Raw genomic sequence first — 57209 nt, 5'->3', positions numbered from 1 at the left:
GGAGCGGCGGCTGAGCGCCGTGGAGGCCCTGGCACGGGCGCACGAGGCGCTGGGCGAACATGAGCAGGCGGTGCGCGCCCTGCACCCCGCCGCCGTCGCCAACCCGCTGCGCGAGGGGCTGATCGCCGCCCTGATGCTGGCGCTGTACCGCTCCGGGCGGCAGTCCGACGCGATCGCCTGGTTCCACCGCACCCGGCAGCTGCTCGACGACGACCTGGGCGTCGACCCGGGCCAGCGGCTGAGCGCCGCCTATCAGGAGATCCTGCGGGCGGCCCCCGCGGCGGACGGGCCGCGCGGCGGCGCCGAGGCCGCCGGAGCGCCGGGCCCCGCGGGGCAGCCGGGCGCCCAGCCGGTGGCGTCGGCCCCGTCGCATCCGCTGTCCGCGGCCGCCTCGGCGCCCGCGCCCGAGCTGCTCCCCCGGCCCCCGGCGGGCTTCCACGGCCGGGGCGCGGAGCTGGCCGAGCTGACCCGGCTGGCCCTGGGCACCGCGGAACCGGCCCAGGGCGGCGCGGCAGCCGGCTCCGGCTACCCCCAGGAGGGCGGTATCGCACTGCTCAGCGGGCCCGCCGGGGTCGGCAAGACCGGTCTGGCGGTCCACTGGGGCCACGCCCACGCCGCCGCCTTCCCCGACGGACGGCTCTTCGCGGATCTGCGCGGCTTCAGCGGCGGCGAGGCGGTGGTGCCCGACGAGGTGCTGCGCGACTTCCTGCTCGCCCTGGGCACCCCGGCCGAGCAGATCCCCACCTCGCCCGAGGCCGCCTCCGCGCTGTACCGCTCGCTGGCGGCCCGCCGCCGCCTGCTGGTGGTGCTGGACAACGCGGGCAGCTCCGCCCAGGTGCGCCCGCTGCTGCCCGGCGGACCCCACTGCGCCACGCTGGTCACCAGCCGCAGCAGGCTGGACGGGCTGATCGCCACCGACGCCGCCCGCCCCGTACGGCTGCACGCCCTCGGCCCCGAGGACGGGGTGGCCCTGCTGGGCGGGCTGCTGGGGCCCGCCCGGGTCGCCGAGGACCCGGAGGCCGCACGGGAGCTGGTGGCGCTGTGCGACGGACTGCCGCTGGCGCTGCGCGCCGCCTCCGCCCAGCTGATGGCCCGGCCGCGCTGGCGGCTGGCCCGGCTGGCCGCCGCGCTGCGCGACGAGCGGCGCCGGCTGGCGCTGCTGTCGGCGGAGGACACCGGAGTGGCCGCCGCGCTGCGCAACTCGGTGGCCCGGCTCTCGGCGGACGACGCACAGCTGCTGCGGGCCCTGGGCGCCGGTTTCGCGCGGGAGGTCAACACCGCGGAGGCGGCCGCGCTGTCGGGGGCGGACCCGGAGCTGATCCAGGACTCCCTGGAGCGGCTGGCGGAGATGCATCTGCTGGACGAGGAGGCCACCAACCGCTACGTCATGAGCGACCTGGTGAAGCTCTTCGCCCAGGGCGACGAGAGCGGACGCGGCAACACCCCCGGCGGTGCCTCAGGCGATCCGTCACAGGGGGGCTGAGCAGGGGTGAACAGCGGGGCGTTAGCGGGGCGTTAGCGGGCGGCAGCCGTGCACCAGCCGAACGGCAGCGGGTCCGGACAGGCTTGAGCCGTACCGGAAGACGCCAGAACACCCGCTGAGGGGAGACCCGCCATGCCGCTCACCACCGCTCGCCTCGCCCACCGCGCCGGCACGCTGCGCTCGGTGGCGGCCGGATTGACGGTCGTCGCCGCGGGCATCACCCTCGCGGCGTGCGGCACCGCCGACGCGTCGGGCGTGAAGACGGCCGGCGCGGCGGACAGCGTGGCCCTCCCCGCCGTGCACGAGGACGACCTCGGCGGGCAGCCCGACGACACCCGGCAGGCCGCGCGGGGGACGGTGGCGGGCGGGGCCGACGCCGGGGCCCAGGGCGGTCTGCGGGCCGAGAGCGGCACCGAGGAGAACGCCGGCGCCTGCCGTCTCGACACGATGTCGGTGGGCGTCACCTCCGTCCCCCGGCCGGCCAACCATCTGCTGCTGGAGATCACCAACCAGTCCGGGGTGACCTGCCGTCTCATCGGCTTCCCCCTGGCGCGGTTCGACGACGCGCGGTCGGCCGTGCCGGAGGCCGCGGACACCCGGCCCCAGACGGTCGTCACGCTGGCGCCCGGCGAGAGCGGCTACGCGGGCCTCACCACCTCCACGGCGGACGCCCCGGCAGCCGACACCCACAAGGCCACCGGGCTGACCGTCTCCCTCCCCGGCGAGGACAGCCGCCGCGCCGTGGACCTCCCCGGCGACTCGGTGGAGATCGGCGACGGGGCGGAGGTCGGCTACTGGCAGAGCGACGCGTCCGACGCCCTGCTCTGGTGACCCCTCACCCTCCGCTCCGGTGACCGCTCGACCCCGAGCCCCTCAGCCGGACAGGTAGCCGACTCCCCCCGGTTACCTGCCCCGGACGGCCCCCGCCCCGGCGGGGGCCGTCTCGTCATGTCCCACGGCACGGCCGTTCCCGTCCCGCTCCTGGCCCATTCCGTAGGCGTCTTGGCAGGTCGTCAGGGGTGTGCCCGGATGGGACGTCCCAGAGGACGGCTCGGCGCCCGAAATCCCCGGCGCCGCGGCCCACAGTGGTGTCCGTCGCCGCGGCGGACGGACGCCGCGGCCTCGACCGAGCGGCGCCGACGCCCGTCGACGCCCTCACAAGGGGGACAGACATGACGCACTCCATCAGCGCGAGCCGACGCCGGACCCTCCTGCGCAAGGTGCTCCCCGCGGTCGCCGCGGCGGGCATCGGCGCCACCGGGCTCGTGGGCTGCTCCGGCGGGGACGACACGGCGGGCCACGACGCCAAGGCGGGGAAGGGCGGGAAGGTCGCCGAGAAGAGCGTGACGAGCCGCGACACCAAGGCCAGGGCCGGGGACTCCGCGCTCGAGCTGAAGACCACCACGGGGGAGTTCGGCACCAAGGCCGCGGCCACCGCCGACTTCCCCACCTGGGGCACGCGCTGGGTGGTCCACCAGAGCGCCGACACCAACTCCCCGTCCGTCGGCATGCTCAACAAGACCGCCCCGGGCCAGGACCGCATCACCGCCGACTACCAGGTCAACACCGGCAACAAGGTCTGCGAGGACGGCGCCTGCTCGACCTACATGGCCCATATCACCGGGCCGGTGGGCGGCTTCGTGACCGTGGTCGCGGTGGACATCCCGGAGGACTCCCTGCCCGGGGTCCCGGTGCAGAACGGCGGCGGTGAGCCGCCGAAGCCGCCGCAGACCGGCGGCACCCGCGCCGAGGCGCTCCAGCGGGCCGCCACCTGGCTGACCGCCGACAACGGCGGCCGGGTGCCCTATAGCCAGGCCAAGGTCTGGAAGGACGGCTACCGCCAGGACTGCTCGGGCTACGTCTCCATGGCGCTGGGCCTGCGGGCACCCGGCACCAACACCATGGGCCTCACCAGTTCCAGCATCACCAAGCCGATCGCCCTGGGCGACCTGCGGCCCGGGGATCTGCTGATCGACGCCTCCGGTGACAACAACACCCGGCATGTCGTGATGTTCGAGAAGTGGAACGACGCCGGCCACACCTCGTACACCTCCTACGAGCAGCGCGGCGACTTCGGGACGGATCACACGACCCGCCGCTATGGACTGGAGCCGGGCAGCGAGTACAAGCCCTACCGGCCGCTGAAGTTCACGGACTGACGCGTCCGGCGACCCGGTTCCGTAACGAGCGGCACGTCCACCTCGGGGGTGTGGACGTGCCGCTCGGCATGTTCATGATCCTCGTGCTGCAATGGTGTATGTGCCAGCGCTACCGAATCGCCCAGAGAACCCACGACGAAAGCCACTCGCCCCGCTTCCCGAGGAACTCTCCGGCCCGGTACGGGAATTCGTCACCGCACTGCGCCGGATGCACGGCGAACTGGGACTCAGTCTGAAGGAACTGGAGGGGCGGCTGCCGGCGAGCCGCTCCTCCCTCTCCCGCTATCTGCGCGGCCAGAGCCTCCCCGACGAGCGGCTCCTGATCCAGTGGGGCAAGCTCTCCTTCACCGCCGAGGACCGGCTGCCCGAACTGGTGACCCTGCTGCACCGGGCCACCGAGGCCGAGGCCGCCGCGGCAGCCCCCGGCGGGACGGTGCCGGAGCGGCCCGGGGCGGCCGCCCCGCCGCCCCGGGAGGAGCCCCCGCGGGACCGGCCGTCCCGGCGCCGGACGCGGCTGGCGCTCGCGGCCGCGGGCACGGTCGTCGTCATCGCCGGGGCCACGGCCGGTGTCATCGCCTTACAGTCCTCCGGCGACGACGGGTCCACGGGCGGCGCGGCGGGCTCCTCGCCCCTGGGCGACGCCCGGATCACCGTCTACAACGCCGAGCAGTCCTGCCGGCACAAACGCGTCCGCGAATGCTCCCTGGGCCTGGCCGAGGATCCGTACGTGGCCTACCGCCCGTCGAACATCGTGGGCCGGGCCTGGCACGACGACGTGCTGCACGCCGACTGCCGCATCGCCAACGGCGTCACGGTGACCGACGAGGCGGGCGGGCACAGCAGCATGTGGTTCCGCGTCTCCAAGGGCGGCAAGCGGATGTGGGTGCCGGGCATCCGCATCCGCCAGGACCAGGTGCAGTACTCCACGCTGCCCAACTGCCCCGACTGACCGCCGGTCGTCTCAGCCGTCCATTCCGGCGAGCACCAGCGGCAGCCGGGTCGCGCCGCCCTCGGTGACGCGCACCGGGACGCCCCAGTCCTGCTGGTGCACATGGCAGGCCGGGTACTCGTTGGAAAGGTCATCGTCACAGGAGGCGGCCATGGCCGAGACATGCAGCACGCCCTCGGTCACGCCCGCCGTAAGGACGAGCTCACGACTCAGATCCGTGCCCGCGCCGTCGCCCCCGGCCAGCAGCTCGGGCGGGGTGGAACTGATCAGCAGCCGGGTGGAGGGGCCGTAGCGGGTGTCCAGCTTCTGGCCATCGGGCGCCTGGAAGACCACGTCGAGCCGGAGCGTCCCCGGGGCGATGTCGGTCGCGGCGCGCTGGGTGCGGTGGGCCACCGACTCGACCCTTACGGCCTCCTCCGGCAGCCGCAGCCGGGTCAGCCGGTGCCGGGCGGACTCCACCACGACGATGTCCCCGTCGGCCAGGACCGCGCCGGAGGGCTCGCGCAGATCGGTGGCGAGCGTGGAGACCTCGCCGGTGGCCGGGTCGTAGCGGCGCAGCGCGTGGTTGTAGGTGTCCGAGATGGCCACCGAGCCGTCCGGCAGCGCGGTGACGCCCAACGGGTGCTGGAGCAGCGCCTGATCGGCTGGGCCGTCCCGGTGGCCGAAGTCGAAGAGCCCGGTGCCGACGGCGGTACGGACCACGAAGCCGTCGGCAGCCCCCTGAGGGTCGCGCTCCACATAGCGCACCGCGGAGGTCTCGGAGTCCGCGACCCACAGCCGGTCGCCGGCCGCGGCGAGCCCGGAGGGCTGGGCGAACCACGCCTGCTCGGCGGGGCCGTCGACCAGGCCCTCGTTGGTGGTCCCGGCGGCGGCCCGTACGGTCCCGGCCTCCGGGTCGTAGGTCCACAGCTGGTGGACGCCCGCCATGGCGATCCACAGCCGGTCGGCGAACCAGGCCAGGTCCCAGGGGGAGGACAGGTCGACCTCGCGGGCGGGCCCCTCGGTGCGCGACCCCTGCCACCACTGGCGGCCGGTCCCGGCGAGCGTGGTGACCTCGCCGGTGGCGGGGTCGAAGCGGCGCAGCGCGTGGTTCACGGTGTCGGCGACGGCCACGGTGCCGTCGGGGAGCGGGGCGAGTCCCTGGGGCTCGCTGAAGCGGGCCCGCCCGCTCGGGCCGTCGTCGAGGCCGCGCTCGCCCGCGCCGATCCGGCGCACCACGCTCTCGCCGTCCGCCGCGAGCTCCACCAGCTGATGTCGGGTGGTGTCGGAGACGAGGAAGGTGCCGCCGGGCAGCCGCAGCGCCTTACCGGGGAAGCGCAGCTCGGTGGGGACCGGCTCCGGCGGCACATACGGGGCGTCGCCGCGCCGCAGGGTGCCCTTGGCGGCGTGGTCGGCCTCCAGCTGCGCCACGAGGGTCTCCAGGGCGTGGGCGTGGCCCTCGCCCGCGTGCTGGGCGACCACATAGCCCTCGGGGTCGATGACCACGAGGGTGGGCCAGGCCCGTACCGCGTACTGCTTCCAGGTGGCCAGCTCGGGGTCGTCGAGGACCGGGTGGTGCACCTCGTAGCGCTCGACGGCGTCCACGACCGCCTGATGCTCGGCCTCGTGGACGAACTTCGGCGAGTGCACCCCGACGATCACCACGGTGTCGCGGTGCTTCTCCTCCAGCTCGCGCAGCTCGTCCAGGACATGCAGGCAGTTCACACAGCAGAACGTCCAGAAGTCGAGAATGACGATGCGGCCTCGCAGATCGGCGAGGGTGAGGTCGTTACCGCCGGTATTGAGCCAGCCGCCCCGGCCGATCAGCTCGGGGGCGCGGACGCGTGCACGTGAAGCCATATCACCATGAAACAGCAGTCCCGGTCGCGCCATTCCCCCACCCCCCGAGGGCATTCGCCCGTTGTGCACGAGTCTGTCCGGAGATAAGGGCGAGGCGGGCGCACACTACCATCGCGGGCAGGCTGTCAGCCGCCGAACCGGGCCTACGATCAGACCCGAAAGCACTGCCCGTGCGCTCGTGGGCAGCGTAACTTGAACGCACACACCAGCACCCAGCCCGCGCACCAACCGCCCGAGGGGTCCCGTGACCGTCCATCCCAGCCTTCAGACCTCCATCGACGCCTGGACCCACTCCATCGACGCGATAACGGAGTTGGTCAACCCGCTAGCGGAGAGCGAGTGGAACCGCCCCACCGAGTGCCCGGGATGGTCGGTGCGGGACGTCGTTTCTCATGTAATCGGACTTGAATGCGAGATGCTCGGCGATCCCCGCCCCATCCACAGCCTGCCGCGCGACCTCTACCACGTCACCAACGAGCTGTCGCGTTACATGGAGGTCCAGGTCGATGTCCGGCGCTGCCACACCGCGCCCGAGATGACCTCCGAGCTGGAGTACACCATCATCCGGCGGGGCCGTCAGCTGCGGAACGAGAAGCGCTCCCCGGAGACCATGGTGCGATGGCCCGGTGGCACCGAGGTGACGCTGGGGGAGGCCCTGACGCGGCGGGCCTTCGACGCCTGGGTGCATGAGCAGGATCTGCGCCGGGCCCTCAACAGGCCCGGCAACCTGGACTCGCCGGGCGCCTCGATCACCCGTGACCTGCTGCTGTCCGCGCTGCCGAAGGTGGTCGCCAAGGACGCGGGCGCGGCGCCCCAGTCGGCCGTCGTCTTCGATGTGCACGGCCCGATGGAGTTCATGCGGACGGTCCGGGTCGGCCCCGACGGCAGAGGCACCATCGACGGCAGCGTCTCGCTCGGGCCGACGGTCACCGTCACCCTGGACTGGGAGACCTACGTCCGGCTGGCCTGTGGGCGGGTGCGGCCCGAGGCGGTCTCGGGGCGGCTGAAGATCGAGGGCGACCAGCAGCTGGCCGAGGCGATTCTCGGACATTTCGCGATCACGCCGTAAGCCCCTCGGGGGCCACGGCGTAACGGCCCTGGAGGGTCACGCCGTGACGCCCCCGGGGGTCACGCAGGTACGTGCACCGCCTCGACGCGGCTCGCCACCACGCGCTCGCGCTCGCGGCGGTGCGCCCGTCCGCGCAGCCGCAGGATCTGGACGACGCCGAGCGCCTGGAGCACGAACACCGAGGCGAACGCGATCCGGAAGTTCTCACCCGTCAGGTCCAGCAGTACGCCGACGGCCAGCAGTGTGGTCATCGAGGCCGTGAAACCGCCCATGTTGACGATCCCGGAGGCGGTGCCCATCCGCTCGGGCGGGTTGGCGGGCCGGGCGAAGTCGAAGCCGATCATCGACGCGGGCCCGCAGGCGCCGAGCACCACGCACAGGCTCACCAGCAGCCACATCGGCGCGTGGTCGGACGGCCAGAGCAGCACGGTGCCCCACAGCAGCGCGGTGGCGCCGACCGTACCGAGGGCCAGCGGGCCGCGGGCGGCGTGGTGCCGGGCGATGACCTGCCCGTAGACCAGACCGACCGCCATGTTGGACAGCACCACGAGGGTCAGCAGCTGACCCGCGGTCGCCCGGGACAGCCCCTCCGCCTCGACCAGGAACGGCATCCCCCACAGCAGCAGGAAGACCATCGCCGGGAACTGGGTGGTGAAGTGCACCCACATGCCGAGCCGGGTGCCGGGCTCGCGCCAGGCGACCGCGATCTGCCGGCGGACGTAGTCGGCGCCCATATGGGTGACGGGCGCGGGCTCGAAGCCCTTCGGGTGGTCCTTGAGGAAGAGCAGCACCAGGACGAAGACGACCACGCCGCCGAGCGCGCTGCCCGCGAAGGTCGTGGTCCAGCCGGCGCCGTGCAGCGCGCGGGCGATCACCAGCGTGGAGATCAGGTTGCCCGCCATGCCGAAGAGCGCGGCGACCTGGGCGATGAGCGGCCCCCGGCGGGCCGGGAACCAGCGCGAGCCGAGCCGCAGCACGCTGATGAAGGTCATCGCGTCACCGCAGCCGAGCAGCGCCCGGGAGGCCAGGGCCATGCCGTAGGAGTGGGAGAGCGCGAAGCCGAACTGCCCCAGGGTGAAGAGCAGTACGCCGAGCATGAGCACCTTACGGGTGCCGAGACGGTCGACCATGAGCCCGACCGGTATCTGCATCCCGGCGTAGACCAGCACCTGGAGGATGGAGAAGGTGGACAGCGCCGAGGAGTTGATGTGGAAGCGCTCGGCGGCGTCGATACCGGCGACGCCGAGGCTGGTGCGATAGGTGATGGCGACGAAGTAGACGGCGACGCCCAGGCCCCATACGGCGACGGCACGACGGCCGCCGGGCGGATCCCCGGGCAACTGGGCCGAGGTCATCGCACCTCACCCCGGGCGAGGTTGTTCACCCAGCTGATGTGGCGCTGCACCAACCCGGCCGCGAAGGCGGCGTCGCCGGCGCGCAGGGCCCGGAGGATCTCGGTGTGCTCGGTGATGTTCTTGGCGATGCGGTCGGGCTCGGCGTGCATGGTGGCCACGCCCATCCGCAGCTGGCGGTCCCTCAGCTGGTCGTAGAGCTGGGCCAGGATGGCGTTTCCGGCCGCCCGGACGATCTCCGCGTGGAAGCAGCGGTCGGCGGCCGCGAAGGCGGCCAGGTCCCCGGCCGCGGCGTGCATCCGCTGCTCCTCCAGCAGCTCCTCGAGCCGGGCCAGCAGCCGCCCCCCGGCCGGGACGACCTTGGCGACCGCGTGCTGCTCCACCAGCAGCCGGGTCTCGACCACGTCCGCGATCTCCTGGGAGGAGACGGGCAGCACCAGGGCGCCCTTCTTCGGATAGAGCTTCAGCAGCCCCTCGGCCTCCAGGCGCAGCAGGGCCTCCCGGACGGGCGTGCGGGAGACCCCGACGGCGTCCGCGAGTTCGCCCTCGCTCAGCAGTGTGCCGCCCTCGTAGCGGCGGCCGAGGACGGCTTGTTTGACGTGGTGGTAGACGCGTTCGGCGGCAGGGGGCGGCTTGGTGGCCGTATCGGCGGGACTCATGATGCGCACATCATAGATACAAGATGCATGCGCACTCATCCCCCGTCCGCCATGCGGACGGGGGATGAGTGTCAGAGGGTGATCAGGCCCCCGGGATCAGGCCCACGTGATCAAGCCCGCGCGATCAAGCCCGCGTGACCGCGTCCGGGCGATCAGGCCCAGGTGATCAGGCGCTTGGGACGTTCCAGGACGGCGGCGACGTCCGCGAGCACCTTGGAGCCCAGCTCGCCGTCGACCAGCCGGTGGTCGAAGGAGAGCGCCAGCGTGGTCACCTGGCGCGGCTTGACCTCGCCCTTGTGGACCCACGGCTGGAGCTTGACCGCGCCGAAGGCGAGGATCGCCGACTCACCGGGGTTGATGATCGGGGTGCCCGCGTCGATGCCGAAGACACCGACGTTGGTGATGGTGATCGTGCCGCCGGACATCTCGGCCGGGCTGGTCCTGCCCTCACGGGCGGTGCCGACCAGATCGCCCAGGGCGGACGCCAGTTCGGGCAGGGTCTTGGCGTCGGCGTCCTTGATGTTGGGGACGATCAGCCCGCGCGGTGTGGCCGCCGCGATGCCCAGATTGACGTAGTCCTTGTAGACGATCTCCTGGTTGCCCTCGTCCCAGGTGGCGTTGATGTCCGGGTTGCGCCGGATGGCCACCAGCAGGGCCTTGGCGACCAGCAGCAGCGGGTTGACCCGCAGCCCGGCCAGCTCCGGGTCCTGCTTGAGCTCGGAGACGAGCTTCATCGTGCGGGTCACGTCGACCGTCACGAACTCGGTGACGTGCGGCGCGGTGAAGGCGCTGTTGACCATCGCCTGCGCGGTGGCCTTCCGTACGCCCTTCACGGGCACCCGGCGCTCCCGGCCCTGGGCGGCGGTCGCCGGAGCCGCCACGGGCGTCTCCCGGGCCGCCTGGACGGCCTCGGCGGCCGCGTGGACGTCCTCGCGGGTGATGATCCCGTCCGCCCCGCTCGGGGTGACCGTCTCCAGGTCGATGCCCAGGTCCTTGGCCAGCTTGCGGACCGGGGGCTTGGCCAGCGGCCGCGCGGGCCGTCCGCTGCCGTTCAGCTCGGGCGCGGCCTCGGGGCGCGCGGGAGCGGGGGCGGGAGCGGGCGCCTGGGGAGCGGGGGCCTGGGGCGCGGGCGCCGCGGCGGAGGGGGCGGGCGCGGACCGCTGCGCGCTGGGCAGCGGCTTGCGCGGACGGCGCTTGGTGGAGGCGGGCGCCGCCCCGTAGCCGACCAGATTGGCCTGGCGGCCCTCCTTCTCCTCGGGCTCGGGCACGGCGGCGGGCTCCTCGGCGGCGGCCTCACCGGCGGCAGGAGCGGCCTGGGGCGCCGCCTCCCCCGCTCCGGGGTCGGTGTCCACCGAGATGATCGGTGTGCCCACGTCCACGGTGGTGCCCTCGTCGAAGCGCAGCTCGTGCACCACGCCGTCGAAGGGGATGGGCAGCTCGACGGCGGCCTTGGCGGTCTCGACCTCGCACACCACCTGACCGTCGGTCACGGTGTCGCCCGGCGCCACGAACCACTTGAGGATCTCGGCCTCGGTCAGCCCCTCGCCCACATCGGGCATCTTGAACTCACGGAAGCGCTGTTCGACTGCGGTCATCGTCACGATCTCCTCAAGCCCTTCAGTACGCCAACGCACGGTCTACGGCGTCGAGCACCCGGTCCAGCCCAGGAAGGTACTCGTCCTCGAGCCGTGACGGCGGGTACGGCGAGTGGAAACCGCCGACCCGCAGCACCGGGGCCTGAAGGTGATAGAAGCACCTCTCGGTGATGCGTGCGGCGATCTCCGCACCGGTGCCCAGGAACACCGGCGCCTCGTGGACGACGACCAGCCGTCCCGTCCGCTCCACGGACCGCTGAACGGTGTCGAAGTCGATCGGCGACATCGACCGCAGGTCCACGACCTCGATCGACTTGCCCTCCTCGGCGGCGGCCGCGGCGGCGTCCAGGGCGACCTTCACCATAGGGCCATAGGCCGCGAGCGTCAGGTCGGTCCCCGGCCGCGCCACCCGGGCGGTGTGCAGCGGCCCGGGGATCGCGGCGGTGTCGACCTCGGACTTGTCGTGGTAGCGGCGCTTGGGCTCGAAGTAGATCACCGGGTCATCGCTGCCGATGGCCTGCTGGAGCATCCAGTAGGCGTCGGAGGCGTTGGCGGGCGAGACCACCTTCAACCCCGCCACATGCGCGAACAGCGCCTCCGGCGACTCGCTGTGGTGCTCCACCGCGCCGATGCCGCCGCCGTACGGAATACGGACGACGACCGGCATCTTGACCTTGCCGAGCGAGCGTGCGTGCATCTTGGCGAGCTGGGTGACGATCTGGTCGTAGGCGGGAAAGACGAAACCGTCGAACTGGATCTCCACCACCGGGCGGTAGCCGCGCAGCGCGAGCCCGATCGCGGTGCCCACGATGCCGGACTCGGCGAGCGGGGTGTCGATGACCCGGTCCTCGCCGAAGTCCTTCTGGAGCCCGTCGGTGACGCGGAAGACGCCCCCCAGCTTGCCGACGTCCTCGCCCATGATCAGCACCTTGGGGTCGGACTCGAGGGCTGTGCGAAGGGACGCGTTGATCGCCTTGGAGAGCGACATCTTCTCGGCGGCCATGTCAGATGCCTTCCTCGGCGGTGATGAACGAAGCCTGGTACTCGGCGAACTGCGCCCGCTCCTCGTCGACCAGCGCGTGCCCATCGGCGTAGATGTGCTCGAACATCGCCATGTCATCGGGGTCCGGCATGGCCCGCACCGCGTCCCGGACCCGCTTGGCCAGCGCGTCGCTCTCCTCCTCGAGCCCGGCGAAGTACGCGTCGTCGGCCAGGCCCTCGCGGGTCAGCAGGGTGCGCAGCCGCAGGATCGGGTCCTTCGTCTCCCACAGCTCACGCTCCTCGGGGGAGCGGTAGCGCGTCGGGTCGTCGGAGGTGGTGTGCGCGCCCATGCGGTAGGTGAACGCCTCGATGAGCATCGGGCCCTGGCCGGTGCGCGCCCGCTCCAGCGCGGCCTTGGTGACGGCCAGACACGCGAGCACGTCATTGCCGTCCACCCGCACCCCGGGGAAGCCGAAGCCCTGGGCGCGCTGGTAGAGCGGGACCCGGGTCTGCTTCTCGGTGGGCTCGGAGATGGCCCACTGGTTGTTCTGGCAGAAGAAGACGACCGGGGCGTTGTAGACCGCGGAGAAGGTGAACGATTCGGCGACATCGCCCTGGCTGGAGGCGCCGTCGCCGAAGTAGGCCAGGACCGCGGCGTCCGCGCCGTCCTTGGCCACGCCCATCGCGTAGCCGGTCGCGTGCAGCGTCTGCGAGCCGATCACGATGGTGTACAGGTGGAAGTTGTTGCTGTTCGGGTCCCAGCCGCCGTGGTTCACCCCGCGGAACATCCCGAGCAGATTGGTCGGGTCGACGCCCCGGCACCAGGCCACACCGTGCTCGCGGTAGGTGGGGAAGACGTAGTCGGCGTCGTTCAGCGCCCGGCCGGAGCCGATCTGCGCCGCCTCCTGGCCGAGCAGCGACGCCCACAGGCCCAGTTCGCCCTGGCGCTGGAGGGTGGTCGCCTCGGCGTCGAACCGCCGTGTCAGCACCATGTCCCGGTACAGACCGCGCAGCTCCTCCGGGGTGGGGTCGATGGCGTACTCGGGGTGCTCGACTCGCTCGCCCTCGGGGGTCAGCAGCTGTACGAGTTCGGTCTGGCCCGCAGGCTGCTTCTTGGCGTCCCGCGCTGTGGTGCTGCGCTTGGCTCCGCTGCGGCGCGGCTTGCGCGCGGCAGTGCTCTCCACGGTCACGTGTGCTCCTCCGTCTGTCCGGCCCCCGGGATCCGCCGGCGGCCAGTTGCGGCTCGCCCGTTCCGTCGCGGCACACGGGGTGGGTGCGCCGAGGCATGACCGGGCGTGACAGGTTCCCGGCGGCTGGCCCTGCACAAGGCACGTTACCCAGTGCGTCGCGTGTCTGCGAAACCCCACCTGACCTGCAATTTTGCTTGGATTTCCAAGTAAATCGCGCGAGTGGGGGAACTTCCACTGGTCACAGCCCCGCAGGCCGCCGGACAAGCGCACGTTATACCGGTGGACAACGGCACGGGAAGGCTTCGTGTGTGAGACTGGATCCGTGCGCGAAGAGGGAAAAATAAGGATTTTCCTGGTCGACGACCATGAAGTCGTACGACGCGGCGTACGGGACCTGCTCGCGAGCGAGCCGGACTTGGAGGTGGTCGGCGAGGCGGGCACCGCGGCCGACGCGCTGGCCCGGATCCCGGCCGCCCGTCCGGACGTCGCCGTCCTGGACATCCGGCTGCCCGACCGCAGCGGGGTGGAGGTCTGCCGGGAGATCCGCGCGCGCGACGAGAGCGTCCGCTGCATGATGCTCACCTCCTTCGCCGATGACGAGGCGCTCTTCGACGCCATCATCGCGGGCGCCTCCGGCTACGTCATGAAGGACATCCGCGGCGATGAACTGCTCTCCGCCGTCCGGGACGTGGCCGCCGGCCGGTCGCTGCTCGACCAGGTGGCCACCGCCCGGGTGCTGGAGCGGCTGCGCGGCCAGACCACCCCCAAAGCGGATGAGCGGCTCGCCGGCCTCACCGAGCAGGAGCGCCGGATCCTGCTGCTGATCGGTGAGGGGCTCACCAATCGGGCGATCGGCGAGCGGCTCCACCTCGCCGAGAAGACGATCAAGAACTATGTCTCCAGCCTGCTCTCCAAACTGGGCATGGAGCGCCGATCGCAGGCGGCGGCATACGTCGCCCGCATGCAGGCGACGCAGACCCCGAAGCGGTAGCCCTGGCGGGCGGCGCGGGACCGGAGACGCCGACCCTGGCGGAAGCGGAACGGGACCGGAAGCGCCAGCCCCACGGGCAGAGGCCCGGCGCACCCCGGGAGCGCTACGGGGATCCGCCGAACCACGCGGCGAAACCACATACCGACGCCATCCCCACCCCGCGCCACCAACATCCGGCCCCGCCTCGCGACAGCGGCTGCGCCCCGGCCCCCAGGGGCTGGCGCACAGCCCCGGGGCCGGGGCTTGGGGCGGAACCCCGAGATCGGGGGCTGGGGTCTGAGGCGCAGCCCCGGGGACCGGCGTCTGAGGTGTGGGGCGCAGGCCCGAGATCGGGGCTTGGGGCGGAGCCCCGGAGCCGGGGGCTGGGGCGGAGCCCCAGTTTCGGGAAGGGGCGGGGAGGGGAACAGCCCGCCGCAGGCGCCACCACGCGCCGACCCCGCCCCGGTCAACAGGCCGCGCCCCAGGGCACCGTCTCCCATCCCAGTGCGCACTGACGACGACGCCCGGTGATCTAACATCTGGCAGGTGCCGCGCTCACTTGTACACTGCGCCGAAGCCGCTCCCGACGGGGAAACCCTGAGCGCCCTGCTCCGCCGCTACGACACCGCCGGTGAGGCCGTCTCCTGCGAACCGCTCACCCAGGGACTGCTCAACCGGGGCTACCGCCTCGCCACCACCCGCGGCCGGTTCTTCCTCAAACACCACCTCGACGGCGACCGCGCCGCCATCACCCGCCAGCACCGGGTCACCCAGCGGCTGGAGGCGCTCGGAGTGCCCGTCGCCCCGCCGGTCCCCGACGCCGACGGCCGTACGGTCGCCGTGATCGGCGGCCGCTGCTACGCGTTACACCCCTGGATCGACGGGCGGCACCGCGACGGCGGTGAGCTGACCGCACCGCAGTGCTGGCGGCTGGGCGGGCTGCTCGGGCTCGTCCACACCTGTCTGGAGCGCGTCATGCGGGCCCGTACGGGCGACCGCAGACCGCCCGGGGACGCGGCCGTCCCCGAGGACACCTTCGCCGTCATCGACGAGCTGCTCGCGCTGATCCGGGGGCGCCGCGACCGCGACACCTTCGACGAACTCGCCGAGCACCGCCTGGTCGAGCGGCGGACGCTGCTGGAGCGGCACGCCCACCGCCGCCCGGAGGCCCACGCCGTCCCGGTGGCCGGCTGGGTGCACGGCGACTTCCACCCACTGAACCTGCTCTACCGCGACACGGAACCGGCCGCCATCGTCGACTGGGACCGGCTCGGGGTGCAGCCGCGCGCCGAGGAGGCGGTCCGGGCCGCCGCGATCTTCTTCGTACGGCCCGGCGGCACCCTGGAGCTCGCCAAGGTGCGGTCCTACGCACGGGCGTACCGCTGCGCGGCGGGGGCCGGGACCTCCGAGATGGCCGCGGCCGTGCACCGGGTGTGGTGGGAGCGGCTCAACGACTTCTGGATGCTGCGCTGGCGCTACCAGCTCGGGGACCGGCGCGCCGACCCGCAGTTCCCGGCGGCCGCCGCACTGGTGGTGTGGTGGACCCGGGAGTACGACGCGGTCTGCGACGCCTTCTGCGGGTGAGGGTGGCTTCCGTGGCCGCGGGAGGGCGTTCCCGCGGCGGCCGGAGCGGGTGCTCCTACGGCCGAAGGGCCCCTTCCGCGGGGAAGGGGCCCTTCTCCTACACCTGAGGCCGAGGGGTCACGCCTGAGGCCGAGGGGGCGCCGCGGGGCGCCGCCCCCGGTCGTCAGGGGGCCTGGCCGCCGCCGTCCGTGGCGCCCGCCGTGCCACCGGTGGGCTCGCTGGTACCCGGCTCCGTCTCCGGGTCCGTCGGCGGGGTGGTCGGCTCGTCGCCGCCCGAGGTGGTCGGCTCGCCGGTCGGCTCGTTCGTGCCCGGATCCGTCTCCGAGTCCGTCGGCAAGTCCGTGGGCCTGTCGGAGTACGTCGGCGTCGGGTCCTCGGTCGGGGTGTAGTCGCTGCCCGTGTCCCCGGAGGTGGTCTCGTCGGTCGGGGCCGAATCGTCGGTCGACTCATCGGTCGGCCGGTCGGTCGGCTCATCGGTCTTCTCGTCCTGGGTGACCGACGTCTGGTGCTTGCCCGGCTGCTTCCCGTCGTCCTTGTTGCCGGCCTGGAGGGCGAAGGCGACCCCCGCCGCGACCGCGAGCACCGCGAGCACCGCGATCAGCCACATCCTGCCGCGGCCCTTACGGCGGCCGCCGCCGCGGCCGTGGTAGCCGCCGTCACCGCCGCCGGGGCCGATGACGATCGGCTGCTGGGAGGTCTCGCCGTGGCCCGGGTGCGGCAGCGCGGTGGTGGCCCCGGACAGGCCCGGCATGCCCATGGCGGGGGTGGCGGCGCCCAGGTGCTGGGTGACCGGGCCGGTGTTCCAGACACCGGTGTGGCCGCCCGCCTCATGGAGCATCTGGAGCGCGTACTGGACCATTCCGCGCATTTCCTCGGCGCTCTGGAACCGGTCGTCCGGGTCCTTGGCGAGGGAGCGCATGACCAGGCCGTCCAGCTCCGGCGGCACGGTGCCGGAGGTCTCCGACGGGGGCACCGGGGTGTCCTGGACGTGCTGGTAGACCACCGACAGCGGGGTCTCCCCGGTGAACGGCGGGCGCAGCGCCAGCAGCTCGTAGAGCAGACATCCGGTGGCGTACAGGTCGGAGCGGTGGTCCACGGCCTTGCCGAGGGCCTGCTCCGGCGAAAGGTACTGCGGTGTGCCCATGACCATGCCGGTCTGGGTCATGGTGGACTGCGCGCCGTGCAGGGCGCGGGCGATGCCGAAGTCCATCACCTTGACCGCGCCGCCGTGGGTGATGATCACGTTGGCGGGCTTGATGTCACGGTGCACGATGCCGTGCTGATGGCTGTAGGCCAGCGCCTCCAGCACCCCGGAGACGATGATCAGCGCCTGGTCCGGCGGCGGCGCCTCGGCGTTCAGCAGCAGATCGCGGATGGTCCGGCCCTCGACCAGCTCCATGACGATGTACGGCACGGTGTTCGGACCGACGACGTCCTCACCGGAGTCGTAGACCGCCACCACGGCGTGGTGGTTCAGCCCCGCGACGGACTGTGCCTCGCGGGTGAAGCGGGCCTTGGAGACCGGGTCCTCGGCCAGGTCGGCGCGGAGCAGCTTCACCGCGACCGTCCGGCCGAGCCGGAGGTCCTCGGCGGCGAAGACCTCCGCCATGCCGCCGCGGCCGAGCCGGCTCGTCAGCCGATATCGGCCATCGCCGACAAGTCCTCCATTACCCCACGTCTCGGGCGTGTCCGGCATTCCGGGTCCGCTGGCGTCAGGTTCGGAGGGCCCCTGGGCGCCCTGGGTCTGTGCCATCGGTCCTCGCCGTCTCGTTCTCGGTGGGGGTCTGGTCGAGATCGCCCCGCCCACGGGCGGTACGGTTCCTGCTAGGCACGCTACAGCCTTCGCGTCGCGCATCGGTTGGTGATGGACCGGCCATCAAACCTGTTGACGGTGAAGCGATGCAAATCGCGTGACGGGTTCTTGCGCATCCGGTCACGGAACGGGCACGCGGCTTGACGTGTCCGTGGCCTGGGGCAGACTTGGCCACGATATCCAGAACATCAAGATCAATGCGTCGAAACGTGCGCGTCAGAGTAGTGAGTGCGCCAGGGGGGAAGTACGAAATGAGCCAGTACGGCGCATCGGGCAGGTATCAGGGCCACTCTCTGGCGAACGGCCGCTATCAGCTCCGTGACCTGCTGGGCGAGGGCGGAATGGCCTCCGTTCACCTGGCCTATGACTCCGTACTGGACCGTCAGGTCGCGATCAAGACGCTCCACACCGAGCTGGGACGCGAACAGTCCTTCCGCGAGCGCTTCCGCCGCGAGGCCCAGGCGGTGGCGAAACTCACGCACACCAATATCGTCTCGGTCTTCGACACCGGCGAGGACTCCATCGACGGCTCGCTGATGCCGTACATCGTCATGGAGTACGTCGAGGGGCAGCCGCTGCGCTCGGTTCTGGACACCGATGTCCGGCAGTACGGCGCGATGCCGACCGAAAAAGCGCTGAAGATCACAAGCGATGTGCTGGCGGCGCTGGAGATCAGCCATGAGATGGGGCTGGTCCACCGCGACATCAAGCCCGGTAACGTGATGATGACCAAGCGTAATGTGGTCAAAGTCATGGACTTCGGCATCGCCCGCGCCATGCAGTCCGGGGTCACCTCCATGACCCAGACCGGCATGGTCGTCGGCACTCCGCAGTACCTCTCCCCCGAGCAGGCGCTGGGCCGCGGCGTCGACGCCCGCAGCGATCTGTACTCGGTCGGCATCATGCTCTTCGAGCTGCTGACCGGCCGGCTGCCCTTCGACGCGGACTCGCCGCTGGCCATCGCGTACGCGCACGTCCAGGAGGAGCCGGTCACGCCCTCCACGATCAACCAGTCCATACCCCCGGCGGTGGACGCGCTGGTCGCCCGAGCCCTGAAGAAGAACCCGAACGAGCGCTTCCCGACCGCCGAGGCCATGCGTGACGAATGCGCGCGGGTCACCCGCATCGGACAGACCGGCGCCTCGCCGATCATCATCAGCGGCGGTCCGCCGGCCCGCAGCGGCTCCGGTGTCGGCTCGGCGGTCTTCCCGCCGATCGACCAGCAGACGCCCACGCCCGGCCCCGGCGGCGTCCAGACGCCGTACCAGCCGCAGCACTCCGCCGGGCAGCCCTCCGTCCCCGGGCAGTACGGCGCCTTCGGCCCGTCCACGCCGCCGCCGTCCGGCGCGCAGCTGGGGCAGCAGGGCTACCAGACCCCGACGCCGTCGTACCAGGGCGGGCCCGGCGGCCCCAGTACCCCGCCGCCGTACAACATCTCGCCCTCGACGCCGTCCGGAAGCGGCGGCGGCAACGGCAACAAGCGCGTGATCATCGGCTCGGCCGTCGTCGCGGCGGTCGCGGTCATCGCCGTGATCCTGGTCATCGCGCTGAGCGGCAGCGACGGCGGTTCCAAGGACGAGAGCAAGGGGGGCGACGGCGGCGACAAGTCGGCCTCGCCGACGGCCTCCGACACCGCCTCGGGCTTCCGCATGGGCGACAAGACCAAGACCATCGAGGCGTCGAAGTGCACCGACGCGTACGAGAACACCGACGAGAAGGGCACGTACTCGGTGCCCGACTTCCAGAACCTCTACATCGACTCGGTCAAGAAGTGCATCCGGGCGGCGGGCTGGAAGTACCGCGTGGTGCCCCAGGACGAGAATCTGTGGGGCAAGGGCACCGTCCTCAATTACACGTACCGGAACTACGAGCCGTACAACCCCAAGACGGACACCATCGAGCTGACCGTCTCCACCGGCAACCCGGAGTAACCGCGGCTCGCACCACGCCTTCGGCGCGACGACGCGGCGGGCCCCACCTTCCGATGGGGCCCGCCGCGTCGTTTCGTCGTATCCGGTCGCGAGGCTCAGAGATCCGGTCGCGAGGCTCAGAGATAAGGACCCGAGCGGGCGCCGCTCTGCTTGAGCGCGCCCTCGTCCTCCTCGCCCCCGCCGATCCCCGGCGGCAGCGCCCGGCGCATCTGCTCCAGCTGGGCGCGCGCCGCCATCTGCTGGGCGAACAGGGTGGTCTGGATGCCGTGGAACAGCCCCTCCAGCCAGCCGACCAACTGGGCCTGGGCGATGCGCAGTTCCGCCTCGGTCGGCACCGCCTCGTCCGTGAAGGGCAACGACAGCCGCTCCAGCTCCCCGATCAGCTCGGGGGCGAGCCCGTCCTCCAGCTCCTTCACCGAGCTGGAGTGGATCTCCTTGAGCCTCACCCGGCTGGCCTCGTCGAGAGGTGCGGCGCGGACCTCCTCCAGAAGCTGCTTGATCATGCTGCCGATCCGCATGACTTTCGCCGGCTGTTCGACCATGTCGGTCACGGGAATCTCGCGCGACTCGTCGTCACCACTTCCCTCTCCGGAAGCAGGAGCGACGCCACCGAGTGCCATGCCGTCCGGACCGACGACCAGGACGTGCGGGCTCTCCTGCGCTCGTTCGTTCATCGGCTGGTTCATACCCCCATTGTTCCGCACCGGCACCCGGTACGGCGGGCGAGGGTCGAGGATTGGGCACCGATACCGGTGGGGTATCGGCGAGGCCGTCGGTGACGGGGGTCTGCGGCGGAGGTCTACGACGGGTATCGGTGGCGAATGTCCGTGGCGGCCGTCAGCGGCGACGCAGCCGGAGACCGAAGAACGCCAGGCCGAGGCCGAGGCCGGTGAGCGCCAGACCGGTGCCCAGCGGCAGCACCCGCATCGCCCGCCCACTGGGCTCGGCGGCGGTCCGCTGAGCACCGTAAGGCTGCCCGGACGGGAAGGGCTCGCGCGCCTGGTCCCGGTCGGTCCGCTGCGGTACGGGAAGGGAGGAGGCCGTCCACTCGGGTACCAGCGAGAAGCGCCCGGTCCCCTCCTCGTCGTTCCGGTGCCCCTGGTCGCCGTCTCCCCTCCCGGCCGAGGGGTCCTCGTCCGACGGGTCCTCGTCGGACGGCGCGGGGGTGGGCGTCTCGGTGCGGCCGGGGTGCGTACGGCCCTCGCCCGCGCGGGTGCCCGCCAGCCCGCCGCCGTCGTCGGCGGGGGTCGCGGAGGCGGCGGACGCGGTGGGGGTGGCGGTCAGGGCGGTGCCCGCCAGCAGGGCCGCCGCGGGGAGCGTGCGAAGCGTCGCGGGGTTCACGGTGGTCACCCTCCCGTGCCGAACCATTGCGTACGGAATCAGCGTCACATGAGGGTACGGACCGGGCATCCTGAACGCCGCCGTACGGACGCGGCGTCACCGTAAGGAGGCGGGCGCCACCGTAAGGACGCGACGTCACCGTAAAGGCCGTAAGGACCGCGCCGAGCCGGTGCCGGTCCACGCCCGGAGCGGTCGGGATCGATCGGGACGGAGTCCGTCCGGAGCGATCCCGACCCGCGTCGCTCAGGTCGTCAGCAGGATCTTCCCCACATGTTCACTGGACTCCATCAGCCGGTGGGCCTCCGGGGCCTCCCGCATCGGAACGGTGCGGTAGACGATCGGGCGGACCCGGCCGCCGCCGATCAGCGGCCAGACGTGCTCCCGCACCGCCGCGATGATCGCCGACTTCTGCGCCAGCGAGCGGCCCCGCAGCCCGGTGGCCGTCACGGCGGCGCTCTTGGACAGCAGGGTGCCCAGGTTCAGCTCGGCCTTCACCCCGCCCTGAAGGCCGATGATCGCCAGGCGCCCGTTGAGGGCGAGCGTCTCCACGTTCCGGGCGAGGTACTTCGCGCCGAGGATGTCCAGGATGACGTCCGCCCCCGCGCCGTCGGTGGCCCGGCGGACCTCCTCGACGAAGTCCTGCTCGCGGTAATCGATCAGGATGTCGGCCCCCAGCTCCCGGCAGGCCGCCAGCTTCTCCGGGCCGCCCGCGGTCACCGCGACCCGCGCCCCGACGGCCTTCGCGAGCTGGATCGCCATGGTGCCGATGCCGCTCGAACCGCCGTGCGCCAACAGCGTCTCGCCCGGCCGGAGATGGGAGATCATGAAGACGTTGGACCATACGGTCGCCGTCACTTCGGGCAGCGCGGCGGACGTGACCAGGTCCACGCCCTCGGGGACGGGCAGCAGCTGCCCGGACGGGACCACCACCTTCTCGGCGTATCCACCGCCCGCGAGCAGGGCGCACACCTCATCGCCCACCGCCCAGCCGGTGACGCCGGGGCCCAGCGCCGAGATCCGGCCCGAGCACTCGAGACCGGGGTAGGGCGGGATTCCGGGCGGCGACGGATAGTGGCCCTGGCGCTGGAGCACATCGGCGCGGTTGACGCCGGCGGCCGCCACGTCGACCAGGACCTCGCCCTCACCGGGCACGGGATCGGAGACCTCGGCCCATACCAGCGCTTCGGGGCCACCGGGTTCGGGAATCGTGATCGCATGCATGGCCGCGAGGCTACTCCTGGACCATCGGCGCGCGAACGATCGTGATCAGCCGGTCGGCGGCCTGGAGCGGGCTGGCGTCGGGGTCGTCGTAGGCGAGGAGGCGATGGCCGCGCAGCACGGACACCACGAGATCGTCCGTGTCCCGCACCGACTTGCCCACCTCCGCCTTCACCACCGTGCGCTCCACCAGGTCCAGGCCCGTGCCCTGCTGGATCAGATCCTCGATCACCGCCCCGGCGGTCGGGCTCTGCACGCTCATGCCCAGCAGCCGGCCGGCCGCGCTGGCGCTGGTGATCACCGCGTCGGCCCCGGACTGGCGCAGCAGCGGCGCGTTCTCCTCCTCGCGCACCGCCGCCACGATGTTGGCGCCCCGGTTGAGCTGCCGGGCCGTCAGCGTGACCAGGACGGCGGTGTCATCGCGCTGGGTGGCGATCACGAACTGGCGGGCGCGCTGCGCCTCCGCCCGCAACAGCACATCGCTGCGGGTCGCGTCGCCCACCACCCCGGCGAGCCCGTCCGCGTTCGCCGCCTCGATCACCTTCTGGTTGGGGTCGACCACGACCACCCGGTTCTTGGGCAGCCCGGTCGCGCAGAGGGTCTGCACCGCGGACCGCCCCTTGGTGCCGAAGCCGACGACGACGGTGTGATCACGCAACGCTGACCTCCAGCGGTTCAGGCGGTACTGCTCGCGGGTGCGTTCGGCCAGGACTTCCAGGGTGGTGCCGACCAGGATGATCAGAAAGAGCACGCGCAACGGCGTGACCAGCAGGATGTTACTGAGCCGCGCGCTGTCGCTGTACGGCACGATGTCGCCGTATCCGGTCGTCGACAGCGTGACGGTCGAGTAGTAGACGGCGTCGAGGAAGTCGACGTTGTCATCGGCGTTGTCGTGGTAGCCGGAGCGGTCGATGTACACGATGAGCACCGTCAGCACCAGCACCAGCAGCGCCAGCAGCAGCCGGCGGACGACCTGGCGCAGCGGGCCCGTGGAGAACTGGGGCAGATGGACGCGGTGGCCGCCGTCCCCGGGGTTGCGGGCGGCCGCGTCATGGCTGGGCAGCTTCACGCCGGGCCCTCCCGGGGGGATATGTCCTCGGCGTCTCCACGGGCCACCGGTCGGTCGGTGCGCTGGTTTCGGTTCGCCCGGGGTGTGCGTTGAGCGGCTGGGTCCGTGCCCTTGGCCGCTCGGTCCGTGCCCTTGCTCACTTGGTCCGTGCCCTTGCCCGTTCGGTCCGTGCCCTTGCTCACTTGGTCCGTGCCCTTGCCCGTTCGGTCCGTGCCCTTGCTCACTTGGTCTGTGCATTGGCTCGCTCGGCCGGTGCCTCGGCTGGTTCGGTTTGTGCCTCGGCCCGTTCCGTCCGCGCCGTGGCGGGCTCGGTCGGTGCCGTGGCGGGCTCGGTCCGTGCCTCGGCTCGTCTGGTCCGCATGGCTCAGTTGCTCCGTCACGGTCGCCGACCACGGGAGGTCCAGCACCTCGACCTCCGTGCCCCGCTTCGCGCCGCCGGGCGGGATCACCGCGAGGCCGTCGGCCACCGCGATTCCGCGCAGCATCGCCGGGCCGTTGAAGCGCAGCGGCACGGCCGCGTCCTGCCGGAAGGTCACGGGGACCAGCCGGGTGTCCCGCGGATGCCCCTGTACGGCCTCGGCCAGCGGGGCCGGGCCGGGTGCGGGAGCCGGGCGGCCCGTCAGCGTCCGCAACAGCGGCTCCGCGAGGGTCAGCAGACCGGACACCGCCGCGAGCGGATTGCCCGGGAGCCCCACCAGATGCCGGGCGGGGCGGGTCGGGGGCTCGGGGTTCCCGGCGGCGAGGCGGGCCAGCAGCATCGGGTGGCCGGGGCGTACCGCCACGCCGTCCACCAGCAGTTCGGCGCCCAGGCGGCGCAGGGTGGGGTGGACATGGTCCACAGGGCCCGCGGCCGTGCCCCCGGTCGTCACGACGACATCGGCGGACGACTCGGCCACCGCCGCGTACACCGCGTCCGCCTCGTCGGTCAGCCGCCGGGTGCCCATGACCTCGGCACCGAGCGCCCGCAGCCACGGCCCGACCATCGGCCCCAGCGCGTCCCGGATCCGGCCGCCGTGCGGCAGCCCCTCGGTGAGCAGTTCGTCGCCGAGGATCAGCACCTCGACGCGCGGTCTGCGCACCGTCGGCAGCTCGTCGTACCCGGCCGCGGCGGCCAGGCCCAGCACGGCGGGGGTGACCAGGGCCCCGGCGGGCAGCAGCTGATCGCCGCTGCGGCACTCCTGGCCGCGGTTGCGGATGTCCTGGCCGAGGACGACGGGGTGGGCGGCGGACGCGTGGAGCCAGCCGTCGCCCGCGTCGGTGCCGTATTCGCTGCGCAGCACGGCGGTGGCGCCGGGCGGTACGCGGGCGCCGGTGGCGATGCGGACCGCGTGGCCGTCGGGCAGGGGGGCCGTCTCGCCGTGTCCGGCGAGGATGCCGCGGTGGTCCTGGTCCTCTTCATCGGTCGGCAGCCGCCAGGGGCCGGGGCCCGCGAGCGCCCAGCCGTCCATGGCGGAGGTGTCGAAGGGCGGCAGGTCGGTGAGGGCCTCGAGCGGCGCGGCCAGGACCTGCCCGAGCGCCTCGGACAGCGGCCTCATCACCGGGGCGGCGTGGGCGGCCTCCTTGACGGCGGCGCGGGCGGCGATGGCGCGGGCGTCGGGCCAGGAGGTGGGGCTGTGGTGCGGTTCATTCATGGGCTGGTGTGACGGGGGCGGGTGCGGGCGGGAGGTGGGTCCGGGGGCGCGTTTCGGATGCGGGGGCGGGGTCTGCGGCGCGGGGGCCCTGGACCGCATGCCTGCGGCGCCAGTGCCCTCGGACATTGGCTTGCCCGGAGATCGGCGCCGCGAATACTCCCCCGGCCTTCGGCTTGGGGAACTCCAAGCGTCCAGTGCCTCCGCCCTTCCGGCTCCGTCCCCGCCCGTCCCATCGCGGGTCGGCCGCTGATCGGCGGACCATCCATGGGCCAGGTCGAGCGCGGTTTCGACCCAGTCCACCCCGGCCCCGGCCGCGTCGCCGGTGTCGTCGGGGCTGTCGGGGCTGTCGGGGCCTCGCTCGCGGGCGGATGGGGCCGGGCGGCCGTTGGCCAGGTTGAGGGCGGCGTCGGCCCAGTCCTCTTCCGTTTCCGTGCCGGGCGGCTCCGGGCCCTGTCCCTGGGATTCATTGGCCAGCGCCAGCGCCTCGTCCATCTCGCGGTCGAGCGGATCCCCGTCCCGGGGGTGGCGAGCTGTCACTGCTCCTCGGCCCAACGCGCCGCCAGGGCGGCGGCCTTCTCGGTCGCGGCGGCCAGCTCCTCGGGGCCGCCGCCCTTCTGGGCCGCGGCATAGCCGACGAGAAAGGTGGTCAGTGGGGCGGCGGGCCGGGCGACGCCATGTGCGGCATCACGGGCCAGATCGAGTAGGGCCGCGGTGTCGACATCCAGATCGATCCCGAGCTCGGCCTTGACTGCGGCAATCCATTCGTCCAACACGTGTCCATGCTCCCTGATGCGTGCTCGAGCCGTGGTGATGTCTTCCCAGGTGTCGCAGTCGAACGACGCGGTGGGGTGCTGAAGGCGGGCCAGCGCCAGCTCGGAGACGAGGAGGCGGAGGGGCAGCCCGCCGAGGCCGCCGTGTTCGGTGGCGAGGAGGGCGATCTCGCGGCGCAGCGGCTCGGCGCGGTAGGCGGCGACAAGGGGCTGCTCACGGCCGTCGGAGTCGATGAGCACGGTGCCTTCGATGCCCTGGACGCCTCCGGTCGCATGGACGCCCACGGTCGCGTCGGTGCCTCCGGTCGCGTCGGTGCCTTCGGTCGCCTGGCTGCCTCCGGTCGCCTGGACGCCCTCGGCTCCTTCGATGCCTCCGGTCCCCTCGATGCCGTCGAGGAGGGCCCGCACGGTCTCGGGTGTGAGGAACGGCAGATCGGCGGAGAGCACGAGGACCAGCGGCGCGGTGGTCTGCCGGACGCCCGCGTCGACGGCCGCGACCGGACCGCCGCCGGGCGGCTCCTCCCGGGCCCACCGCACGGGCCGCACCGTGGGCCTGCGCGGGCCGACGACGACGGTCCGCCCGGCGCCGCGGCAGGCGTCCAGCACCCGGTCGAGCAGGGCTCGACCGCCCACCCGCAGCGCGGGCTTGTCCACCCCACCGAGCCGCCGAGCGGCGCCTCCGGCCAGGATCACTGCGTCATACGCACCTGGAGTCACCCCATGAGTATGGCGCCGTCAAGCACCCGCTACAGCCGTCGCAACAACACCATGGGCTGTTCCACGCAGTCGGCCACATACCGCAGGAATCCACCGGCGGTGCCCCCGTCGCACACCCGGTGGTCGAAGGTGAACGACAGCTGCACCACCTGGCGGACCGCCAGCTCGCCCTGGTGCACCCAGGGCTTCGGGGAGATCCGCCCGACCCCGAGCATCGCCGCCTCGGGGTGGTTGATGATCGGCGTGGAGCCGTCGACCCCGAAGACCCCGTAGTTGTTGAGCGTGAAGGTGCCGCCGGTCAGCTGCGCGGGGGCGAGTGTCCCGGTCCGCGCGGCCTCGGTCAGCCGGGCGATCTCCTCGGAGAGACCCTCCAGGGTGCGCTGATGGGCGTCGCGCACCACCGGGACCAACAGGCCCCGGTCCGTCTGCGCCGCGAAGCCGAGGTGGACGCCGGGGAGCCGGATGATCTCCCGGCTGCCCATGTCCACCGTGGCGTTGAGCTCGGGGAAGCGTGCGAGGGCGGCCGTGCAGATCCGGGCCAGGAGGGCGAGCACGGAGACCTTGGGCCCGCCCGCGGCGTTCATCGCCGTACGGGCGGCGAGCAGTTCGGTCGCGTCGGCGTCCACCCAACAGCTCGCGTCGGGGATCTCGCGCCGGCTGCGCGCGAGTTTGTCGGCCACGGCGCCCCGCACCCCGCGCAGCGGAACCCGCTCCCCCTCCGGGGCGGGAGCCGTGGGGGCGGTAACCGTCGCCGCGGCGGCCGTCGCCGTGGGGGCGGGAGCGACGGGGGCGGGAGTACCAGGGGCGGGCGCGACGGAGGCGGTAGCCGTGGCCGCGACCGCTCGTTCGACGTCCGCCCTCAGGATCAGCCCCTCGGGGCCCGAGCCCTTGAGCCGCCGCAGATCGACGTCGTGCTCCCGGGCCAGCCGCCGCACCAGGGGCGAGATCACCGGAAGGGGGCCGGTGGGACACACCACCGTCTCGGGCACCGGACCGCCGGGGGCCGCCGCCGTCTTATGCGACGGCTCGCCGGGGGCCACCGCCGGGGCTCCGCGCAACGGCCCGCCCGGAGCCGCCGCCGTGGTCTCGTGCAGCGGCCCGGGGGAGGGCTGAACGCGACGGCGCCGGGCGGTGGGAGCGGCCGTGCCATAGCCGACCAGCACATTGCCCGATCCGCCGTCGACCGCGCTCCCGGTGACCGGCGGACCGGATCCGTCATCGGAGCCGCCCGGCACGGCGACCGTGATCAGCGGCGCCCCGACCGGCACCTCCGCGCCCTCTTCGCCGTAACGGGCCGTCACCACACCGCCGTAGGGGCACGGCACGTCCACCATCGCCTTGGCCGTCTCGACCTCGACCACCGGCTGGTCGACCGCGACCACATCGCCGACCTGGACCAGCCAGCGCACGATCTCGGCACCGGTCAGCCCCTCGCCCAGATCCGGCAGGGTGAACTCCCGTACGACAGCCATCAGACGGCGCTCCCCTCGGTCCACTCCGACTCCCACTGGAGCCGGGCGACGGCATCCAGCACCCGGTCCACACCGGGCAGGTGGTGCCGCTCCAGCATGGGCGGAGGATAGGGGATGTCGAATCCGGCGACGCGCAGCACGGGCGCCTCCAGATGGTGGAAGCAGCGCTCGGTGACCCGGGCGGCGATCTCCCCGCCGGGACCGCCGAAGCCGGTGGACTCGTGGACGACGACCGCACGGCCGGTGCGGCGCACGGAGGCGCAGACCGTGTCGTCGTCGAAGGGGACGAGCGAGCGCAGATCGACGACTTCGAGGTCCCAGCCCTCGGCCCGGGCCGCCTCGGCGGCTTCGAGGCACACCGGCACGGAGGGGCCGTAGGAGATCAGGGTGGCGCCGCGCCGACCGCCGGTGGCGGGCCTGCGCACCACCGCGCGCCCGATGGGCTGCACCTGCTCGGGGGCGTCGGCCGACCAGTCGGCCTTGGACCAGTACAGCCGCTTGGGCTCGAGGAAGATCACGGGGTCGTCGGAGGCGATGGCGGCGCGCAGCAGCCCATAGGCGTCGGCGACGGTCGCGGGGGCGACGACATGGAGGCCGGGGGTGGCCATGTAGTAGATCTCGGAGGAGTCGCTGTGGTGCTCGACGCCGCCGATGCCGCCGCCGTAGGGCACCCGCACGGTGATCGGCATCGGCATCGCGCCCCGGGTGCGGTTGCGCATCCGCGAGACATGGCTGATGAGCTGCTCGAAGGACGGGTAGGCGAAGGCGTCGAACTGCATCTCGACCACCGGCCGCAGCCCGTACATGGCCATGCCCACGGCGGTGCCGAGGATGCCCGCCTCGGCCAGCGGCGTATCGGTGCAGCGGTCCTCGCCGAACTCCTTGGTGAGCCCGTCGGTGATCCGGAAGACGCCGCCCAGCGCGCCGACGTCCTCGCCGAGGACATGGACGGACGGATCGGCGGCCATGGCGTCGCGCAGCGCGCGGCCGAGGGCCTGGGCCATGGTGGCGGGCTTACGGGCGGTGTCGGGCCCCACGGCGGTGGTCATCGCTCCCCCTTCCCGGAGTCCGTGGCCGTCCCGGAGTCCGCGGCCTCGGCGTCGAGCTCCGCGCGCAGCTGGGCGGCCTGCTCGCGCAGCTGGCCGGTCCGGTCGGCGTAGACATGCTCGAAGAGCGCCATGGGGTCGAGGACCGGGTCCTGGTGCATGCGCTCGCGCAGATCGGCGGCGAGCCGCTCCGCGGACTCCCGCGCGGCCCTGACCCCCTCGTCGTCCAGCAGATGGCGGTCCCGCATGGCGTCCTCCAGGAGCGCTATCGGGTCATGTGCGCGCCATGCCTCGACCTCGGAGTCGGGGCGGTAGCGGGTGGCGTCGTCGGCGTTGGTGTGGGCGTCGATCCGGTAGGTGACCGCCTCGACCAGGGTGGGGCCGCCTCCGCCGCGGGCCCGGCGCACCGCTTCCGTCAGGACCTGGTGGACGGCGGCCACGTCATTGCCGTCGACGAGACGGCCGGGCATCCCGTATCCGACCGCCTTGTGGGCCAGGGAGGGCGCGGCGGTCTGCTTGGCCAGCGGGACGGAGATGGCGAAGCCGTTGTTCTGGACCAGGAAGACGACCGGGGCGTGCCAGACGGCCGCGAAGTTGAGGGCCTCGTGGAAGTCGCCCTCGCTGGTGCCGCCGTCGCCGACCAGGGCGAGGGCCACGACATCGTCCCCCTTGAGGCGGGCGGCGTGGGCGAGGCCGACGGCGTGCGGCAGCTGGGTGGCCAGCGGGGTGCACAGCGGGGCGACGCGGTGTGCGTGCGGGTCGTAGCCGGAGTGCCAGTCGCCGCGCAGCAGGGTCAGGGCGTCGACGGGGTCGAGCCCGCGGGCCACGGCGGCCAGGGTGTCGCGGTAGCTGGGGAAGAGCCAGTCGCGGTCCTCCAGCACCAGCCCGGCCGCGACCTGGCAGGCTTCCTGCCCGGTGGAGGAGGGATAGACGGCCAGCCGGCCCTGCCGGGTGAGGGCGGTGGCCTGGGCGTTGTAGCGGCGGCCGCGCACCAGCTCGCGGTGGAGCCGGGTCAGCAGATCGGGGGAGATGTCGGCGGCAGCGGCGGTGCCCAGCAGGCGGTACGGCTCCGCGTCGGGCAGCAGCGGCGCGGCGTCGACGCGGGGCTGCCAGCCGGGCGGGGGAGTGGGCCGGTAGGCACCGGGCTGCTCAAGGACCGTCATGACGCGACCTCCTGGGCGTGGCGTACGGCGGGAGGGCGGGGCATGCCGTGCGGCATCACCCTCCCCTACCGATTGTTCGGTCGTTGACGCAATTTGGCTACAGGCGACCCAAGCCTGTGGACAAACGGTTCTGCGCCACCTGTGATGAGGACAGGACGTCCATGAAGGGGAGGCAGGACGATATGCGGGACGAACAGATGGCCAATTCGGAGGGCAGACCCCCGGTGCGCCCGCTGGATGCCATCGACCGCGACATCCTGCGTCTGCTCCAAATGGACGGCCGCGCCTCCATACGCTCCGTGGCCGAGCAGGTGCACGTCTCGCGCGCCAACGCCTACGCCCGGATCAACCGTCTGATCGACGACGGAGTGATCCGCGGCTTCAGCGCCCGGGTGGACCAGGAGCGGGCCGGTCAGGGCGCGTCCGCGTACATCACGCTGAAGATCGTCCAGAACTCCTGGCGCACCGTGCGCGAGCAGCTCCGCCAGCTCCCCGGGGCCGCTCACATGGCCCTGGTCAGCGGGGACTTCGATGTGCTGCTGCTGGTGCACACCGAGGACAACCGCTCGCTGCGCGAGCTGGTCCTCACCCGGATCCAGGCCATACCTGAGGTGCTGAGCAGCCGGACGCTGCTGGTCTTCGAGGAGACGGACCTGGACTCGGAGCCGTAGCGGTGGCCGCCGGGGCCAGGGCCGCGGCCGGGTACGGACGCGGCGGGGCCTGGTACGGACGCGGCGGGCCCTGGTACCGGGTTGCCGCGGCGGGGTTCAGTGCCAGGTTGCCGCAGCCGGGCCTGGCGCCGGGATGCCGCGACGGGGCCCTGGTGCTGGACAGAGCGGCAGCAGGACCTGGCGCTGGGCCGCCGCGGTGGGGCCTGAGCGGATCCGCGGAAGCCGGCCGCGGTTCGGCAGGGGCCCTGAAGGGGCGCGGGGCCGCGTCGATCGGCGGCCCGCCGCGGGGCGCGGCGGCAGGACGGCGCCGCCGACGATCGAGGGCGTCTTCGCGCCCGTCCAGCGGAGCGCTCAGCGCTGCGTGCGCAGACCCGCGAAGGCCGTACGGACCACGGCCTCGGCCACCTCCTGCGAGGTCGCGGCCCCACCGCGCCCCGGCCGGTACCACTCCACAATGGAGTTGATCATGCCGAAGAGCAGCCGGGTCGCCAGCCGGGCGTCCACATCGGACCGCAGATCGCCGTCGGCCGCCGCCCGCTTGAGCAACTCGGCGACCTGGTGGTCGAACTCCCGGCGCCGCTCCATGGCCCACCGCTCGGTGTCCGTGTTGCCCCGGACGCGCAGCAGCAGGGTGACGTAGGGCAGCTCCTCCATCAGCACCTCGGCGGTGCGCCGGGCCACATGCTCCAGCCGTTCGATGGCCCGTCCGTCGAGTGAGGCGGGCTCCTGGAGGATGCCGAACAGCCCGTCCAGGGCACGGCTTATGGCGAGCCGGAGCAGCTCCTCCTTGCCCTTCACATGGTGGTAGATGGAGGACTTGGAGATCCCGGCGGCCCGGGAGAGGTGCTCCATGGAGGTGCCGTCGTAGCCACGCTCGTTGAACACCTCCACGGCGACCGCGAGCAGCGATTCGGGCGTGTAGGTGTCGCGCTTGGCCATGGTCATGATTAGAGCAGTCCCTCATCGGCGGCCGCACGCCGGATCAGCGCCTGGGAGGGGGCGTAGCGGCCGGTCGGACAGGCGTGGTGGAGGTTGCGCAGGGTGTCACGCACCCAGTGGGCACCGAGCGCGCGCCCCCATGCCAGCGGTCCGCGCGGGTAGTTGACGCCGGTCAGCATGGCGGTGTCGATGTCCTCGGGGCTCGCCACCCCGCGTGCGGCGGCGTCCTCGGCGAAGTCCACGAGCATCGCGACGGTACGGGCCACGACCATGCCGGGGACGTCCTGGACGACGCTGACCGCCTTACCGAGCGCCTGGAACAGGCCGATCGCGGACCGCAGGGACTCCTCGGGGGCGGCCGGGGACGCCGCGAGGGCGACGCGGGTGGCGGTGCGGTAGTCCAGCGCCAGGTCGAAGCGGACCGACGCGGCGAAGGGGTCCTCTGCGGCCGTCGTGCCGTCGGCCAGGGACAGACGGGTGCCGTCGGGCAGGGCGAGATGCGCCCCGACGGGCTCGCGGGTCACCGCGATGCCCGCCTCCTCCATGAGGCCGACCAGCCCTTGAGCGGGCCCGAGGTCGCCATGGACGACGACCTTGCCGGGCGGCTCGCACGGCTCGGCGGTGTGCGGGGCGGGCCGCCCGGCGCCCTCGGAGTGGTCGAACCAGCCATGACCCGTCTTGCGTCCGAGCCGCCCGGAGGCCACGAGCTGCCGCTGGGCGAGGGACGGGGTGAATTTCGGATCGTGGAACAGCGCTTCCCACACGGAGCGGGTGACGGCCTCGTTCACGTCCTGGCCGATCAGGTCGGTGAGCGCGAAGGGGCCCATCCGGAAGCCGCCGGACTCGCGCAGTACGGCGTCGAGGGTGGCGGGGTCGGCGGCGCGCTCCTCGTACGCCCGGAACGCCTCGGCGTAGAAGGGGCGGGCGATCCGGTTGACGATGAATCCGGGGGTGTCGGCGCAGCGCACCGGGGTCTTTCCCCAGGTCGCGACGGTGGCGTGGGCACGGTCGGCGGCGGCCTCGTCCGTGGCGGCGCCGCGCACCACCTCCACCAGCGGCATCAGCGGGGCCGGATTGAAGAAGTGCAGGCCGACGAGGCGGCCGGGGCGGCGCAGGACGCCCGCGACGGCGGTGACGGAGAGGGAGGAGGTGTTGGTGGCGAGCAGACAGCCGTCGGAGACCACCGACTCCAGGGCGGTGAACAGCTGTTGTTTGGCGCCGAGTTCCTCGAGGATCGCCTCGACCACCAGATCCGCCTCGGCCAGGTCCGCGAGGTCGGCGACGGGGGCGAGCCGGCCGAGGGCCGCGTCACGGTCGGCGGCCGGGAGGCGCTCCTTGGCGACCAGCCGGCCGAGCCGGTCCGCGATGGCGTCGACGGCCTGGGAGGCTCGGCCGGGCGCGGCGTCATAGAGCCGCACGGGATGGCCCGCGGCCAGCGCCACCTGGGCGATCCCCTGGCCCATCGTGCCGGTGCCGACGACGGCGACGAGGCCGGCGCGGTCGATCCCACGGTCGATCGCAGTCATGCCGCAGATCCTTTTCGACGAAGTTGTCCACAGGTTCGCCAGGCCCTCTTGTCCCGACCGATCGTTCGGTTACTCTAACTCTGTCGCCCATCCCAGCCCAGCCCCAGCTCGACGAGGAGTTGGTCAGTCGTGACCGCCGCACTCACCACCGCGCAGTTGACGCAAGAGCACCGCCCCACCCTCGACCAGGCCCTGGAGGCGATCCGTACCCGCGCCTATTGGTCGCCGCACCCCGAGCACCCCAAGGCTTATGGCGGCGAGAGTGAAGGCGGGCGCCGGAGCCTGAGCGTCGCCGAGGGCCAGGCGGCGTTCGAGGCGCTGCGCGGCGAGCGCTTCGAGCTGGACCAGCCGGGCACCGACGGCTGGGCGGGCTCCGAGGTCTCGCCGTTCGGAGCGGAGATGGGCATGGAGTATCCGCATCCGGACATCGAGGTGCTCCTCCCGGCGATGCGGGCGGGTATGCCCGCCTGGCGGGACGCCGGCCCCGAGACACGGGCCCTGGTGTGCCTGGAGATCCTGGCCCGGATCGGCGCCCGGTCCCATGAGTTCGCCCAGGCCGTCATGCACACCAGCGGACAGGCGTACATGATGGCCTTCCAGGCCGGCGGCCCCCACGCCCAGGACCGCGGCCTGGAGGCGGTGGCGTACGCGTTCGCCGAGCAGACCCGCACCCCGGGCGCCGCGGACTGGTCCAAGCCGCAGGGCAAGCGCGACCCGCTGCGCCTGCGCAAGACGTTCACGGCTGTCCCGCGCGGTATCGCGCTGCTGATCGGCTGCAACACCTTCCCGACGTGGAATGGCTATCCGGGGCTCTTCGCCTCGCTCGCCACCGGCAATCCGGTGCTGGTCAAGCCGCATCCCCAGGCCGTGCTGCCGCTGGCGCTGACCGTCCAGGTGGCGCGCGAGGTGCTGAAGGAGGCGGGGTTCAGCCCCGATCTGGTGGCGCTGGCCGCCGAGCGGCCGGACGAGGGGATCGCCAAGGTCCTCGCCGTCCGCCCCGAGATCCGCGTCATCGACTACACGGGCTCGACCGCCTTCGGCGACTGGCTGGAGACCCATGCCCGCCAGGCCCAGGTCTTCACGGAGAAGGCGGGGGTCAACACGGTGGTGATCGACTCCACCGATGACTACCGGGGCATGCTGGCCAATCTGGCGTTCTCCCTGTCCCTCTACAGCGGCCAGATGTGCACCACCCCGCAGAATCTGCTCATCCCCCGCGACGGCATCACCACCGACGCGGGCCTCAAGACCTACGACGAGGTGGTGGCCGACCTGGCCGCGGCGGTCGACGGGCTGCTGGGCGACGACGCACGGGCCGCCGCGCTCCTGGGAGCGATCGTGGGCCCGCGGGTCCAGGAGCGGCTGGAGGCCGCCCCCGGCCTGGGCGCGGTCGCCCTGGCCTCCCGTTCGGTGGCCCACCCCGAGTTCCCGGATGCCACGGTCCGTACGCCGCTGATGGTCAAGGCGGACGGCGCGCGGAAGTTCTGGGAGGGGGCGGACGCGGACGCGCCGTATCTGTCCGAGTGCTTCGGCCCGGTCTCCTTCGCCGTCGCCGTCGACTCCACGGAGGACGCGGTCGCGTTGCTGCGCCGGACCACCCGGGACAAAGGCGCGATGACGGTCGGCGCGTACACCACCTCGCCCGAGGCGGAGCGGCTGATCGAGGAGGCGTGTCTGGAGGAGTGCGCCCAGCTGTCGCTCAATCTGACCGGCGGGGTGTATGTGAACCAGACCGCGGCCTTCTCCGACTTCCACGGCTCGGGCGGCAATCCGTCGGCCAACGCCGCCCTGTGCGACGGGGCGTTCGTGGCCGGCCGTTTCCGGATGATCGAGGTCCGCCGCCCGGCGGAGTAACGGGGCCGGTGTTCGGACGGGGCGGGGTGCGGGGCGCTCACCGCACTCCGCCCGCCTGCTCCTTCCGCGCCGTCGGACCCTATGCGGGGCGGTCGGGGCCGCCCCAGTGGAAGAGAGCCATGGCCACGCTGGTGGCCAGGTTGTAGCTGGACACCTGCGGGCGCATGGGGAGGGCCACCAGCCTGGTGGCCCGCTTCCGCAGCTCGGGCGAGATCCCGTGCCGCTCGGAGCCGAAGGCGAGCAGCGCGTCATCGGGGATGGTCACGGACCGGATGTCCTCCCCCTCCGGGTCCAGGGCGTAGAGCGGCCCCTCCGGAAGGGCGTCGCCCGGCAGCCGCTCCACCGCGGTGGCGAAGTGCAGCCCCGCGCCCGAGCGCACGGCGTTCGGATGCCAGGGGTCGATATCACCGGTGGTGACCACGCCCGTGGCCCCGAACCCGGCGGCGAGCCGGACCACGGCCCCGACGTTCCCCAGGTTGCGGGGGTTGTCCAGGACGACCACGGGGGCCGTCCTGGGCAGCGTGGACAGCTCGTCGAGATTCCCCTGGCGGTCGCGCCGGACGGCCAGGGCGGCGACCCGTGTGGGGTGCACCCTGGGCACCAGATCGCGCAGGGTTCCGGGCTCCACCTCCACCAGCAGGTCGGCGATCGCCTCGGTGAGGTCGTCGGCCAGATCCCCGGCGAGTTCCACGGCGGCCGCCTTGTCGCTGGTGACCGCGGCGCGTACGTCCGCGCCGAACCGCAGCGCGTGCTTCAGCGCGTGGAAGCCGTCGAGCAGCACGGTCTCGGGGGCCGTCGCGCGCCAGTGCCGTACGGTCCGGGCGACCTCGTCATCGATCATTCCCTCAGCGTACGAGGGTGCCCGCCGGGGATTTCTCCACGCTCTCCGGCGCCCGCTGCCCCGGCAGCCACCCGGCGCGCTCCACCAGCCGGTCCCGGGTCCGGCCCAGCCGTGCCTCGGCCCAGCGCAGGAAGTTCGTCGGCAGGAAGATCGCGTCCGCCGAGATCACGGCGAGCGAGAAGAAGGGCAGCCCCAGCATCACGGCGATGCCGAGGTGCTCCAGCATCAGCAGGACGAGCATCACGTTCTTGGCCCGCCGGTTGAGCAGGGTGAACGGGAAGGCCACCTGGACGATGACCGTGCCGTAGGTCAGCACCATGACCAGGGTGCCGCTGGCCGCCATGACATCGGCCAGACCCGGCCAGGGCGAGAAGTAGTCCAGATGCAGCGGGTAGTAGAGGGCGGTGCCGTCCTGCCAGCGCGAGCCCTGGATCTTGTACCAGCCGGCCGTGGCGTACAGCAGACACACCTCGGCCATGATCACCAGCAGGGCGCCGTTGTGCGCCACATTGGCCAGCGCGTCCATGACGGTGCGCGGCTCCCCCGGTGCGTAGCGCTTGACGAGCCACCAGCCGGCCTGGACGGTCCACAGCCCCCACAGGACGGTGCCCCAGCCCAGCCCGGGCAGCGGGCCGTCGGCGGTCAGGGAGAGCCGGGCGTCGGTGAACAGCTGCGCCCAGAGCAGGGCGGTCCCGCTGAGGGCCCACAGCACGATTCCGGCGGTGTCGCGCGGCGGCCACTCGCGGTCCGCCCGCCGGGCCGCCCGGCGCGCGTCCAGGGACCACACCTGACCGCATCGGGTCAGCACCAGGTACATCGACATCAGATGGATGAGATTGTCGCCGCCGTCCCCGACGAAGATGCTGCGGTTCTGGAGCGACAGCACCCCGATCATGAACAGCACGGACATGGTGCGGGTGCGCCAGCCCAGCAGCAGCAGGGCGCTGGAGACGATGGCGAGGGCGTAGACGACCTCGAACCACACCGTGCTGTCGGTCCACATGAGCGCGCTGAAGGCGCGGTTGCCGTCGATCAGCCGCGCGGCCATGTCCCAGTTCCACGGGCCGTCCGGCCCGTACAGCTCCCGGCGGTGGGGCCATTCCCGCACCAGGAAGAGCAGCCAGGTGAAGGAGAAGCCGATGCGCACGACGGCGCTCTGCCGGGCGCCGAGCGCGGATCCGGTGACACGGGCCTGGCCGCGCGCCACGGCGGTCTGGAGGCGGGCGGAGAGGGTCACCGGCGCTTCGCCTCCGGGAGGTCATCGGTGGTCACCGTCCACCAGGGCAGCGTCCGGTAGACGGTCCTGATGTCGGTCTTCTCGTCACTCCAGTCCGGCGGGGCCACCGCGGTGGTCGCGGAGCGCACCTGTATTCGCTCCACGGCCCCGCCGTCCTCCTCGCGGCCGAGGCGGAGCATCACGATCCGGCGGATGTACTGCTCGGAGAGGCTGCCGCGCATCCCCTGCGGTCGCTCCCGCGCATCGTGCGAGCCGACGTACAGCTCCCAGGCGCGGCGCAGTTCGTTCTGCTGCGTGTGGCTGGGCAGCGGGTTGTGGCGGATGGCCGCCCCGTCCTGGGCCGAGAGGTCGCGCCAGCCGGTGGTCGCGGTGCCCCCGTCGGGGGTGCGGATCTCGGCGCGGGCCTGGACGGCGATGTTCTGCTGGAGCGGGTTGGGGGCGAAGAGCTTCCAGACCCGTTCGAACTCGGGATAGATGTAGTCGTCTATCGCCGCGCCGTGCCGCTTGGTGACGGTGTTGGGCGGTGAGACGTTCAGAAAGGCCGCCGAGAGATGGATCGCGGCGGCCACGGCGACGGCCGCGATGGCCACCGCGATGATCAGCTGTCCCGGCAGGGAGAGCGCGGTGATCGGTTCCGCCGCGTCGTCGTCCGGCCCCGGTTCCATCGGTTCCGGTTCCATCGGCCCCGGATCCGTCGGTTCCGGCCCCGTGTCCGCCATACCCCGCCCCGCTCCCGATGGTCCAGGTCTTCGCGCACGCCGGTCGACCGCGCGCCCCCGTGGCCCCCACGCCCCTCGGCACCGTACCCATGCGGAACCACTCGGCACAGCGTCCTCAGCGTTATCCACAGGGTTGACACCCTACGTTCCTCAGCACACCATTGAACCGAACGATCGGTCGGTCGGTTGGCCGGTCGGCGGAGACAGACGGGCGGAGGGGCTTCGCATGACGACGATGGCGGCGGACGCGGGGGCGTACGAGGCGGTGTTCGACGCCGCCCTGGCCGCGGACGAGCGCATCGAGCCGCGCGACTGGATGCCCGATGAGTACCGGGCCACGCTGGTGCGGCAGATGGCCCAGCACGCCCACTCCGAGATCATCGGCATGCAGCCGGAGGCAAACTGGATCACCCGCGCCCCCTCGCTGCGGCGCAAGGCGATCCTGATGGCCAAGGTCCAGGACGAAGCGGGCCACGGTCTGTATCTCTACAGCGCGGCGGAGACCCTGGGCACCAGCCGGGGCGAGCTGCTCGACAAGCTCCACAGCGGCCGCCAGAAGTACTCCTCGATCTTCAATTACCCCACGCTGACCTGGGCCGACGTCGGCGCCATCGGCTGGCTGGTGGACGGCGCCGCGATCACCAACCAGGTCCCGCTGTGCCGCTGCTCCTACGGGCCCTACGCACGGGCGATGGTCCGCATCTGCAAGGAGGAGTCCTTCCACCAGCGCCAGGGGTATGAGCTGCTGCTGGCCCTGAGCCGGGGCACCGAGGCCCAGCACGCCATGGCGCAGGACGCGGTGGACCGCTGGTGGTGGCCGTCGCTGATGATGTTCGGCCCGCCGGACGACTCCTCGGCCCACTCCGCGCAGTCGATGGCCTGGAAGATCAAGCGCCACTCCAATGACGAGCTGCGCCAGCGCTTCGTCGACATCTGCGTCCCCCAGGCCGAATCCCTCGGCCTCACCCTCCCCGACCCCGAGCTGCGGTGGAGCGAGGAGCGGGGGCACTACGACTTCGGGCCGATCGACTGGGACGAGTTCCGCGAGGTCCTGCGGGGAAACGGCCCGTGCAACACCCAGCGGATCACCCAGCGGTGCCGGGCCCATGAGGAAGGCGCCTGGGTGCGCGAGGCAGCCGCCGCTTACGCGGCCAAGCACGGGAAGGCACAGGCATGAGCGGCAGCCCGAGCGCCGAGTGGCCGCTGTGGGAGGTGTTCGTCCGCAGCAGGCGCGGGCTCTCGCACACCCACGCCGGCTCCCTCCACGCCCCGGACGCGGAGATGGCTCTGCGGAACGCACGGGATCTGTACACCCGGCGCTCCGAGGGCGTCTCGATCTGGGTGGTGCCGTCCGCGGAGATCACCGCCTCCTCTCCGGACGAGCGGGATCCGTTCTTCGAGCCGTCCGCGGACAAGCCCTACCGCCACCCCACCTTCTACGCGATCCCGGAAGGGGTGCGGCACCTATGACCGCGGCCCTCGCCCTGGGCGACGACGCGCTGGTGCTCTCCCACCGGCTGGGGGAGTGGGCCGGGCACGCCCCCGTGCTGGAGGAGGAGGTCGCGCTCGCCAATATCGCCCTCGACCTGCTCGGCCAGGCCAGGGTGCTGCTCTCCCTGGTGGGCGACGAGGACGAGCTGGCGTATCTGCGCGAGGAGCGGGCGTTCCGCAACGTCCAGCTGGTCGAGCAGTCCAACGGGGACTTCGCCCACACCATCGCCCGCCAGCTCTACTTCTCCACCTACCAGGAGCTGTTGTACGAGCGGCTGGCGCGCGGCACCGGCCCCTTCGCCCCGCTGGCCGCCAAGGCGGTCAAGGAGGTGGCCTACCACCGCGACCACGCCGAGCACTGGACCCTTCGGCTCGGCGACGGCACGGCCGAGAGCCATGAGCGGATGCGGCGGGGGCTGGAGGCGCACTGGCGGTTCACCGGCGAGCTCTTCGAGCCGGTCGAGGGGTGCGAGGTGGAGTGGCACACCCTGCACGACGCCTGGCTGACCCGGATCACCTCGGTCCTGGAGCGCGCCACCCTGGCGGTGCCCGAGGGGCCGCGGCGCACCGGCTGGGCGGCCGGCGCGGGGCGCCAGGGCATCCACACCGAGCCGTTCGGCCGGATGCTCGCCGAGATGCAGCATCTGCACCGCAGCCACCCGGGGGCGGCATGGTGACGCCCACGCCCTCCGCGGCGCCCACCCCCTCCGCGGCGCCCACGCCCTCCGCGTCCGGCACCACCCCGCTCGAGGAGGAGCTGCTCCGGCTGGCCGGATCCGTACCGGACCCCGAGCTGCCGATGGTGTCCCTGGCCGAGCTGGGCGTGATGCGCGGGCTGCGCCTGCTGGGGCCGGGCCGGGTCGAGGTCGAGCTCACCCCCACCTACACCGGCTGCCCGGCGCTGGAGTCGATGGCCACCGATATCGAGCAGGTGCTCCATGACCACGGCATACCCGAGGTCGCCGTGCACACGGTCCTCTCCCCGCCCTGGACGACGGACGCGATCAGCGCCGAGGGCCGCCGCAAGCTGGCGGAGTCCGGGATAGCGCCGCCCGCGCCGCGCGGTGCCACCGCGGCGGACGGCCCGGTCCCGGTGGCCCTGGCGGTGCGCTGCCCGCACTGCGGCTCGACCGAGACCGAGCTGCTCAGCCGCTTCTCCTCCACCGCCTGCAAGGCGCTGCGCCGCTGTGCGGCATGCCGTGAACCATTCGACCACTTCAAGGAGTTGTGATGGCCGCGGAGGCGGTGAAGCGGGCCGCGCCCCACCATGGCGCGTTCCACCCGCTGCGGGTGGCGGCGGTCGACCGGCTCACCGATGACGCGGTGGCGGTCACCCTCCTGGTGCCGCCCGCGCTGCGGGAGACATTCCGCTTCACGGCGGGTCAGCACATCGCGGTGCGCCGGTTCGCGGACGGCGCGGAGATCCGGCGGACGTACTCACTGTGTGCCCCGGCCCCGGGCGCGGAGGGCCCGGAGTTGCTGCGGATCGGAGTGCGGCTGGTCGAGGGCGGCGAGTTCTCCACCTATGCCCTCAAGGAGCTGGCGGTCGGGGAGGTCATGGAGGTGATGGCCCCGGCCGGCCGCTTCGTCCTGGAACCCCGCCCCGGCCACTTCGCGGCGGTCGTCGGCGGCAGCGGTATCACCCCCGTGCTGTCCATCGCCGCCACACTGCTCAGCCGCCAACCCGAGGCGCGCTTCTGCCTGATCCGCAGCGACCGCACCGCGGCCTCGACGATGTTCCTGGAGGAGGTCGCCGACCTCAAGGACCGCTGGCCCGACCGGTTCCAGCTGGTGTGCGCGCTCTCCCGGGAGGAGCAGCAGGCAGGGCTGGTGTCCGGGCGGCTGGACGAGGAGCGGCTGTCCGCGCTGCTGCCCGCGCTGCTCCCGGTGGGCTCGGTGGACGGCTGGTTCCTGTGCGGGCCCTACGGTCTGGTGCGCGCGGCCGAGCGGGCGCTGCGCGGCCTCGGGGTCTCCCGCGGCCGGGTCCATCAGGAGATCTTCCATGTGGAGTCGGCCCCCGCCGAGGGCGTCTCCCCCGCTCCGGGCCCGGTCCGGACCGCCTCGGACAGCTCGGTCACGGCGACCCTGGACGGCCGCTCGGGCACCTGGCCGGTCCAGGACGGGGAGCCCCTGCTGGAGACCGTACTGCGCAATCGGGCCGACGCGCCGTACGCCTGCAAGGGCGGGGTCTGCGGCACCTGCCGGGCCTTCCTGGTCTCCGGCGAGGTGCGGATGGACCGAAACTTCGCGCTGGAGCCGGACGAGGTCGAGGCGGGCTATGTGCTGGCCTGTCAGTCCCGTCCGGTGAGCGAGCGGGTGGAGCTGGACTTCGACCGCTGACCGCCCCCGAGCGCGGCATCGGCGTTCCCTTCTTGTAGAACTTGTTCTATCTTGACGGGCCGTCAGACAAAGCCGCGGCGCGGGAGGTACGGACAGTGGACTTCACCTTCACCGAGGAGCAGCAGGCGGCCGTCGAGGCGGCGAAGGCCGTCTTCTCCTCCGTCACGCCGGACAGCGTGCCCAGCCCCGCGCTGACCGCGGGCGCCGTCGCCGAGGACTTCGACCGCGCGCTGTGGCGGAAGCTGGCCGAGAGCGATCTGCTGGGCCTGACCCTCGACCCCCGGTACGGCGGCTCGGGCCTCGACCCGCTCGCCCTCTGCCTGGTGCTGCGGGAATGCGGCCGGGTGCTGGCCCGGGTGCCACTGCTGGAGTCAAGCGCCGCCGCGCTGACCGTGCAGCGCTACGGCGAGGCCGAGCTGTGCGCCGCCGTGCTGCCCCCGGCCGCCCGCGGCGAGCTGGTCCTCACCGCTGCCTCCAGCGGCCGCACCGGCCATGGCCCGGCCGAACTCGCCGTCCAGGCACGGCGGAACGGCGAGGGCTGGGCGCTGGAGGGCGTCCAGACCGCCGTCCCCTGGGCCCATGGCGCCGAGCGAGTGCTGATCCCGGCCCACACCGGGGAGGGCCGTACGGTCCTCGCTCTGGTCCCCCGCGACCACGAGGGCGTCGTCCTCGATGAGCAGATCTCCACCAGCGGTGAGCGGCAGGCCGAGATCCGGCTGGACGGAGTGCGGCTCGCCGACCACGAGGTGCTGGCCGCGGACGGCGCCTGGGAATGGCTGCGCGACCTCCTCACCACCGGCACCTGTGCCCTCGCGCTGGGCCTCGGCTCGGCGGTGCTGGACCTCACCAGCTCCTATGTGAGCCAGCGCGAGCAGTTCGGCTTCCCGCTCGCCACCTTCCAGGCGGTCGCCGTGCAGGCCGCCGACCGCTATATCGATCTGCGGGCCATGGAGGCCACCCTGTGGCAGGCCGCCTGGCGGCTCTCCCTGGCCGAGGCACGGCCGACGGTGAACGGGACGCTGCCCGTCGCGGGAGATGTCGCCGTCGCCAAGATCTGGGCCGCCGAGGGCGTGCGCCGCGTCGTACAGACCGCACAGCATCTGCACGGCGGTTTCGGCGCGGTCACCGACTACCCCCTGCACCGCTATCACGCCTGGGGCAAGCAGCTGGAGCTCTCCCTGGGGTCCGCGGCCGCCCATGAGGAGGCGCTGGGCGAGCTGCTCGCGGCCCATCCCCTCGGCTGATCGGCGGGCCCCGCCGATCCATAGGGAATCCCCTAGAGAGGCGAACCCCTAGAGCACAAAGGCCCCTTCGGCGGTGCCGTCGGGGCCGCTCACCATCGGCCGACCGGCCGCGTCCCAGGCGAGCATCCCGCCGTCCACGTTCACCGCGTCCAGCCCCTGCGCGACCAGATACTGCGTCACCTGCGCGGAGCGGCCGCCGACCCGGCACATCACATGCACCCGGCGCCCCTCGCCGACCGCCGCGGTCAGCTCATCGAACCGCGCCACGACCTGACCCATCGGGATGTGCAGCGCGCCCTCGACATGCCCGGCCGCCCACTCGTTGTCCTCCCGGACGTCCAGCAGCAGGCCATCGGCCGGTACCACCGCCGCCTCCACCTGGGGAAGCTGGGCAAAATGCATCGGACACACCTCTCACATCACATCGGCAGCTGCGCTGCAAACCTACTACCGCGCCAGCTCCGCGAGCCGGGCCTCCTTCTCCGCGGCCTGCGCCAGCAGCTGCTCGGCGATCTCGTCCAGCAGCCGGTCGGGGTCCTCGGGCGCCATCTTGATCATCGCGCCGATCGCGCTCGACTCCAGCTCCGCCGCGACCGCGGCCAGCATCTCCTTGCGCTCGGCCAGCCACTCCAGCCGGGCGTACAGCTCCTCGCTGGGGCTCGCCCGCCGCTCCGGCGGCGGCGGACCGGCCTCCCACTCCTCGGCCAGCACCCGCAGCGCCTCCTCGTCCCCGGCCGCGTACGCCGCGTTGACCCGCACGATGAAGGCACCGCGCCGCTCCCGCTCGGCCTCCTCCTCGGCCAGATCCGGATGGGCCTTACGGGCCAGCTCCCGGTAGATCCGGCGGGCCTCCTCGCTCGGCCGCACCCGCGGCGGCGGCTGCACGGGCCGCTCGGTGAGCATCGCGGCCGCCTCCGGCGAGAGCCCGTCCGAGTCGATCCAGCCGTGGAACAGCTCCTCCACGCCCGGCATCGGCTGCACCAGCCCCCGCGCCTCACGGGCCTTGCGGATGTCCTCCGGATCGCCGGTGCGCGCCGCGACCGCCTCGGCGATCAGCGCGTCCAGCTCGTCGAGGCGTGAGTACATCGGCCCGAGCCGCTGGTGGTGCAGCCGGGAGAAGTTCTCCACCTCCACCCGGAAGGTCTCCACCGCTATCTCGAACTCGATCAGCGCCTGCTCGGCCGCGCGCACCGCCCGCTCCAGACGCTCGGCGGCCTGAGCCTCCTCCTGCGACCGGTCGTGCGACTCCGCCTGGGGCTCCGCGTCCGACACCGATTGCCGTGCCTGTTGCTGCGCTTCCGGATTCGTCACCCGCTCAGACTACGTCCGGCGGTGATCGGCGATGGAGCTCACACCCCCACCCGCGCCTCACACCCCCATCTCGGCGGCTATGCGCCCATTGCGCACCGCCACGACCAGCGCGGAGTGATCCGCTTCCGTGCGATCCGCGTACACCACCGCGAAGGCGGCCACCGCCTCGTCCAACTCCTCCCCCTTGCCGCAGTAACCGGCCAGCAGCCGAGGGTCCGCGGTGTGGGCATGCGCCCGCGCCAGCAGCGCCCCGGTCATCCGCCCGTAGTCGTCCATCTGGTCCGCGGCCAGCGCCGCCGGGTCCACGCTTCCCTTGCGGTTGCGGAACTGCCGCACCTGGTAGTGGCGCCCCCGCACCGTCGTCCACCCCAGCAGGATGTCGCTGACCACCTGCATCCGCTTCTGGCCGAACACCACCCGCCGCCCCTCGTGTGTGACATCCGGCACCTCGAAACCGGCCTTCGCGGCATGCGGCAGCAGCGCGGAGGGGCGCGCCTCCTTCACCTGGAGCACCAGCGGCTCGCCCCGGTGGTCGAGCAGCAGCACCACATACGAGCGAGTGCCCACGCTGCCCGTGCCGACCACCCGGAACGCCACATCGTGCACCTCGTACCGCGAGAGCAGCGGCAACCGGTCCTCCGGCAGCGTGGCCAGATACTCGGCCAGCGACGAGGCCACCGCCTCCGCCTCCTCGTCCGGCACCCTCCGCAGCACCGGCGGCGCGTCCACGAAGCGCCGGGCCCGGGGCCGGCCGGAGGAGCCCTCCTCGCCCGGCACGGGCTCGGTGGATCGGGCGGCGTACCGCGCGCTGGTGTTCCGCCGGGCCTTCTCGGAGATCCGCTCCAGCGTCCCGACCAGGTCCTTGGCGTCCGTGTGGGAGACCAGCTCCTCGTCCGCGATCGCGTTCCACGCGTCCGTCGCCGGCAGCTTGGCCAGCAGCCGCACCGTGCGCCGATAGGCGCCCACGGCGTCCTGGGCCGCGGCCCGGCAGGTGTCCTCGTCGGCGCCCGCCTCCCGGCCCGCCAGCACCAGCGAGACCGCGAGCCGCTTCACATCCCACTCCCACGGACCGTGGACGGTCTCGTCGAAGTCGTTGAGATCGATGATCAGGCCACCGCGCGCATCCCCGTAGATCCCGAAGTTGGCGGCATGGGCGTCGCCACACAGCTGGGCCCCGATACCGGTCACCGGCGTGGTCGTGAGGTCGTGCGCCATCAATCCGGCGGCCCCGCGCAGAAAGGAGAAGGGGGTCGCGGCCATCCGCCCCACCCGGATCGGGGTGAGCTCCGGCAGCCGCCCGGTGTTCGACCGCTCGACCGCCGCCACCGGATCCGGCCGGCCGTCGGCACTCGGTGGCTCGGCATGCGCCGAGCGCGGCATCCGCTTGCGCAGCGCCTTGCCCAGCTGCCGGGGAGACGGCCCGTCGCCGCGCCAGACGGCGAAGCCCGGGACCGGAGACAGCCGCCGGGCCACCCCGCCCGCGGCGCTCCCACCGTCCGCGCCGCCCGGCCCCCACTCACCGATCTCGCCGCTACGGCCGCTTTCGCCGCTCTCACCGGTCTCGTCGCTTCGACCGCTTTCGCCACTACGGCCGTTCTCTCCGCTATGACCGCTCCGGCCCGTCTCGCCGCTTCCGTCGCCCTGAACGCTCCGGTCGTCCGTCATCGCGCCCCCGCCTCCTCGCACACGACATCGACTGAGCAGACCGTACCCCCTGGCAGCCCACCCCGTCAGAGCCTGTGGAAAACCTCGATGATCATGGTGAAGTCCCAGCTCAGACCGGCTCGGATGCACACGAGCCGCACCCCCACTCGGCCCAGCCCCGACCCAGCCCCGGCCCGGCGCAGACGCAAGCTCGACGCGGCTCGATCCGGGACCGACAAGCCCCAGCCCCGACTCAGCCCGGGACCGACTCGGCCCAGCCCCAGAGCCCAAGCCCAAGCCTCAGCCCGAGCCTCGGACCCCAGCCCCCGCTCAGCCCCGGAGCTGCTCCGGGCAGTCGCTGCCGCCCGAGGGCAGATGGCTCTCCGCCCACCGCGACAGCTCCTTCAGCGCGGGCTCCAGCGCCTTGCCCGCGTCCGTCAGCCGGTAGGCCACCCGCAGCGGCGGCCCGGCGTCGACCTCCCGCACCACCAGACCCGCCGTGGAGAGCTCGGTGAGCCGGTCCGACAGCATCCGCTCACTGATCCCCGGAATGGCCCGCCTCAGCTCGGCGAAGTAGGCCCCCTGCTCCGTCAGCACGGCCACGATCAGCCCCGTCCAGCGCTTGCCGAACAGCTCGAAGAACCGCGTCATCTCGCCGTCGACCTGCTTGCAGGACTGCTCGCTGTGATCCCCACGATCCTTCGCCATGGAATACACACTACTGCTTTCCAGTTCGGGACTACGGAAAAGTAAGCTACTGTGCCTTCCGTAGGTACGTAGGTATTGCTGGCTCCTTACCCGAGCCCTGTCACCGGAGGCATCCATGCCAACTCTTCTCCACGTCGACACGTCCGTTTTCCCTGGAGAAGCCTCCGCTTCCCGCTCGGTCACGGCTACCTTCCGCAAGGAATGGGAAGCCCAGCACCCGAACGGCACGGTGATCTACCGCGATCTGGCCGCCGAGCCACTGCCGCACCTGGACGGCCTCGCCGCCGCCGCGGGCTTCGCCGCTCCCGATCAGCGCTCCCCCGAGCAGGAGGCCGCCTTCGCCCTGCGGGAGACCCTTGCCGGCGAGCTGGAGCAGGCCGATGTGGTCCTGATCGGGGCCCCGATGTACAACTTCACGATTCCCTCCACCCTGAAGGCGTGGCTGGACCACGTGATCATCATGGGCCGCACCGCTGGCGCCGAGCAGACGACCACCTCGGGCACCCCGGCCATCGTGGTCGCCAGCCGTGGCGGCGGTTACGGCCCGGGCACCCCGCGGGAGAGCTTCGAGTTCGTCACCAACTACCTGGGCAAGGCGCTGGGCGACGGGCTCGGCCTCGATGTCACGTTCGTTGTGCCGGAGCTCACGCTGGCCCGCTCCAATCCGGCCATGGCCGACCTCGTCGAGCTCTCGGACGCCTCCAAGGCAAAGGCCCACGAGGACGCCACGACCCACGCCAAGGCGCTCGCCGCCCGCTTCGCCGCCTGAGCGGACCGACCGCCCGATCCACCGGATCCATCCGGTCTGCCCGATCCATCGGTCTGCCAGATCCATCGGTCTGCCAGATCCATCGGTCTGCCAGATCCAACTGATCGTTCCGGCCATTCCGGTCGGTCCGATCGTTCCGGCCCGTCCGATCCGGTCCCACCCGGACATCGGGCCATATCGAGCCACAGGGGCCTCCCCTCCCGGGGAGGCCCCTGTCATCCGCCGTGCCCTCGGAGACCCCCGTCACGGGTCACAACGCGAAGCAGGCCCCTCCGGAGCGACTTTCGTCACTCCGGAGAGACCCGCTCCGACTGGTGCGCGAGGGGGGAGTTGAACCCCCACGCCCTTTCGGGCACTGGAACCTGAATCCAGCGCGTCTGCCTATTCCGCCACCCGCGCATGGGTGCTGTCTTCCGGCTACTCGCCCCGCTCCCCGGCTTGATCGTCTCGATCCGTCCGGTTCCTGTGGGGCGCCTTCCGACATCCAGAACACTAGCACGCTGCGCGGGGTGCAATCACACCCGTTATCGGTGCCCCCGCCCCCGCCCATCCGAGGACCGTCACGGTTGCGGGACACTGTCGTCAGGGCACCTCTACGATCCCTGTGAGAGGTGACACTGCTCCACAGGGCCAGGAAGGGGAACCACCCGATTTCCCGACGCGTGGATACGATCAGTAAGCAGTACCAGGACGACCTAGAGCACGACTGAGGAAGGAGGTGCCCCGTGGGAGTACTGAAACGCTTCGAGCAGCGTCTCGAGGGCCTCGTGAACGGCACCTTCGCCAAGGTGTTCAAGTCCGAGGTCCAGCCGGTCGAGATCGCCGGCGCGCTCCAGCGCGAGTGCGACAACAACGCCACGATCTGGAACCGCGACCGGACGGTCGTCCCCAACGATTTCATCGTCGAGCTGAGCACGCCCGACTACGAGCGGCTCAGCCCGTATTCCGGCCAGCTCGGCGACGAGCTGGCCGGTATGGTCCGCGACTACGCCAAGCAGCAGCGCTACACCTTCATGGGCGCCATCAAGGTGCATCTGCAAAAGGCGGAGGACCTCGACACCGGTCTGTACCGGGTGCGCAGCCGGACCCTGGCCTCCAGCGAGTCCCAGAGCCCGCAGCAGGCGTCGGGCCGCTCCGGCTCCGGAGCCCCGCAGCAGCGCCCCGGCGGTTACGGCTACCCCGCCCAGCCCGCCGGCGCCCCGCCGATGCCGTCCGCGCCGCCGAGCGCCCGTCCGGTGCCCCGCACCGGCGGAGCCGGTGCGGGTGCCGGTGGCCAGCAGCAGGGCCAGTCCCGCCGCTGGATCGAGATCAACGGCACCCGCCACCAGATCTCCCGGCCCACGCTCGTCCTGGGCCGCTCCACCGACGCTGACGTGCGGATCGACGATCCCGGAGTCTCCCGCAGACACTGCGAGATCAGGGTCGGAACCCCACCGACCGTCCAGGATCTCGGATCGACGAACGGCATCGTGGTGGACGGACAGCACACCACCCGCGCTACGCTCCGCGACGGCTCGCGGATCGTCGTGGGCAGCACCACCATCGTTTACCGGCAAGCCGAAGGGTGAAGCGGGGGCAATGTCAGAGCTGACCCTCACGGTCATGCGGTTGGGTTTCCTCGCCGTACTGTGGCTGTTCGTCATCGTGGCCGTCCAGGTCATTCGCAGCGACCTGTTCGGGACCCGCGTGACCCAGCGCGGTTCGGCGCGGCGCGGGGCCCCCGACCGGCCGCAAGCGCAGCAGCGGCAGAGCGCGCCGCCGCCGCAGCGCCAGCAGTCCGGGGGCCGCGGCCGCCGCGGTGCCCCCACCAAGCTGGTGGTCTCCGAGGGCACGCTGACCGGCACCACGGTCGCCTTGCAGGGGCAGACCATCACCCTCGGCCGTGCGCACGATTCAACAATCGTGCTCGACGACGACTACGCCTCCAGTCGGCATGCCAGGATCTACCCGGACCGTGACGGCCAGTGGATCGTCGAGGACCTCGGGTCCACCAATGGCACCTATCTCGACCGGAACCGACTCACCACACCGACACCGATTCCGCTGGGTGCGCCGATCCGCATCGGCAAGACCGTCATCGAGCTGCGGAAGTAGTAGGACCATGACGACCGGAGGGTGGGCAGCGTGGTTGGCAAGGGGCTGTACCCGGAGCCGACGGGCGAGGTGCGCATGAGTCTGTCACTGCGTTTCGCGGCCGGATCGCACAAGGGCATGATCCGGGAGGGCAACGAGGACTCCGGCTATGCCGGTCCCCGGCTGCTCGCCATCGCCGACGGCATGGGTGGCCAGGCCGCCGGCGAGGTCGCCAGCTCCGAGGTGATCTCCACCCTCGTCCAGCTCGACGACGACGTCCCGGGTTCGGACATCCTGACGTCCCTCGGCACCGCCGTGCAGCGGGCCAATGATCAGCTGCGCCTCATGGTCGAGGAGGACCCCCAGCTGGAGGGCATGGGCACCACGCTCACCGCCCTGCTGTGGACCGGCCAGCGGCTCGGTCTGGTGCACGTCGGCGACTCGCGCGCGTATCTGCTGCGCGACGGTGTGCTCACCCAGATCACCCAGGACCACACCTGGGTGCAGCGCCTGGTCGACGAGGGCCGGATCACCGAGGAGGAGGCGGGCACCCATCCGCAGCGCTCGCTGCTGATGCGCGCGCTGGGCAGCGGCGACCATGTCGAACCGGATCTGTCCATTCGCGAGGTCCGGGCCGGTGACCGCTATCTGATCTGCTCCGACGGCCTGTCCGGCGTCGTGAGCCACCAGACCCTCGAAGAGACCCTCGCCAGCTACCAGGGCCCCCATGAGACGGTGCAGGAGCTGATCCAGCTCGCACTGCGCGGCGGCGGCCCCGACAACATCACCTGCATCGTCGCCGACGTCCTCGACGTGGACGGCGGTGACACCCTGGCCGCCCAGCTCAACGACACCCCCGTGATCGTGGGCGCGGTCGCCGAGAACCAGGTGCCGCTCGGGGACGGCGGCGCGGCGCACACCCCCGCGGGCCGGGCCGCCGAGCTCGGCCGCTCCGTACCGCAGCAGGGGGACCCGCACGGCGGCTTCGGACCGCCCGGCAGCGGCGACCCGGCCATCGGCGGTCTGCCACAGGGCAGTTACGGCGACTACGCCGAAGGTGACTTCACCAAGAAGAGCGGCCGCAAGACATGGGCCAAGCGGTCGCTCTTCATCGTGCTGGGCCTCGCCGTGATCGGCGGCGGGCTCTACGGCGGCTACCGCTGGACCCAGACGCAGTACTACGTGGGCTCCAATGGCGACCACGTGGCGATCTACCAGGGCATCAGCCAGGACCTCGCCTGGATCAAGCTCAACAAGGTCCATGAGGACCACCGCGAGATCGAACTCAAGTACCTCCCGCCCGACCAGCGCGGCCGCGTGGAGGACACGATCACGGTCAGCGGTCTCGGCCAGGCACGGGACAAGACCAAGGACCTCGCCACCCTCGCCGGCGCCTGTAAGAAGGCCGACGCCCAGGACAAGGCCGAGGACAGCCAGAAGGACCTCACCCGCGGCGACAAGGGCAAGGGCGACGGCGCCTCCGGGGGCAGCGCCTCCAGCAGCGCCGACCCGTCCCACAGCAGCAGCGGCCAGCCCGGGAACGAGAAGACCGAGAGCCAACTCGGGACGCGCGCCGCCAAGGCCACGAACAAGCCCACGCCGACGACGTCTCCCACTCCGAAGCCCGGCCCCACCCTCTCGGAGGAGGAGAAGAAGTTGGTCCCGCAGTGCAGCAGCACCCAGTAGTGAGTCCGTAAGGGGCCGTCCACCCATGAGCAGTAGTACGACCAACACGACGACGATCAGTACGGCCGGGCCGCCGAGCAGGCGGAACACCGAGCTGGCCATGCTCGTCTTCGCGGTGATCATTCCGGTCTTCGCCTATGCCAACGCGGGTCTTGCGCTCAGCGACGAAATGCCCTCGGGCATGCTGAGCTACGGTCTCGGGCTCGGGCTGCTGGCCGGCGTCGGACATCTGGTGGTCCGGAAATTCGCGCCGTACGCGGATCCGCTGCTGCTGCCGATCGCCACGCTCCTCAACGGGCTGGGCCTGGTGCTCATCTGGCGGCTGGACCAGTCCAGGCGGCTGGCCGACCGGGCGGAGGCCGTCGACCAGGTCTTCTCGCCCTCGGCGCCCAACCAGCTGATCTACTCGGCACTGGGCGTCGCCCTCTTCGTCGGCGTCCTGATCCTGCTCAAGGATCACCGCCTCCTCCAGCGCTACACCTACATCTCCATGGTGGCGGCGCTGATCCTGCTGATCCTTCCGGTGTTCTTCCCGGCCCGATTCGGCGCCCGTATCTGGATCACCATCGGCGGCTTCTCCATCCAGCCCGGCGAGTTCGCCAAGATCATCATCGCCGTGTTCTTCTCCGGCTATCTGATGGTCAAACGGGACGCGCTCGCGCTGGCCAGCCGCCGCTTCATGGGGCTGTACCTGCCGCGCGGCCGCGACCTCGGCCCGATCCTGGTGGTCTGGGGGATGAGCATCCTCATCCTGGTCTTCGAGACCGACCTGGGCACCTCGCTGCTGTTCTTCGGCCTCTTCGTCGTGATGCTGTACGTGGCCACCGAGCGCACCAGCTGGATCGTCTTCGGCCTGCTGATGTCCGCGGTCGGCGCGGTCGGCGTCGCCAGCTTCGAACCGCATGTGCAGCAGCGCGTCGACGCCTGGCTCGACCCCTTCGCGGCCTTCAAGACCGGCGGCAGTGACCAGATCGCTCAGGCGCTGATGGCCTTCGGCTCCGGCGGTGTCTTCGGCACCGGTCTCGGCCAGGGCAACTCCGACCTGATCGGCTTCGCCGCCAACTCCGACTTCATCCTGGCCACGGTCGGCGAGGAGCTCGGGCTCGCGGGCACCATGGGCGTCCTGCTGCTCTACGGCCTGATCGTGGAGCGCGGTGTGCGCACCGCCCTCGCGGCCCGTGACCCGTTCGGCAAGCTGCTGGCCATCGGCCTGTCCGCGGCCTTCGCCATCCAGGTCTTCGTCGTGGCGGGCGGTGTGATGGGCCTGATCCCGCTGACCGGTATGACCATGCCGTTCATCGCGTCGGGTGGCTCGTCCGTCATCGCCAACTGGGCGCTCGTCGCCATCCTGATCAAGGTCAGCGACACCGCGCGCCGTCCGGCGCCGGCGCCCGCTCCCACCACTGACGCCGAGATGACCCAGGTGGTCCGACCGTGAACAAGCCCCTGCGCCGAATCGCGATCTTCTGCGGACTCCTCGTCTTCGCCCTGCTGCTGCGGGACAACTGGATCCAGTACGTCCAAGCCGACGAGTTGAAGGACCATACGAAGAACCGCCGTGTCCTGATCGCCCGTTACAGCCAGCCGCGCGGCAACATCATCGTCGACGGCCAGCCGATCACCGGATCCGCCGAGACCAACGGCACCGACTTCAAGTACAAGCGCACCTACAAGAACGGCCCCATGTGGGCGCCGGTCACCGGGTACGCCTCCCAGGCATACGACGCCAACCAGATCGAGAAGATCGAAGACGGCATCCTCACCGGCAATGACGACCGCCTCTTCTTCAACCGGACGATCGACATGATCACCGGTAAGAAGCAGAAGGGCGGCGACGTCATCACCACGCTGAACGGCAAGGCCCAGGAGGCCGCGTTCAAGGGCCTCGGTAACAAGAAGGGCGCCGTCGCCGCACTCGACCCGCGCACCGGCAAGATCCTCGCCCTCGCCTCGACCCCGAGCTACGACCCCTCGACGATCGCGGGCGGGTCCACCAAGGACGAGAAGGCGTGGAACGCGCTCAAGCCGACGAACGACAAGGACGACCCGATGCTCAACCGGGCGCTCCGTCAGACCTACCCGCCCGGTTCGACCTTCAAGGTCGTCACCGCCGCGGCCGCGCTGGAGAACGGCAAGTACGACGACATCGACGGGCCGACGGAGTCGCCGCTCCCCTGGAGGCTGCCGCTGTCCACCCAGAACCTGCCCAACGAGGGGAACATCCCCTGCAAGGACGCCTCGCTGCGGCAGGCGCTCCGCTACTCCTGCAACACGGTCTTCGGCAAGCTGGGTGACGACCTCGGCAAGGACAAGATGCGGGAGCAGGCCGAGAAGTTCGGCTTCAACAAGACGGTCGACACCCCCGTCCGCGCCTACGCCAGCGTCTACCCCGAGGACATGGACCGGCCGGGCAACGCGATGTCGGCCATCGGCCAGTTCGACAACCGGGCCACCCCGCTCCAGATGGCGATGGTCGCCGCCGCCGTCGCCAACGACGGCAAGCTGATGAAGCCGTACATGGTCGACTCGCTGCGCGCCCCCAACCTCAACACCGTCGAGCAGACCGACCCGGAGCAGATGAGCCAGCCGCTCAGCTCGGAGAACGCCCAGAAGCTCCAGAGCATGATGGAGACCGTGGTCAAGGAGGGCACCGGCACCAGCGCCCAGATCCCGGGCGTCACGGTCGGCGGCAAGACCGGTACCGCTCAGCACGGCGTCGCCAACAGCAAGAACCCCTATGCGTGGTTCATCTCCTACGCCAAGGGGAACGACGGCTCGCCGGTCGCGGTCGCCGTCGTCATCGAAGGGTCCGACACCCTCCGCGGCGACATCGCCGGTGGCAAGCTGGCCGCGCCGATCGCCAAGAGCGTGATGCAGGCCGTACTGGAAACCGAGCGCGACAAGTGACCCCCGTCACGTCCGGATATCAATCCCGCACGTCGCCGTACCGGTCCGGTATCAGATAGCGACTGACGCCGGGTCCCGTAAGACGTGCCGGGTACCGTATGCGCGAGCAGCACTTCGCCGGCCCCCACAGCAGGTGCCGGGAACCACGGAAGAGGGCTGGAGTAGCTATGGAAGAGCCGCGTCGCCTCGGCGGCCGGTATGAGCTGGGCTCAGTGCTCGGCCGCGGTGGCATGGCGGAGGTCTACCTCGCGCACGACACCCGCCTCGGCCGTACTGTCGCTGTGAAGACGCTGCGGGCGGACCTCGCCCGTGACCCGTCCTTCCAGGCCCGGTTCCGCCGAGAGGCCCAGTCGGCCGCCTCGCTCAACCATCCCGCGATCGTCGCGGTCTACGACACCGGCGAGGACTACGTCGACGGTGTCTCGATCCCCTACATCGTGATGGAGTACGTCGACGGTTCCACGCTGCGTGAGCTCCTCCACTCGGGCAGAAAGCTGCTCCCCGAGCGCTCACTGGAGATGACCACCGGCATCCTCCAGGCTCTCGAGTACTCGCACCGCAACAACATCGTCCACCGCGACATCAAACCGGCCAACGTCATGCTCACGCGGAGCGGCCAGGTCAAGGTGATGGACTTCGGCATCGCCCGGGCCATGGGCGATGCCGGTATGACCATGACGCAGACGGCCGCCGTCATCGGTACCGCCCAGTACCTCTCCCCCGAGCAGGCCAAGGGCGAGACCGTCGACGCGCGCAGCGACCTGTACTCCACCGGGTGTCTGCTCTATGAACTGCTGACCGTAAGACCGCCGTTCGTGGGCGACTCCCCGGTGGCCGTCGCCTATCAGCACGTGCGGGAGGACCCGCAGCCGCCGAGCACATACGACCCCGAGATCACCCCGGAGATGGACGCCATCGTCCTGCGGGCGCTGGTCAAGGACCCCGACTACCGCTATCAGTCGGCCGACGAGATGCGCGCCGACATCGAGGCGGCCCTGGAGGGCCAGCCGGTGGCCGCCACCGCGGCGCTGGGCGCGGTCGGCTACGGCTCCGACGACCAGCCCACCGCGATGCTGCGGCCGCAGAACTCCGGCGCCGGGGCGCAGACCTCGATGCTCCCGCCGATGCGCGAGGACGACGGCGGCTTCGGCTACGACGAGCGGCCGGACCGCGGCCGGGGGCGCGGGGGCCCCGGCAAGAAGAGCAACCTCTCGACGATCCTGCTGATCGTCGCAGGGATACTGGTGCTGGTCGGCGCGATCTTCATCGGTAAGTCGCTGTTCGGCGGCGGTAAGAACGACGACATGGTCCCGGTCCCCAACCTCGTCGGCAAGACGCTCGACGACGCCAAGAGCCAAGGGGAGAACGGCGACTTCAAGGTCAAGACCGTCGGCTCCAAGTTCTGCGAGAACGCGGACAAGAACACCGTCTGTGAGCAGACCCCCAAGAGCGGCGACGAGGTCAAGCGGCACGGCACGGTCGAGCTGACCATGTCCAAGGGCCCCAAGCCCGCCGCGCGGGTCGAGGTGCCCGACGTCCTCAACGTTCAGTTCGAATCCGCCAAGCAGCAGCTCGAGGCCAAGGGCTTCGAGGTCAACCAGAAGACCGAGCAGTCGGACCAGACCGCCGGCAAGGTGATCGACCAGGACCCCAAGGGCGGCAAGAAGGTCCCCAAGGGCGCCACGATCACCCTGACGGTCGCCGAGGCGCAGCAGAAGGTCGTCGTCCCGGACGTGACCACCCAGAAGGTCGAGGACGCCACGAAGTCCCTCGAGGCGAAGGGCCTCAAGGTCCAGGCGCAGGAGGTCGACAACGGCGACGTCGAGCCCGGCACGGTGACCGACCAGACGCCCAAGGGCGGCCAGGAGGTCCTGCCCGGTTCGACGGTCACGCTGACCGTGGCCAAGGAGCCCGCGGAGCAGGAGAACGTGCCGGTGCCCAACCTGGGCGGCCAGAAGCTCAAGGACGCCAAGAAGGCGCTCCAGGACCTGGGCCTCAACGTGGGCAACATCGCCGGTCCGCAGGACGACAACGCCACCGTGGTGGCCAGCCAGCCCGGTGCGGGCACCCAGGTGCCCAAGGGCCAGTCCGTGAACCTCATCACGGTCGCCGGGCAGGGTGGCAACGGCGGCGGTGACAACGGCGGCGGAGGGATCTTCGGCGGCCAGAACGGCTTCTAGGCACGGCACGGCGACACGAAGAAGCCCCCGGCACTCCGAGAAGGATGCCGGGGGCTTCTTCGTGCTCGGGCTCTCCGGGTGCTCGGGCTTTCCGGGTACTCAGGCCCTCAGGGATCGTCGCGAGCGGGTCAGCGCAGTTCCTCGGGGGGCGTGCGGTCCGCGTCGACCTTCTCGGTGCGCTCCAGTTCGCCCCACACGATGTAGCGGTGGCGGGAGGTGTAGACGGGGGTGCAGGTCGAGAGCGTGATGTAACGGCCCGGCCGCTTCCTGCCCGACTCCTTCGGGACCGCGTCCAGCACATCCACGTTGTACTTCGAGGTCTCCGGCAGCGTCGCGTAGACCTTGTAGACGTACCAGGTGTCGCGGGTCTCGAAGACCACCGGATCGCCTTCGCGCACCTTGTCGATGTTGTGGAACTGCGCGCCGTGCCCGTCCCGGTGCGCGGCCAGGCTGAAGTTGCCCTTCTTGTCCCACGGCATCGCGGACTTGACCGGCTTGGTGTAGTAGCCGGCCACACCGTCGTTGAGGGTCTCGGTGCTGGTGCCCTTCTTGACCAGCACCTCGCCGTTGTGCATGGACGGCACGTGCAGGAAGCCGATGCCGTCCTTGGTGTCCAGCTTGCCCGGCCCTTGCTGGGCCCAGTGCTTGCGCACCTGGTCGCCCTGCTTCTTCGCCTCACGGTCGGCCAGGACATTGGTCCACCACAGCGAGTAGACGACGAACAGGGCGAGGATCAGCCCCGCGGTGATCAGCAGCTCGCCGAAGACCGCTATGGCCGCGGCGACCCGGCCACGGCCGGGACGGCGGCTGGGCGTCGCGGGCGGGCCGGGGTGCCGGTCCTGTCGCTCGTCGTGGTCGGTGCGTGCCACCGCGTCGTACCCCTTTTTCTGGTTTCCCGGCTGTACCCGCTTATTCGACCAGCGCGTCCGGCTTTCCCTTACTACGCGGCCGTTCGTCGACCATCTTGCCCCAGACGATCATCCGGTAAGTGCTGGTGAACTCCGGGGTACAGGTGGTCAGCGTGATGTATCGGCCCGGTCCGGTGAATCCGGAGCCGGGCGGCACCGG

Annotated in this window: 50 protein-coding genes and 1 tRNA gene (2 of these 51 only partly in view); 23 read left to right on the top strand and 28 right to left on the bottom strand. The window is 71.8% G+C overall.

The window, feature by feature from the left end:
* The 4 genes from NQU54_RS11465 to NQU54_RS11450 all read left to right on the top strand — a co-directional run.
* Positions 1 to 1483: the 3' portion of an AfsR/SARP family transcriptional regulator gene (locus NQU54_RS11465; RefSeq protein WP_257630959.1), read on the top strand. The gene continues 476 nt to the left of window position 1, outside the view; only the last 1483 of its 1959 coding nucleotides appear in the window; its start codon lies beyond the left edge, outside the window; the stop codon is at positions 1481 to 1483.
* A gap of 132 nt (positions 1484 to 1615) precedes the next feature.
* Positions 1616 to 2314, top strand: a complete 699-nt coding sequence (locus NQU54_RS11460) for a DUF4232 domain-containing protein (protein ID WP_257630958.1) — start codon at positions 1616 to 1618, stop codon at positions 2312 to 2314.
* A gap of 341 nt (positions 2315 to 2655) precedes the next feature.
* Positions 2656 to 3642 carry an NlpC/P60 family protein gene (locus NQU54_RS11455; RefSeq protein WP_257630957.1) on the top strand — a complete coding sequence of 329 codons (987 nt, stop codon included), beginning with the start codon at positions 2656 to 2658 and terminating at the stop codon, positions 3640 to 3642.
* Between the two features lie 91 nt (positions 3643 to 3733).
* A complete protein-coding gene (locus tag NQU54_RS11450) occupies positions 3734 to 4591 on the top strand; it encodes a helix-turn-helix domain-containing protein (RefSeq protein WP_257630956.1) in 858 nt (285 codons plus the stop codon).
* Positions 4592 to 4603: 12 nt separating this feature from the next.
* Here NQU54_RS11450 and NQU54_RS11445 read toward each other — a convergent pair whose 3' ends face one another.
* On the bottom strand, positions 4604 to 6430 hold the full coding sequence (locus NQU54_RS11445) for an NHL domain-containing thioredoxin family protein (RefSeq protein ID WP_257630955.1): 1827 nt from the start codon (positions 6428 to 6430) through the stop codon (positions 4604 to 4606).
* A 244-nt stretch (positions 6431 to 6674) separates the two neighbouring features.
* On the opposite strand from NQU54_RS11445, the gene NQU54_RS11440 reads away from it, so the two are divergent.
* Positions 6675 to 7499 carry a maleylpyruvate isomerase family mycothiol-dependent enzyme gene (locus tag NQU54_RS11440; RefSeq protein ID WP_257630954.1) on the top strand — a complete coding sequence of 275 codons (825 nt, stop codon included), beginning with the start codon at positions 6675 to 6677 and terminating at the stop codon, positions 7497 to 7499.
* Positions 7500 to 7558: 59 nt separating this feature from the next.
* Here the strand turns inward: NQU54_RS11440 and NQU54_RS11435 are convergent, their stop codons facing one another.
* The 5 genes from NQU54_RS11435 to pdhA (NQU54_RS11415) all read right to left on the bottom strand — a co-directional run bounded on the left by NQU54_RS11435 (position 7559) and on the right by pdhA (NQU54_RS11415) (position 13276).
* Positions 7559 to 8854 (bottom strand): MFS transporter, encoded by a 1296-nt coding sequence (locus tag NQU54_RS11435; RefSeq protein ID WP_257630953.1) that lies wholly within the window; start codon positions 8852 to 8854, stop codon positions 7559 to 7561.
* On the bottom strand, positions 8851 to 9510 hold the full coding sequence (locus tag NQU54_RS11430; RefSeq protein WP_257630952.1) for a GntR family transcriptional regulator: 660 nt from the start codon (positions 9508 to 9510) through the stop codon (positions 8851 to 8853). Before NQU54_RS11430 ends, NQU54_RS11435 begins: the two co-directional genes overlap by 4 nt.
* Positions 9511 to 9662: 152 nt before the next feature.
* Positions 9663 to 11105 carry a dihydrolipoamide acetyltransferase family protein gene (locus NQU54_RS11425; RefSeq protein WP_257630951.1) on the bottom strand — a complete coding sequence of 481 codons (1443 nt, stop codon included), beginning with the start codon at positions 11103 to 11105 and terminating at the stop codon, positions 9663 to 9665.
* Positions 11106 to 11127: 22 nt separating this feature from the next.
* Entirely contained in the window at positions 11128 to 12108 is a 981-nt protein-coding gene (locus NQU54_RS11420; RefSeq protein WP_069861326.1) for an alpha-ketoacid dehydrogenase subunit beta, read from the bottom strand.
* Position 12109: 1 nt separating this feature from the next.
* Positions 12110 to 13276 (bottom strand): pyruvate dehydrogenase (acetyl-transferring) E1 component subunit alpha, encoded by a 1167-nt coding sequence (pdhA, locus tag NQU54_RS11415; protein ID WP_069861324.1) that lies wholly within the window; start codon positions 13274 to 13276, stop codon positions 12110 to 12112.
* Positions 13277 to 13598: 322 nt separating this feature from the next.
* Here pdhA (NQU54_RS11415) and NQU54_RS11410 point away from each other — a divergent pair, with 322 nt between their 5' ends.
* Both NQU54_RS11410 and NQU54_RS11405 read left to right on the top strand, forming a co-directional pair.
* Positions 13599 to 14267, top strand: a complete 669-nt coding sequence (locus NQU54_RS11410; protein WP_257630950.1) for a response regulator — start codon at positions 13599 to 13601, stop codon at positions 14265 to 14267.
* A gap of 525 nt (positions 14268 to 14792) precedes the next feature.
* Positions 14793 to 15830 carry a phosphotransferase gene (locus NQU54_RS11405; RefSeq protein ID WP_257630949.1) on the top strand — a complete coding sequence of 346 codons (1038 nt, stop codon included), beginning with the start codon at positions 14793 to 14795 and terminating at the stop codon, positions 15828 to 15830.
* Positions 15831 to 15993: 163 nt separating this feature from the next.
* Here the strand turns inward: NQU54_RS11405 and NQU54_RS11400 are convergent, their stop codons facing one another.
* The gene (locus tag NQU54_RS11400) at positions 15994 to 17583 is read right to left on the bottom strand and encodes a protein kinase domain-containing protein (protein ID WP_257630948.1); all 1590 of its coding nucleotides are present in this window, start codon (positions 17581 to 17583) and stop codon (positions 15994 to 15996) included.
* 311 nt (positions 17584 to 17894) lie between these two features.
* On the opposite strand from NQU54_RS11400, the gene NQU54_RS11395 reads away from it, so the two are divergent.
* On the top strand, positions 17895 to 19574 hold the full coding sequence (locus tag NQU54_RS11395; RefSeq protein ID WP_257630947.1) for a protein kinase domain-containing protein: 1680 nt from the start codon (positions 17895 to 17897) through the stop codon (positions 19572 to 19574).
* Between the two features lie 116 nt (positions 19575 to 19690).
* On the opposite strand, the gene NQU54_RS11390 is transcribed toward NQU54_RS11395, so the two are convergent.
* From NQU54_RS11390 to pdhA (NQU54_RS11350), 9 genes are all read right to left on the bottom strand, one after another.
* Entirely contained in the window at positions 19691 to 20260 is a 570-nt protein-coding gene (locus NQU54_RS11390; protein WP_257630946.1) for a bacterial proteasome activator family protein, read from the bottom strand.
* 151 nt (positions 20261 to 20411) lie between these two features.
* Positions 20412 to 20915 (bottom strand): hypothetical protein, encoded by a 504-nt coding sequence (locus tag NQU54_RS11385; RefSeq protein WP_257630945.1) that lies wholly within the window; start codon positions 20913 to 20915, stop codon positions 20412 to 20414.
* A gap of 243 nt (positions 20916 to 21158) precedes the next feature.
* Positions 21159 to 22136: an NAD(P)H-quinone oxidoreductase gene (locus tag NQU54_RS11380; protein ID WP_257630944.1), complete on the bottom strand. Its 978-nt coding sequence runs from the start codon at positions 22134 to 22136 to the stop codon at positions 21159 to 21161.
* Between the two features lie 10 nt (positions 22137 to 22146).
* Positions 22147 to 23202, bottom strand: coding sequence for a potassium channel family protein (locus NQU54_RS11375; RefSeq protein WP_257630943.1), 1056 nt, complete (start codon positions 23200 to 23202; stop codon positions 22147 to 22149).
* Positions 23199 to 25370 carry a molybdopterin molybdotransferase MoeA gene (locus NQU54_RS11370; RefSeq protein ID WP_257630942.1) on the bottom strand — a complete coding sequence of 724 codons (2172 nt, stop codon included), beginning with the start codon at positions 25368 to 25370 and terminating at the stop codon, positions 23199 to 23201. Before NQU54_RS11370 ends, NQU54_RS11375 begins: the two co-directional genes overlap by 4 nt.
* A complete protein-coding gene (locus NQU54_RS11365; RefSeq protein WP_257630941.1) occupies positions 25367 to 26320 on the bottom strand; it encodes a DUF6457 domain-containing protein in 954 nt (317 codons plus the stop codon). Before NQU54_RS11365 ends, NQU54_RS11370 begins: the two co-directional genes overlap by 4 nt.
* Positions 26321 to 26349: 29 nt before the next feature.
* A complete protein-coding gene (locus NQU54_RS11360; RefSeq protein WP_257630940.1) occupies positions 26350 to 27792 on the bottom strand; it encodes a dihydrolipoamide acetyltransferase family protein in 1443 nt (480 codons plus the stop codon).
* Positions 27792 to 28841 carry an alpha-ketoacid dehydrogenase subunit beta gene (locus tag NQU54_RS11355; protein WP_257630939.1) on the bottom strand — a complete coding sequence of 350 codons (1050 nt, stop codon included), beginning with the start codon at positions 28839 to 28841 and terminating at the stop codon, positions 27792 to 27794. Before NQU54_RS11355 ends, NQU54_RS11360 begins: the two co-directional genes overlap by 1 nt.
* Positions 28838 to 30001, bottom strand: a complete 1164-nt coding sequence (gene pdhA, locus NQU54_RS11350) for a pyruvate dehydrogenase (acetyl-transferring) E1 component subunit alpha (RefSeq protein WP_069861301.1) — start codon at positions 29999 to 30001, stop codon at positions 28838 to 28840. Before pdhA (NQU54_RS11350) ends, NQU54_RS11355 begins: the two co-directional genes overlap by 4 nt.
* Positions 30002 to 30183: 182 nt before the next feature.
* On the opposite strand from pdhA (NQU54_RS11350), the gene NQU54_RS11345 reads away from it, so the two are divergent.
* Positions 30184 to 30672, top strand: coding sequence for an Lrp/AsnC family transcriptional regulator (locus tag NQU54_RS11345; protein WP_069861453.1), 489 nt, complete (start codon positions 30184 to 30186; stop codon positions 30670 to 30672).
* 351 nt (positions 30673 to 31023) lie between these two features.
* Here NQU54_RS11345 and NQU54_RS11340 read toward each other — a convergent pair whose 3' ends face one another.
* Both NQU54_RS11340 and NQU54_RS11335 read right to left on the bottom strand, forming a co-directional pair.
* A complete protein-coding gene (locus NQU54_RS11340) occupies positions 31024 to 31617 on the bottom strand; it encodes a TetR/AcrR family transcriptional regulator (protein WP_069861299.1) in 594 nt (197 codons plus the stop codon).
* Positions 31618 to 31619: 2 nt separating this feature from the next.
* A complete protein-coding gene (locus NQU54_RS11335; protein ID WP_257630938.1) occupies positions 31620 to 33137 on the bottom strand; it encodes a 3-hydroxyacyl-CoA dehydrogenase in 1518 nt (505 codons plus the stop codon).
* 129 nt (positions 33138 to 33266) lie between these two features.
* Here NQU54_RS11335 and paaN point away from each other — a divergent pair, with 129 nt between their 5' ends.
* On the top strand, positions 33267 to 34991 hold the full coding sequence (gene paaN / locus NQU54_RS11330; RefSeq protein ID WP_257630937.1) for a phenylacetic acid degradation protein PaaN: 1725 nt from the start codon (positions 33267 to 33269) through the stop codon (positions 34989 to 34991).
* A 79-nt stretch (positions 34992 to 35070) separates the two neighbouring features.
* Here the strand turns inward: paaN and NQU54_RS11325 are convergent, their stop codons facing one another.
* The 3 genes from NQU54_RS11325 to NQU54_RS11315 are packed head-to-tail and all read right to left on the bottom strand — an operon-like array spanning position 35071 to position 37749.
* Positions 35071 to 35832, bottom strand: a complete 762-nt coding sequence (locus NQU54_RS11325; protein WP_102935200.1) for a TrmH family RNA methyltransferase — start codon at positions 35830 to 35832, stop codon at positions 35071 to 35073.
* Positions 35833 to 35836: 4 nt separating this feature from the next.
* The gene (locus NQU54_RS11320) at positions 35837 to 37069 is read right to left on the bottom strand and encodes an HTTM domain-containing protein (protein ID WP_257630936.1); all 1233 of its coding nucleotides are present in this window, start codon (positions 37067 to 37069) and stop codon (positions 35837 to 35839) included.
* The gene (locus NQU54_RS11315; RefSeq protein WP_257630935.1) at positions 37066 to 37749 is read right to left on the bottom strand and encodes a DUF5819 family protein; all 684 of its coding nucleotides are present in this window, start codon (positions 37747 to 37749) and stop codon (positions 37066 to 37068) included. The genes NQU54_RS11320 and NQU54_RS11315 overlap by 4 nt, the downstream gene beginning before the upstream one ends.
* 265 nt (positions 37750 to 38014) lie before the next feature.
* On the opposite strand from NQU54_RS11315, the gene paaA reads away from it, so the two are divergent.
* From paaA to NQU54_RS11285, 6 genes are all read left to right on the top strand, one after another.
* Complete coding sequence (gene paaA / locus NQU54_RS11310) at positions 38015 to 38965, top strand: 1,2-phenylacetyl-CoA epoxidase subunit PaaA (protein ID WP_257630934.1); 951 nt, start codon at positions 38015 to 38017, stop codon at positions 38963 to 38965.
* Positions 38962 to 39258, top strand: coding sequence for a 1,2-phenylacetyl-CoA epoxidase subunit PaaB (gene paaB / locus NQU54_RS11305; RefSeq protein ID WP_046088802.1), 297 nt, complete (start codon positions 38962 to 38964; stop codon positions 39256 to 39258). The genes paaA and paaB overlap by 4 nt, the downstream gene beginning before the upstream one ends.
* Positions 39255 to 39956, top strand: a complete 702-nt coding sequence (gene paaC / locus NQU54_RS11300; protein ID WP_257630933.1) for a 1,2-phenylacetyl-CoA epoxidase subunit PaaC — start codon at positions 39255 to 39257, stop codon at positions 39954 to 39956. Before paaB ends, paaC begins: the two co-directional genes overlap by 4 nt.
* Complete coding sequence (gene paaD, locus NQU54_RS11295) at positions 39950 to 40510, top strand: 1,2-phenylacetyl-CoA epoxidase subunit PaaD (RefSeq protein WP_257630932.1); 561 nt, start codon at positions 39950 to 39952, stop codon at positions 40508 to 40510. Before paaC ends, paaD begins: the two co-directional genes overlap by 7 nt.
* Entirely contained in the window at positions 40510 to 41619 is a 1110-nt protein-coding gene (locus tag NQU54_RS11290) for a 2Fe-2S iron-sulfur cluster-binding protein (protein WP_257630931.1), read from the top strand. Before paaD ends, NQU54_RS11290 begins: the two co-directional genes overlap by 1 nt.
* A gap of 95 nt (positions 41620 to 41714) precedes the next feature.
* Positions 41715 to 42863, top strand: a complete 1149-nt coding sequence (locus tag NQU54_RS11285; protein WP_257630930.1) for an acyl-CoA dehydrogenase family protein — start codon at positions 41715 to 41717, stop codon at positions 42861 to 42863.
* Positions 42864 to 42911: 48 nt separating this feature from the next.
* On the opposite strand, the gene NQU54_RS11280 is transcribed toward NQU54_RS11285, so the two are convergent.
* The 4 genes from NQU54_RS11280 to NQU54_RS11265 all read right to left on the bottom strand — a co-directional run bounded on the left by NQU54_RS11280 (position 42912) and on the right by NQU54_RS11265 (position 46526).
* A complete protein-coding gene (locus tag NQU54_RS11280; protein ID WP_069861279.1) occupies positions 42912 to 43265 on the bottom strand; it encodes a rhodanese-like domain-containing protein in 354 nt (117 codons plus the stop codon).
* Between the two features lie 45 nt (positions 43266 to 43310).
* Entirely contained in the window at positions 43311 to 44135 is an 825-nt protein-coding gene (locus NQU54_RS11275) for a hypothetical protein (protein WP_372505852.1), read from the bottom strand.
* 96 nt (positions 44136 to 44231) lie between these two features.
* On the bottom strand, positions 44232 to 45839 hold the full coding sequence (locus NQU54_RS11270; RefSeq protein WP_257630928.1) for a DUF2252 domain-containing protein: 1608 nt from the start codon (positions 45837 to 45839) through the stop codon (positions 44232 to 44234).
* A 309-nt stretch (positions 45840 to 46148) separates the two neighbouring features.
* Positions 46149 to 46526 (bottom strand): winged helix-turn-helix transcriptional regulator, encoded by a 378-nt coding sequence (locus tag NQU54_RS11265; RefSeq protein ID WP_069861275.1) that lies wholly within the window; start codon positions 46524 to 46526, stop codon positions 46149 to 46151.
* Between the two features lie 115 nt (positions 46527 to 46641).
* On the opposite strand from NQU54_RS11265, the gene NQU54_RS11260 reads away from it, so the two are divergent.
* Positions 46642 to 47295: an FMN-dependent NADH-azoreductase gene (locus NQU54_RS11260; RefSeq protein WP_257630927.1), complete on the top strand. Its 654-nt coding sequence runs from the start codon at positions 46642 to 46644 to the stop codon at positions 47293 to 47295.
* A gap of 312 nt (positions 47296 to 47607) precedes the next feature.
* Here the strand turns inward: NQU54_RS11260 and NQU54_RS11255 are convergent.
* Positions 47608 to 47694: transfer RNA gene (locus NQU54_RS11255), tRNA-Leu, on the bottom strand.
* Between the two features lie 326 nt (positions 47695 to 48020).
* Here NQU54_RS11255 and NQU54_RS11250 point away from each other — a divergent pair.
* The 6 genes from NQU54_RS11250 (at position 48021) to pknB (ending at position 56141) form a co-directional block, all read left to right on the top strand.
* Positions 48021 to 48863, top strand: a complete 843-nt coding sequence (locus NQU54_RS11250; RefSeq protein WP_257630926.1) for an FHA domain-containing protein — start codon at positions 48021 to 48023, stop codon at positions 48861 to 48863.
* A gap of 10 nt (positions 48864 to 48873) precedes the next feature.
* Positions 48874 to 49389: an FHA domain-containing protein FhaB/FipA gene (locus tag NQU54_RS11245; protein WP_069861269.1), complete on the top strand. Its 516-nt coding sequence runs from the start codon at positions 48874 to 48876 to the stop codon at positions 49387 to 49389.
* A gap of 75 nt (positions 49390 to 49464) precedes the next feature.
* Positions 49465 to 51054 carry a PP2C family protein-serine/threonine phosphatase gene (locus NQU54_RS11240; protein ID WP_257631006.1) on the top strand — a complete coding sequence of 530 codons (1590 nt, stop codon included), beginning with the start codon at positions 49465 to 49467 and terminating at the stop codon, positions 51052 to 51054.
* 25 nt (positions 51055 to 51079) lie between these two features.
* Positions 51080 to 52492, top strand: coding sequence for an FtsW/RodA/SpoVE family cell cycle protein (locus tag NQU54_RS11235; protein WP_069861267.1), 1413 nt, complete (start codon positions 51080 to 51082; stop codon positions 52490 to 52492).
* Positions 52489 to 53961, top strand: coding sequence for a peptidoglycan D,D-transpeptidase FtsI family protein (locus tag NQU54_RS11230; RefSeq protein ID WP_099014334.1), 1473 nt, complete (start codon positions 52489 to 52491; stop codon positions 53959 to 53961). Before NQU54_RS11235 ends, NQU54_RS11230 begins: the two co-directional genes overlap by 4 nt.
* Before the next feature lie 167 nt (positions 53962 to 54128).
* Entirely contained in the window at positions 54129 to 56141 is a 2013-nt protein-coding gene (pknB, locus tag NQU54_RS11225; RefSeq protein ID WP_257630925.1) for a Stk1 family PASTA domain-containing Ser/Thr kinase, read from the top strand.
* 128 nt (positions 56142 to 56269) lie between these two features.
* Here pknB and NQU54_RS11220 read toward each other — a convergent pair whose 3' ends face one another.
* On the bottom strand, positions 56270 to 57010 hold the full coding sequence (locus tag NQU54_RS11220; protein WP_079258294.1) for a class E sortase: 741 nt from the start codon (positions 57008 to 57010) through the stop codon (positions 56270 to 56272).
* A 40-nt stretch (positions 57011 to 57050) separates the two neighbouring features.
* Positions 57051 to 57209 carry the 3' portion of a class E sortase gene (locus tag NQU54_RS11215; protein WP_257630924.1) on the bottom strand. The gene runs 1356 nt beyond the window's last position, so the window shows 159 of its 1515 coding nt (coding positions 1357-1515); the start codon falls outside the window, past its right edge; its stop codon occupies positions 57051 to 57053.

The sequence above is a fragment of the Streptomyces malaysiensis subsp. samsunensis genome, from assembly GCF_024519315.1.
Classification (GTDB): Bacteria; Actinomycetota; Actinomycetes; order Streptomycetales; family Streptomycetaceae; genus Streptomyces; species Streptomyces malaysiensis.
Note: the sequence above shows the minus strand (reverse complement) of the source record. Positions and strands in the feature narration are given on the sequence as shown.

Coding starts and splice junctions, on each gene's coding strand:
- paaA (WP_257630934.1), top strand. CDS start 38,015: ATGACGACGATGGCGGCGGACGCGGGGGCGTACGAGGCGGTGTTCGAC.
- pknB (WP_257630925.1), top strand. CDS start 54,129: ATGGAAGAGCCGCGTCGCCTCGGCGGCCGGTATGAGCTGGGCTCAGTG.
- NQU54_RS11335 (WP_257630938.1), bottom strand. CDS start 33,137: ATGACTGCGATCGACCGTGGGATCGACCGCGCCGGCCTCGTCGCCGTC.
- paaC (WP_257630933.1), top strand. CDS start 39,255: ATGACCGCGGCCCTCGCCCTGGGCGACGACGCGCTGGTGCTCTCCCAC.
- NQU54_RS11315 (WP_257630935.1), bottom strand. CDS start 37,749: ATGGAACCGGAACCGATGGAACCGGGGCCGGACGACGACGCGGCGGAA.
- NQU54_RS11280 (WP_069861279.1), bottom strand. CDS start 43,265: ATGCATTTTGCCCAGCTTCCCCAGGTGGAGGCGGCGGTGGTACCGGCC.
- NQU54_RS11380 (WP_257630944.1), bottom strand. CDS start 22,136: ATGCATGCGATCACGATTCCCGAACCCGGTGGCCCCGAAGCGCTGGTA.
- NQU54_RS11360 (WP_257630940.1), bottom strand. CDS start 27,792: ATGGCTGTCGTACGGGAGTTCACCCTGCCGGATCTGGGCGAGGGGCTG.
- NQU54_RS11340 (WP_069861299.1), bottom strand. CDS start 31,617: ATGACCATGGCCAAGCGCGACACCTACACGCCCGAATCGCTGCTCGCG.
- NQU54_RS11240 (WP_257631006.1), top strand. CDS start 49,465: ATGAGTCTGTCACTGCGTTTCGCGGCCGGATCGCACAAGGGCATGATC.
- NQU54_RS11435 (WP_257630953.1), bottom strand. CDS start 8,854: ATGACCTCGGCCCAGTTGCCCGGGGATCCGCCCGGCGGCCGTCGTGCC.
- NQU54_RS11460 (WP_257630958.1), top strand. CDS start 1,616: ATGCCGCTCACCACCGCTCGCCTCGCCCACCGCGCCGGCACGCTGCGC.
- NQU54_RS11450 (WP_257630956.1), top strand. CDS start 3,734: ATGGTGTATGTGCCAGCGCTACCGAATCGCCCAGAGAACCCACGACGA.
- NQU54_RS11430 (WP_257630952.1), bottom strand. CDS start 9,510: ATGAGTCCCGCCGATACGGCCACCAAGCCGCCCCCTGCCGCCGAACGC.
- NQU54_RS11325 (WP_102935200.1), bottom strand. CDS start 35,832: ATGATCGATGACGAGGTCGCCCGGACCGTACGGCACTGGCGCGCGACG.
- NQU54_RS11260 (WP_257630927.1), top strand. CDS start 46,642: ATGCCAACTCTTCTCCACGTCGACACGTCCGTTTTCCCTGGAGAAGCC.
- NQU54_RS11245 (WP_069861269.1), top strand. CDS start 48,874: ATGTCAGAGCTGACCCTCACGGTCATGCGGTTGGGTTTCCTCGCCGTA.
- NQU54_RS11420 (WP_069861326.1), bottom strand. CDS start 12,108: ATGGCCGCCGAGAAGATGTCGCTCTCCAAGGCGATCAACGCGTCCCTT.
- NQU54_RS11445 (WP_257630955.1), bottom strand. CDS start 6,430: ATGGCTTCACGTGCACGCGTCCGCGCCCCCGAGCTGATCGGCCGGGGC.
- pdhA (WP_069861301.1), bottom strand. CDS start 30,001: ATGACGGTCCTTGAGCAGCCCGGTGCCTACCGGCCCACTCCCCCGCCC.
- paaD (WP_257630932.1), top strand. CDS start 39,950: ATGGTGACGCCCACGCCCTCCGCGGCGCCCACCCCCTCCGCGGCGCCC.
- NQU54_RS11400 (WP_257630948.1), bottom strand. CDS start 17,583: ATGGCACAGACCCAGGGCGCCCAGGGGCCCTCCGAACCTGACGCCAGC.
- NQU54_RS11390 (WP_257630946.1), bottom strand. CDS start 20,260: ATGAACCAGCCGATGAACGAACGAGCGCAGGAGAGCCCGCACGTCCTG.
- NQU54_RS11345 (WP_069861453.1), top strand. CDS start 30,184: ATGCGGGACGAACAGATGGCCAATTCGGAGGGCAGACCCCCGGTGCGC.
- paaB (WP_046088802.1), top strand. CDS start 38,962: ATGAGCGGCAGCCCGAGCGCCGAGTGGCCGCTGTGGGAGGTGTTCGTC.
- NQU54_RS11425 (WP_257630951.1), bottom strand. CDS start 11,105: ATGACCGCAGTCGAACAGCGCTTCCGTGAGTTCAAGATGCCCGATGTG.
- NQU54_RS11235 (WP_069861267.1), top strand. CDS start 51,080: ATGAGCAGTAGTACGACCAACACGACGACGATCAGTACGGCCGGGCCG.
- NQU54_RS11455 (WP_257630957.1), top strand. CDS start 2,656: ATGACGCACTCCATCAGCGCGAGCCGACGCCGGACCCTCCTGCGCAAG.
- NQU54_RS11395 (WP_257630947.1), top strand. CDS start 17,895: ATGAGCCAGTACGGCGCATCGGGCAGGTATCAGGGCCACTCTCTGGCG.
- NQU54_RS11270 (WP_257630928.1), bottom strand. CDS start 45,839: ATGACGGACGACCGGAGCGTTCAGGGCGACGGAAGCGGCGAGACGGGC.
- NQU54_RS11290 (WP_257630931.1), top strand. CDS start 40,510: ATGGCCGCGGAGGCGGTGAAGCGGGCCGCGCCCCACCATGGCGCGTTC.
- NQU54_RS11265 (WP_069861275.1), bottom strand. CDS start 46,526: ATGGCGAAGGATCGTGGGGATCACAGCGAGCAGTCCTGCAAGCAGGTC.
- NQU54_RS11355 (WP_257630939.1), bottom strand. CDS start 28,841: ATGACCACCGCCGTGGGGCCCGACACCGCCCGTAAGCCCGCCACCATG.